87 protein-coding genes (1 of these 87 only partly in view) are annotated in these 51,158 nt (G+C 30.7%); 17 read left to right on the top strand and 70 right to left on the bottom strand.

Annotation, left to right across the window (positions count from 1 at the left end; genetic code table 11):
• Positions 1 to 366, bottom strand: partial view of a hypothetical protein gene (locus HMPREF1552_RS06805; protein ID WP_021744401.1) — the 5' portion only. 261 nt of this gene lie to the left of the window's left edge; 366 of the gene's 627 nt are visible here — the first part of the coding sequence; its start codon is at positions 364 to 366; the stop codon falls past the left edge of the window.
• Positions 367 to 1,358: 992 nt separating this feature from the next.
• On the opposite strand from HMPREF1552_RS06805, the gene HMPREF1552_RS12275 reads away from it, so the two are divergent.
• Positions 1,359 to 1,511, top strand: a complete 153-nt coding sequence (locus tag HMPREF1552_RS12275; protein ID WP_021744399.1) for a hypothetical protein — start codon at positions 1,359 to 1,361, stop codon at positions 1,509 to 1,511.
• Positions 1,512 to 1,527: 16 nt separating this feature from the next.
• On the opposite strand, the gene HMPREF1552_RS06800 is transcribed toward HMPREF1552_RS12275, so the two are convergent.
• The 24 genes from HMPREF1552_RS06800 to HMPREF1552_RS06690 form a co-directional block, all read right to left on the bottom strand.
• On the bottom strand, positions 1,528 to 1,737 hold the full coding sequence (locus HMPREF1552_RS06800) for a hypothetical protein (RefSeq protein WP_021744398.1): 210 nt from the start codon (positions 1,735 to 1,737) through the stop codon (positions 1,528 to 1,530).
• Positions 1,738 to 2,287: 550 nt separating this feature from the next.
• Positions 2,288 to 2,611: a hypothetical protein gene (locus tag HMPREF1552_RS06795; protein ID WP_039901340.1), complete on the bottom strand. Its 324-nt coding sequence runs from the start codon at positions 2,609 to 2,611 to the stop codon at positions 2,288 to 2,290.
• On the bottom strand, positions 2,589 to 2,960 hold the full coding sequence (locus tag HMPREF1552_RS06790) for a hypothetical protein (protein WP_021744395.1): 372 nt from the start codon (positions 2,958 to 2,960) through the stop codon (positions 2,589 to 2,591). Before HMPREF1552_RS06790 ends, HMPREF1552_RS06795 begins: the two co-directional genes overlap by 23 nt.
• Before the next feature lie 12 nt (positions 2,961 to 2,972).
• Positions 2,973 to 3,290, bottom strand: coding sequence for a hypothetical protein (locus HMPREF1552_RS06785; RefSeq protein ID WP_021744394.1), 318 nt, complete (start codon positions 3,288 to 3,290; stop codon positions 2,973 to 2,975).
• 141 nt (positions 3,291 to 3,431) lie between these two features.
• Positions 3,432 to 4,424, bottom strand: a complete 993-nt coding sequence (locus tag HMPREF1552_RS06780; RefSeq protein ID WP_021744393.1) for a glycosyl hydrolase 108 family protein — start codon at positions 4,422 to 4,424, stop codon at positions 3,432 to 3,434.
• Position 4,425: 1 nt separating this feature from the next.
• Complete coding sequence (locus tag HMPREF1552_RS12270) at positions 4,426 to 4,578, bottom strand: hypothetical protein (protein ID WP_021744392.1); 153 nt, start codon at positions 4,576 to 4,578, stop codon at positions 4,426 to 4,428.
• Positions 4,579 to 4,580: 2 nt separating this feature from the next.
• Entirely contained in the window at positions 4,581 to 5,057 is a 477-nt protein-coding gene (locus tag HMPREF1552_RS06775; protein WP_021744391.1) for a hypothetical protein, read from the bottom strand.
• Positions 5,058 to 5,067: 10 nt separating this feature from the next.
• On the bottom strand, positions 5,068 to 5,859 hold the full coding sequence (locus tag HMPREF1552_RS11620; RefSeq protein ID WP_021744390.1) for a hypothetical protein: 792 nt from the start codon (positions 5,857 to 5,859) through the stop codon (positions 5,068 to 5,070).
• A 36-nt stretch (positions 5,860 to 5,895) separates the two neighbouring features.
• Entirely contained in the window at positions 5,896 to 7,212 is a 1,317-nt protein-coding gene (locus HMPREF1552_RS12265; protein ID WP_021744389.1) for a phage tail protein, read from the bottom strand.
• 1 nt (position 7,213) lies between these two features.
• A complete protein-coding gene (locus HMPREF1552_RS06760) occupies positions 7,214 to 7,780 on the bottom strand; it encodes a phage tail protein I (protein ID WP_021744388.1) in 567 nt (188 codons plus the stop codon).
• Positions 7,773 to 8,891: a baseplate J/gp47 family protein gene (locus tag HMPREF1552_RS06755; protein WP_021744387.1), complete on the bottom strand. Its 1,119-nt coding sequence runs from the start codon at positions 8,889 to 8,891 to the stop codon at positions 7,773 to 7,775. The genes HMPREF1552_RS06760 and HMPREF1552_RS06755 overlap by 8 nt, the downstream gene beginning before the upstream one ends.
• Positions 8,884 to 9,198 carry a hypothetical protein gene (locus HMPREF1552_RS06750; protein WP_021744386.1) on the bottom strand — a complete coding sequence of 105 codons (315 nt, stop codon included), beginning with the start codon at positions 9,196 to 9,198 and terminating at the stop codon, positions 8,884 to 8,886. The genes HMPREF1552_RS06755 and HMPREF1552_RS06750 overlap by 8 nt, the downstream gene beginning before the upstream one ends.
• Positions 9,198 to 9,989 carry a phage tail protein gene (locus HMPREF1552_RS06745; RefSeq protein WP_021744385.1) on the bottom strand — a complete coding sequence of 264 codons (792 nt, stop codon included), beginning with the start codon at positions 9,987 to 9,989 and terminating at the stop codon, positions 9,198 to 9,200. The genes HMPREF1552_RS06750 and HMPREF1552_RS06745 overlap by 1 nt, the downstream gene beginning before the upstream one ends.
• Complete coding sequence (locus HMPREF1552_RS06740) at positions 9,989 to 10,447, bottom strand: phage baseplate protein (RefSeq protein ID WP_231370758.1); 459 nt, start codon at positions 10,445 to 10,447, stop codon at positions 9,989 to 9,991. The genes HMPREF1552_RS06745 and HMPREF1552_RS06740 overlap by 1 nt, the downstream gene beginning before the upstream one ends.
• Before the next feature lie 102 nt (positions 10,448 to 10,549).
• Positions 10,550 to 11,266: a BRO family protein gene (locus HMPREF1552_RS06735; protein WP_039901338.1), complete on the bottom strand. Its 717-nt coding sequence runs from the start codon at positions 11,264 to 11,266 to the stop codon at positions 10,550 to 10,552.
• A 14-nt stretch (positions 11,267 to 11,280) separates the two neighbouring features.
• Positions 11,281 to 11,580 carry a hypothetical protein gene (locus HMPREF1552_RS06730; RefSeq protein WP_021744382.1) on the bottom strand — a complete coding sequence of 100 codons (300 nt, stop codon included), beginning with the start codon at positions 11,578 to 11,580 and terminating at the stop codon, positions 11,281 to 11,283.
• Between the two features lie 114 nt (positions 11,581 to 11,694).
• On the bottom strand, positions 11,695 to 11,874 hold the full coding sequence (locus HMPREF1552_RS06725; RefSeq protein WP_021744381.1) for a hypothetical protein: 180 nt from the start codon (positions 11,872 to 11,874) through the stop codon (positions 11,695 to 11,697).
• 72 nt (positions 11,875 to 11,946) lie between these two features.
• Positions 11,947 to 12,786 (bottom strand): hypothetical protein, encoded by an 840-nt coding sequence (locus tag HMPREF1552_RS06720; protein WP_021744380.1) that lies wholly within the window; start codon positions 12,784 to 12,786, stop codon positions 11,947 to 11,949.
• 206 nt (positions 12,787 to 12,992) lie between these two features.
• Positions 12,993 to 13,373: a type II toxin-antitoxin system PemK/MazF family toxin gene (locus tag HMPREF1552_RS06715; RefSeq protein WP_021744379.1), complete on the bottom strand. Its 381-nt coding sequence runs from the start codon at positions 13,371 to 13,373 to the stop codon at positions 12,993 to 12,995.
• Positions 13,373 to 13,864 carry a Panacea domain-containing protein gene (locus tag HMPREF1552_RS06710; RefSeq protein ID WP_036060578.1) on the bottom strand — a complete coding sequence of 164 codons (492 nt, stop codon included), beginning with the start codon at positions 13,862 to 13,864 and terminating at the stop codon, positions 13,373 to 13,375. Before HMPREF1552_RS06710 ends, HMPREF1552_RS06715 begins: the two co-directional genes overlap by 1 nt.
• Before the next feature lie 148 nt (positions 13,865 to 14,012).
• Positions 14,013 to 14,561 (bottom strand): hypothetical protein, encoded by a 549-nt coding sequence (locus HMPREF1552_RS06705; protein WP_021744377.1) that lies wholly within the window; start codon positions 14,559 to 14,561, stop codon positions 14,013 to 14,015.
• Positions 14,562 to 14,572: 11 nt separating this feature from the next.
• On the bottom strand, positions 14,573 to 15,427 hold the full coding sequence (locus HMPREF1552_RS06700) for a phage late control D family protein (protein ID WP_021744376.1): 855 nt from the start codon (positions 15,425 to 15,427) through the stop codon (positions 14,573 to 14,575).
• A gap of 2 nt (positions 15,428 to 15,429) precedes the next feature.
• A complete protein-coding gene (locus tag HMPREF1552_RS06695; RefSeq protein ID WP_021744375.1) occupies positions 15,430 to 15,651 on the bottom strand; it encodes a tail protein X in 222 nt (73 codons plus the stop codon).
• On the bottom strand, positions 15,651 to 18,635 hold the full coding sequence (locus HMPREF1552_RS06690; protein WP_039901335.1) for a phage tail tape measure protein: 2,985 nt from the start codon (positions 18,633 to 18,635) through the stop codon (positions 15,651 to 15,653). The genes HMPREF1552_RS06695 and HMPREF1552_RS06690 overlap by 1 nt, the downstream gene beginning before the upstream one ends.
• An 81-nt stretch (positions 18,636 to 18,716) precedes the next feature.
• Here HMPREF1552_RS06690 and HMPREF1552_RS06685 point away from each other — a divergent pair, with 81 nt between their 5' ends.
• Positions 18,717 to 18,938, top strand: a complete 222-nt coding sequence (locus tag HMPREF1552_RS06685; protein WP_039901334.1) for a hypothetical protein — start codon at positions 18,717 to 18,719, stop codon at positions 18,936 to 18,938.
• Positions 18,939 to 19,136: 198 nt separating this feature from the next.
• Here HMPREF1552_RS06685 and HMPREF1552_RS06680 read toward each other — a convergent pair whose 3' ends face one another.
• The 38 genes from HMPREF1552_RS06680 to HMPREF1552_RS06500 all read right to left on the bottom strand — a co-directional run bounded on the left by HMPREF1552_RS06680 (position 19,137) and on the right by HMPREF1552_RS06500 (position 39,455).
• Complete coding sequence (locus tag HMPREF1552_RS06680) at positions 19,137 to 19,505, bottom strand: hypothetical protein (RefSeq protein ID WP_006803904.1); 369 nt, start codon at positions 19,503 to 19,505, stop codon at positions 19,137 to 19,139.
• Positions 19,506 to 19,524: 19 nt separating this feature from the next.
• On the bottom strand, positions 19,525 to 20,052 hold the full coding sequence (locus tag HMPREF1552_RS06675) for a phage major tail tube protein (protein WP_006803903.1): 528 nt from the start codon (positions 20,050 to 20,052) through the stop codon (positions 19,525 to 19,527).
• Between the two features lie 11 nt (positions 20,053 to 20,063).
• Positions 20,064 to 21,515 (bottom strand): hypothetical protein, encoded by a 1,452-nt coding sequence (locus tag HMPREF1552_RS06670; protein ID WP_021744372.1) that lies wholly within the window; start codon positions 21,513 to 21,515, stop codon positions 20,064 to 20,066.
• Positions 21,502 to 21,744 carry a hypothetical protein gene (locus tag HMPREF1552_RS06665; RefSeq protein ID WP_021744371.1) on the bottom strand — a complete coding sequence of 81 codons (243 nt, stop codon included), beginning with the start codon at positions 21,742 to 21,744 and terminating at the stop codon, positions 21,502 to 21,504. Before HMPREF1552_RS06665 ends, HMPREF1552_RS06670 begins: the two co-directional genes overlap by 14 nt.
• Before the next feature lie 9 nt (positions 21,745 to 21,753).
• Positions 21,754 to 22,227, bottom strand: a complete 474-nt coding sequence (locus HMPREF1552_RS06660; protein WP_021744370.1) for a hypothetical protein — start codon at positions 22,225 to 22,227, stop codon at positions 21,754 to 21,756.
• On the bottom strand, positions 22,227 to 22,769 hold the full coding sequence (locus tag HMPREF1552_RS06655; RefSeq protein WP_021744369.1) for a hypothetical protein: 543 nt from the start codon (positions 22,767 to 22,769) through the stop codon (positions 22,227 to 22,229). Before HMPREF1552_RS06655 ends, HMPREF1552_RS06660 begins: the two co-directional genes overlap by 1 nt.
• Positions 22,770 to 23,099 carry a hypothetical protein gene (locus HMPREF1552_RS06650; protein WP_021744368.1) on the bottom strand — a complete coding sequence of 110 codons (330 nt, stop codon included), beginning with the start codon at positions 23,097 to 23,099 and terminating at the stop codon, positions 22,770 to 22,772. It lies immediately after the preceding gene.
• Positions 23,100 to 23,109: 10 nt separating this feature from the next.
• The gene (locus HMPREF1552_RS06645) at positions 23,110 to 23,340 is read right to left on the bottom strand and encodes a GTP-binding protein LepA (RefSeq protein WP_231370757.1); all 231 of its coding nucleotides are present in this window, start codon (positions 23,338 to 23,340) and stop codon (positions 23,110 to 23,112) included.
• A gap of 6 nt (positions 23,341 to 23,346) precedes the next feature.
• Complete coding sequence (locus HMPREF1552_RS06640; RefSeq protein ID WP_021744366.1) at positions 23,347 to 24,360, bottom strand: major capsid protein; 1,014 nt, start codon at positions 24,358 to 24,360, stop codon at positions 23,347 to 23,349.
• A complete protein-coding gene (locus HMPREF1552_RS06635; RefSeq protein WP_021744365.1) occupies positions 24,360 to 24,695 on the bottom strand; it encodes a hypothetical protein in 336 nt (111 codons plus the stop codon). The genes HMPREF1552_RS06640 and HMPREF1552_RS06635 overlap by 1 nt, the downstream gene beginning before the upstream one ends.
• Positions 24,695 to 25,840, bottom strand: a complete 1,146-nt coding sequence (locus HMPREF1552_RS06630; protein WP_039901332.1) for a head maturation protease, ClpP-related — start codon at positions 25,838 to 25,840, stop codon at positions 24,695 to 24,697. The genes HMPREF1552_RS06635 and HMPREF1552_RS06630 overlap by 1 nt, the downstream gene beginning before the upstream one ends.
• A complete protein-coding gene (locus tag HMPREF1552_RS06625; protein ID WP_021744363.1) occupies positions 25,800 to 27,353 on the bottom strand; it encodes a phage portal protein in 1,554 nt (517 codons plus the stop codon). Before HMPREF1552_RS06625 ends, HMPREF1552_RS06630 begins: the two co-directional genes overlap by 41 nt.
• 18 nt (positions 27,354 to 27,371) lie before the next feature.
• Positions 27,372 to 27,602, bottom strand: coding sequence for a DUF6148 family protein (locus tag HMPREF1552_RS06620; protein ID WP_021744362.1), 231 nt, complete (start codon positions 27,600 to 27,602; stop codon positions 27,372 to 27,374).
• Between the two features lie 3 nt (positions 27,603 to 27,605).
• A complete protein-coding gene (locus HMPREF1552_RS06615; protein ID WP_021744361.1) occupies positions 27,606 to 29,414 on the bottom strand; it encodes a phage terminase large subunit family protein in 1,809 nt (602 codons plus the stop codon).
• Positions 29,371 to 29,976, bottom strand: coding sequence for a hypothetical protein (locus HMPREF1552_RS06610; RefSeq protein ID WP_021744360.1), 606 nt, complete (start codon positions 29,974 to 29,976; stop codon positions 29,371 to 29,373). Before HMPREF1552_RS06610 ends, HMPREF1552_RS06615 begins: the two co-directional genes overlap by 44 nt.
• A gap of 108 nt (positions 29,977 to 30,084) precedes the next feature.
• Positions 30,085 to 30,378, bottom strand: coding sequence for a hypothetical protein (locus HMPREF1552_RS06605; RefSeq protein WP_021744359.1), 294 nt, complete (start codon positions 30,376 to 30,378; stop codon positions 30,085 to 30,087).
• A 100-nt stretch (positions 30,379 to 30,478) separates the two neighbouring features.
• Positions 30,479 to 30,676, bottom strand: a complete 198-nt coding sequence (locus tag HMPREF1552_RS06600; protein WP_021744358.1) for a hypothetical protein — start codon at positions 30,674 to 30,676, stop codon at positions 30,479 to 30,481.
• A 19-nt stretch (positions 30,677 to 30,695) separates the two neighbouring features.
• Positions 30,696 to 31,061 carry a hypothetical protein gene (locus HMPREF1552_RS06595; protein ID WP_021744357.1) on the bottom strand — a complete coding sequence of 122 codons (366 nt, stop codon included), beginning with the start codon at positions 31,059 to 31,061 and terminating at the stop codon, positions 30,696 to 30,698.
• Between the two features lie 400 nt (positions 31,062 to 31,461).
• Positions 31,462 to 32,130, bottom strand: coding sequence for a hypothetical protein (locus HMPREF1552_RS06585; RefSeq protein WP_021744356.1), 669 nt, complete (start codon positions 32,128 to 32,130; stop codon positions 31,462 to 31,464).
• Positions 32,131 to 32,145: 15 nt separating this feature from the next.
• Positions 32,146 to 32,493 (bottom strand): hypothetical protein, encoded by a 348-nt coding sequence (locus HMPREF1552_RS06580; RefSeq protein WP_021744355.1) that lies wholly within the window; start codon positions 32,491 to 32,493, stop codon positions 32,146 to 32,148.
• An 11-nt stretch (positions 32,494 to 32,504) separates the two neighbouring features.
• Positions 32,505 to 33,059, bottom strand: a complete 555-nt coding sequence (locus HMPREF1552_RS06575; protein ID WP_039901330.1) for a hypothetical protein — start codon at positions 33,057 to 33,059, stop codon at positions 32,505 to 32,507.
• Between the two features lie 2 nt (positions 33,060 to 33,061).
• Positions 33,062 to 33,184 carry a hypothetical protein gene (locus tag HMPREF1552_RS12915; RefSeq protein ID WP_021744353.1) on the bottom strand — a complete coding sequence of 41 codons (123 nt, stop codon included), beginning with the start codon at positions 33,182 to 33,184 and terminating at the stop codon, positions 33,062 to 33,064.
• Positions 33,178 to 33,408: a hypothetical protein gene (locus tag HMPREF1552_RS06570; RefSeq protein ID WP_021744352.1), complete on the bottom strand. Its 231-nt coding sequence runs from the start codon at positions 33,406 to 33,408 to the stop codon at positions 33,178 to 33,180. Before HMPREF1552_RS06570 ends, HMPREF1552_RS12915 begins: the two co-directional genes overlap by 7 nt.
• 13 nt (positions 33,409 to 33,421) lie before the next feature.
• The gene (locus HMPREF1552_RS12910; RefSeq protein ID WP_021744351.1) at positions 33,422 to 33,556 is read right to left on the bottom strand and encodes a hypothetical protein; all 135 of its coding nucleotides are present in this window, start codon (positions 33,554 to 33,556) and stop codon (positions 33,422 to 33,424) included.
• A 9-nt stretch (positions 33,557 to 33,565) separates the two neighbouring features.
• Complete coding sequence (locus tag HMPREF1552_RS06565; RefSeq protein ID WP_021744350.1) at positions 33,566 to 33,766, bottom strand: hypothetical protein; 201 nt, start codon at positions 33,764 to 33,766, stop codon at positions 33,566 to 33,568.
• A gap of 42 nt (positions 33,767 to 33,808) precedes the next feature.
• Positions 33,809 to 34,582, bottom strand: coding sequence for a putative HNHc nuclease (locus tag HMPREF1552_RS06560; RefSeq protein ID WP_021744349.1), 774 nt, complete (start codon positions 34,580 to 34,582; stop codon positions 33,809 to 33,811).
• Complete coding sequence (locus HMPREF1552_RS06555) at positions 34,543 to 34,731, bottom strand: hypothetical protein (RefSeq protein WP_021744348.1); 189 nt, start codon at positions 34,729 to 34,731, stop codon at positions 34,543 to 34,545. Before HMPREF1552_RS06555 ends, HMPREF1552_RS06560 begins: the two co-directional genes overlap by 40 nt.
• A gap of 1 nt (position 34,732) precedes the next feature.
• On the bottom strand, positions 34,733 to 35,347 hold the full coding sequence (locus HMPREF1552_RS06550) for a Rha family transcriptional regulator (RefSeq protein WP_021744347.1): 615 nt from the start codon (positions 35,345 to 35,347) through the stop codon (positions 34,733 to 34,735).
• On the bottom strand, positions 35,347 to 35,562 hold the full coding sequence (locus tag HMPREF1552_RS06545) for a DUF3310 domain-containing protein (RefSeq protein ID WP_021744346.1): 216 nt from the start codon (positions 35,560 to 35,562) through the stop codon (positions 35,347 to 35,349). The genes HMPREF1552_RS06550 and HMPREF1552_RS06545 overlap by 1 nt, the downstream gene beginning before the upstream one ends.
• Positions 35,563 to 35,576: 14 nt before the next feature.
• Positions 35,577 to 36,047 (bottom strand): nucleoside triphosphate pyrophosphohydrolase family protein, encoded by a 471-nt coding sequence (locus HMPREF1552_RS06540; protein WP_021744345.1) that lies wholly within the window; start codon positions 36,045 to 36,047, stop codon positions 35,577 to 35,579.
• Between the two features lie 14 nt (positions 36,048 to 36,061).
• Complete coding sequence (locus HMPREF1552_RS06535) at positions 36,062 to 36,424, bottom strand: hypothetical protein (protein ID WP_021744344.1); 363 nt, start codon at positions 36,422 to 36,424, stop codon at positions 36,062 to 36,064.
• Positions 36,421 to 36,684, bottom strand: coding sequence for a hypothetical protein (locus HMPREF1552_RS06530; RefSeq protein ID WP_039901329.1), 264 nt, complete (start codon positions 36,682 to 36,684; stop codon positions 36,421 to 36,423). Before HMPREF1552_RS06530 ends, HMPREF1552_RS06535 begins: the two co-directional genes overlap by 4 nt.
• Positions 36,660 to 37,043 (bottom strand): class I SAM-dependent methyltransferase, encoded by a 384-nt coding sequence (locus tag HMPREF1552_RS06525; protein WP_231370756.1) that lies wholly within the window; start codon positions 37,041 to 37,043, stop codon positions 36,660 to 36,662. The genes HMPREF1552_RS06530 and HMPREF1552_RS06525 overlap by 25 nt, the downstream gene beginning before the upstream one ends.
• Before the next feature lie 74 nt (positions 37,044 to 37,117).
• Entirely contained in the window at positions 37,118 to 37,318 is a 201-nt protein-coding gene (locus HMPREF1552_RS06520) for a hypothetical protein (protein WP_021744341.1), read from the bottom strand.
• A gap of 8 nt (positions 37,319 to 37,326) precedes the next feature.
• A complete protein-coding gene (locus HMPREF1552_RS06515) occupies positions 37,327 to 37,551 on the bottom strand; it encodes a hypothetical protein (protein WP_021744340.1) in 225 nt (74 codons plus the stop codon).
• Positions 37,552 to 38,181 (bottom strand): DUF6475 domain-containing protein, encoded by a 630-nt coding sequence (locus HMPREF1552_RS06510; RefSeq protein WP_021744339.1) that lies wholly within the window; start codon positions 38,179 to 38,181, stop codon positions 37,552 to 37,554.
• On the bottom strand, positions 38,181 to 39,167 hold the full coding sequence (locus HMPREF1552_RS06505) for a hypothetical protein (RefSeq protein WP_021744338.1): 987 nt from the start codon (positions 39,165 to 39,167) through the stop codon (positions 38,181 to 38,183). The genes HMPREF1552_RS06510 and HMPREF1552_RS06505 overlap by 1 nt, the downstream gene beginning before the upstream one ends.
• Before the next feature lie 96 nt (positions 39,168 to 39,263).
• The gene (locus HMPREF1552_RS06500) at positions 39,264 to 39,455 is read right to left on the bottom strand and encodes a hypothetical protein (protein ID WP_021744337.1); all 192 of its coding nucleotides are present in this window, start codon (positions 39,453 to 39,455) and stop codon (positions 39,264 to 39,266) included.
• 89 nt (positions 39,456 to 39,544) lie between these two features.
• On the opposite strand from HMPREF1552_RS06500, the gene HMPREF1552_RS06495 reads away from it, so the two are divergent.
• Positions 39,545 to 39,778: a hypothetical protein gene (locus tag HMPREF1552_RS06495; RefSeq protein ID WP_021744336.1), complete on the top strand. Its 234-nt coding sequence runs from the start codon at positions 39,545 to 39,547 to the stop codon at positions 39,776 to 39,778.
• 2 nt (positions 39,779 to 39,780) lie between these two features.
• Here HMPREF1552_RS06495 and HMPREF1552_RS06490 read toward each other — a convergent pair whose 3' ends face one another.
• On the bottom strand, positions 39,781 to 40,074 hold the full coding sequence (locus tag HMPREF1552_RS06490; protein WP_021744335.1) for a hypothetical protein: 294 nt from the start codon (positions 40,072 to 40,074) through the stop codon (positions 39,781 to 39,783).
• 15 nt (positions 40,075 to 40,089) lie between these two features.
• Positions 40,090 to 40,320, bottom strand: coding sequence for a hypothetical protein (locus HMPREF1552_RS06485; RefSeq protein ID WP_021744334.1), 231 nt, complete (start codon positions 40,318 to 40,320; stop codon positions 40,090 to 40,092).
• A gap of 73 nt (positions 40,321 to 40,393) precedes the next feature.
• On the opposite strand from HMPREF1552_RS06485, the gene HMPREF1552_RS06480 reads away from it, so the two are divergent.
• Positions 40,394 to 40,630 carry a hypothetical protein gene (locus HMPREF1552_RS06480; RefSeq protein WP_021744333.1) on the top strand — a complete coding sequence of 79 codons (237 nt, stop codon included), beginning with the start codon at positions 40,394 to 40,396 and terminating at the stop codon, positions 40,628 to 40,630.
• Here HMPREF1552_RS06480 and HMPREF1552_RS06475 read toward each other — a convergent pair.
• The 4 genes from HMPREF1552_RS06475 to HMPREF1552_RS12260 all read right to left on the bottom strand — a co-directional run bounded on the left by HMPREF1552_RS06475 (position 40,617) and on the right by HMPREF1552_RS12260 (position 43,476).
• On the bottom strand, positions 40,617 to 40,850 hold the full coding sequence (locus tag HMPREF1552_RS06475) for a hypothetical protein (protein ID WP_039901327.1): 234 nt from the start codon (positions 40,848 to 40,850) through the stop codon (positions 40,617 to 40,619). The genes HMPREF1552_RS06480 and HMPREF1552_RS06475 overlap by 14 nt on opposite strands.
• A 384-nt stretch (positions 40,851 to 41,234) precedes the next feature.
• Positions 41,235 to 42,050, bottom strand: coding sequence for a hypothetical protein (locus tag HMPREF1552_RS06465; RefSeq protein WP_021744329.1), 816 nt, complete (start codon positions 42,048 to 42,050; stop codon positions 41,235 to 41,237).
• Position 42,051: 1 nt separating this feature from the next.
• Positions 42,052 to 42,582: a helix-turn-helix transcriptional regulator gene (locus tag HMPREF1552_RS06460; protein WP_021744328.1), complete on the bottom strand. Its 531-nt coding sequence runs from the start codon at positions 42,580 to 42,582 to the stop codon at positions 42,052 to 42,054.
• Between the two features lie 153 nt (positions 42,583 to 42,735).
• Entirely contained in the window at positions 42,736 to 43,476 is a 741-nt protein-coding gene (locus tag HMPREF1552_RS12260; RefSeq protein ID WP_021744327.1) for an XRE family transcriptional regulator, read from the bottom strand.
• A gap of 170 nt (positions 43,477 to 43,646) precedes the next feature.
• Here HMPREF1552_RS12260 and HMPREF1552_RS06450 point away from each other — a divergent pair, with 170 nt between their 5' ends.
• The 13 genes from HMPREF1552_RS06450 (at position 43,647) to HMPREF1552_RS06410 (ending at position 49,890) form a co-directional block, all read left to right on the top strand.
• Positions 43,647 to 44,051 carry a hypothetical protein gene (locus HMPREF1552_RS06450; protein WP_231370755.1) on the top strand — a complete coding sequence of 135 codons (405 nt, stop codon included), beginning with the start codon at positions 43,647 to 43,649 and terminating at the stop codon, positions 44,049 to 44,051.
• 9 nt (positions 44,052 to 44,060) lie between these two features.
• Positions 44,061 to 44,231, top strand: a complete 171-nt coding sequence (locus HMPREF1552_RS12255) for a hypothetical protein (protein ID WP_021744325.1) — start codon at positions 44,061 to 44,063, stop codon at positions 44,229 to 44,231.
• 258 nt (positions 44,232 to 44,489) lie between these two features.
• Positions 44,490 to 44,708 (top strand): hypothetical protein, encoded by a 219-nt coding sequence (locus tag HMPREF1552_RS12250; RefSeq protein ID WP_021744324.1) that lies wholly within the window; start codon positions 44,490 to 44,492, stop codon positions 44,706 to 44,708.
• Entirely contained in the window at positions 44,699 to 44,878 is a 180-nt protein-coding gene (locus tag HMPREF1552_RS06445) for a hypothetical protein (protein ID WP_021744323.1), read from the top strand. The genes HMPREF1552_RS12250 and HMPREF1552_RS06445 overlap by 10 nt, the downstream gene beginning before the upstream one ends.
• A complete protein-coding gene (locus HMPREF1552_RS06440) occupies positions 44,879 to 45,547 on the top strand; it encodes a YqaJ viral recombinase family protein (protein WP_021744322.1) in 669 nt (222 codons plus the stop codon).
• 3 nt (positions 45,548 to 45,550) lie between these two features.
• The gene (locus HMPREF1552_RS06435) at positions 45,551 to 45,925 is read left to right on the top strand and encodes a hypothetical protein (protein ID WP_021744321.1); all 375 of its coding nucleotides are present in this window, start codon (positions 45,551 to 45,553) and stop codon (positions 45,923 to 45,925) included.
• Positions 45,915 to 46,868 carry a hypothetical protein gene (locus HMPREF1552_RS06430; RefSeq protein WP_021744320.1) on the top strand — a complete coding sequence of 318 codons (954 nt, stop codon included), beginning with the start codon at positions 45,915 to 45,917 and terminating at the stop codon, positions 46,866 to 46,868. Before HMPREF1552_RS06435 ends, HMPREF1552_RS06430 begins: the two co-directional genes overlap by 11 nt.
• Position 46,869: 1 nt before the next feature.
• Complete coding sequence (locus HMPREF1552_RS06425) at positions 46,870 to 47,751, top strand: recombinase RecT (RefSeq protein WP_021744319.1); 882 nt, start codon at positions 46,870 to 46,872, stop codon at positions 47,749 to 47,751.
• Positions 47,752 to 47,803: 52 nt separating this feature from the next.
• Complete coding sequence (locus HMPREF1552_RS11615; protein WP_021744318.1) at positions 47,804 to 48,298, top strand: YopX family protein; 495 nt, start codon at positions 47,804 to 47,806, stop codon at positions 48,296 to 48,298.
• Complete coding sequence (locus tag HMPREF1552_RS06415) at positions 48,295 to 48,519, top strand: hypothetical protein (protein ID WP_021744317.1); 225 nt, start codon at positions 48,295 to 48,297, stop codon at positions 48,517 to 48,519. The genes HMPREF1552_RS11615 and HMPREF1552_RS06415 overlap by 4 nt, the downstream gene beginning before the upstream one ends.
• Positions 48,509 to 48,658 carry a hypothetical protein gene (locus HMPREF1552_RS12245; RefSeq protein WP_231370754.1) on the top strand — a complete coding sequence of 50 codons (150 nt, stop codon included), beginning with the start codon at positions 48,509 to 48,511 and terminating at the stop codon, positions 48,656 to 48,658. The genes HMPREF1552_RS06415 and HMPREF1552_RS12245 overlap by 11 nt, the downstream gene beginning before the upstream one ends.
• Positions 48,658 to 48,831, top strand: a complete 174-nt coding sequence (locus HMPREF1552_RS12240) for a transcriptional regulator (protein ID WP_155827500.1) — start codon at positions 48,658 to 48,660, stop codon at positions 48,829 to 48,831. The genes HMPREF1552_RS12245 and HMPREF1552_RS12240 overlap by 1 nt, the downstream gene beginning before the upstream one ends.
• A 9-nt stretch (positions 48,832 to 48,840) precedes the next feature.
• On the top strand, positions 48,841 to 49,890 hold the full coding sequence (locus tag HMPREF1552_RS06410) for a site-specific integrase (protein WP_039901322.1): 1,050 nt from the start codon (positions 48,841 to 48,843) through the stop codon (positions 49,888 to 49,890).
• A 120-nt stretch (positions 49,891 to 50,010) separates the two neighbouring features.
• Here HMPREF1552_RS06410 and ilvC read toward each other — a convergent pair whose 3' ends face one another.
• On the bottom strand, positions 50,011 to 51,021 hold the full coding sequence (gene ilvC / locus HMPREF1552_RS06405; protein ID WP_021744313.1) for a ketol-acid reductoisomerase: 1,011 nt from the start codon (positions 51,019 to 51,021) through the stop codon (positions 50,011 to 50,013).
• Positions 51,022 to 51,158 lie beyond the last annotated feature (137 nt).

The raw sequence follows: 51,158 nt of genomic DNA, 5'->3' as shown, positions 1-51,158 counted from the left end.
TGGAGCTTGTACAGGCTCATAAACAGGGGCTGTATTTGCTATACTTACTCTTTCTCTTTTTTCTTTAACTACATTTGGTTTAGTTTCTGTAATTTGTGGTTTTTTTTCTGGTTTTTTCTCAATTACATATTTTTCTATTTCAGATTTATTTTGTGCAATCTTTTTTTCGGTTAAAGCTTTTTCTTCGGCTAATTTACGTTGCCTTTCAGCCTCTTCTCTTGCTTTTTCAACTTCAATCTGATCTTTTTGGTTTTTGTAATAATCATCTCTCACTTTTTTTATTATCGTTCCTGTCCCAATAGCAAGGAGTGGAATTCCTACCGCAAGGATTGAGCTTACAGCTATTAATTTTTTCCTTTTTTTCATAAATTTTCCTCCCAATAAACTTTTGAGCAAAGTAAATCAAATGTTTTTCAGATTTACTTTAAGAATTTATTTACTTTGTATTCTGTTATTAAATTTCATTTAATTACGTTTGTTATAATTCTACCATAATTTTTTAAATTTTTCAATTTATTTTTGCTTATATCACGACAAACGTACGAAAAAAAATCTAAAAAAAGGTATAATATTACTGAGATATTTTATGAAAGAAGCTGGTAAAAATGTCGGAAAATAACCAAAATCTAAAAGAATTGTTAATATCTAATTCCTGTCGCTCCAACTCTTTTTCTAATTTTTTATTTTTATCCATTTCTTGTTGCAGTGCCTTTTTAAAGCTATGATTTCATTTAAAGCTTCATTAGTATTGTATTTTTTATTTATGATTCCTTTAAATTTTTTTCCTATTTTCTGATTGTTACTTTTACTAACCCATATTCATTTTCTAATAGACCTGTCCTTCCTTCTTCCAGCAATTCTGAAATTAACATTTTAAATTCATCTATGTACCTCTTACTTTTCTTGCCATAATCAAGTTTCCCTCTTCAACTATATTTTAACAAATAGAAAACTAGTTTTCAAATTATTTGTCCAAGATTTTGGGTACACTCCAAAGATGTTGGACACGCTGAATAAATTAGAAAAAAATAAAACACCCTAATTTAGAGTGTTTTATGATTTACTGATATTTTACTGATTTTGCCATTTTATAAATCGCTTTAAACAATTATTTTTAAAGGTTTTGAGATAATTTTACTTTTTAATCCAAGGCATAGTTATTATTTTTACACCTATTATTTTTACTTATTTTTAAAGCATTTCTTTTTACATATTTTTAGTTTATAAGACATTTTTTAAATGTTTTATAAAAATTTGCCCCATTTTTGCCCCCAGTTTTTATAGTACAAATAAAATATAAATTCTTGCAATCTAGATTTATTTTATCAAATCCTTACTAAAAAATCAAGGAGCGATAAATGAAAAAATTTAAAATCAAAAACTTAAATGAAAAAGATATCGAAAATCTAAAACAAATAAAAATTATAGAACTGAAAGAAATGGAACTTCAGGATTTAAAAATCCTGAAAGTTAAAATTGAAACAGCTATTGATAGCAAAGAAAAAGAATAAGAGCCTTGTGTGGCTCTTATTTTTCATATCCTAGTAATTTTAGTAAGGCATCTGTATTAGTTTTTTCTTTTGATAATTTTAGTTTATTTATTAGAAATACTTTTTCATCTTCGGTTAATTTAAAGGTCAATGATTTATCCCTTTTTCTTCCAGTTGCCTTTCTTCCTACTTTCCATTGAGGAGTTTCTCCTTTTTTTACCCCTCGTGGTTTTATTTCTTTTCCCAATTTCTTTTTTCTCCTATTTCATAAAAAAATATATTATTATTGCCACAATTGCTAAATAACTTAATATGGCAATTATTCTTTCTTTCGTACTGGATTCTTTCCAGCCAACTTTGAATCTAAAGTTTATTTTAGTATTTCCAATTTTCATAAATTTATGGTATAATGGCTTTGTAGGATAGGGCTTTCGCCCCAGAGCCTACTTGAAAACAATTTTGATATAGAGCTTTAAAGGAATTAAACTAATTTCCACTGTGATTTCCTTTATTGCTCTTTTTTTCTTTGCCATTATCCTTATCACCTCCTATCTTGATATTATTATACTATATTTTTATATAAATGTCAACCCATTTTTATAAATAATAGTAGAATTTTTTAGCAAAAATATTTAAAATTATTTACAAACAGAAGTTTTTTTGTTATAATTTAATTGAAAAAATTTAAACAAAAATCTTCTATTTTACAAGATTTTATAATAGTTTTTCAAATTGCCGTTTGAGAAACTATTTTTTTATACACAAAAAAAGATAGCCATTTCTGACTATCCAAAATTTTACAAAAATAATTTTACAAGTTTTTTCTTATCTTCCTTTATAGTTTCGTCACTTTCCTCAAACGTTCCGAATCTATCGAAACTGACGGTTGTTATTAAAGCGATGAAGTTTGTGCCTATCAGGAGTATTAAATCTTCTGTCTTCGACCTTTCTTCTATGGAGTCAAATATTTCTTTATTGCTTTCGTTCTTCAGCTTGCTCCGTAGCAGATTTAGATTCTGTTTTCTTTGGTATCCTCTCAACTCCAATGTGATTACTGAATTTAAAAATATCAGTGCAAACATCACAATTGCAAACTTCCTACTTCTGTGATACATTTTCATCTTTATCATCTCTCTTCTTGACAAATCCGAACTTTTCCAGCAGAAGTTCCAAAAACCCTTTGCTGATTCCGTATCTTTTCTGATTGATTGTTTCCATCATAGCTTCCCCGAAAAATCCTAGCACAGGACTCCAGGGATACAGAAAACCCGCATTGAAATGCCCTACCACTTTATTAAGGGATAATGCAATAGCCATTGTCATTCCAGCAACAGCTATTCTTTTTATGTATGGCTTTACTGGCTGGTTGTCTATCATTTTTTGTGCCACTACTCCAAATAATACCCCACTGAAAAACAATATCAGAAAAAGTCCGTGATTATTTATTATTACTTTTAAATCCTCTACCATTGATTATGCTCCTTATATACCTACTGCTGTTTTTTCTTCTCCAAGTATTCTGTGTATTATTTCATCTACATTTATAGTTTTTTCAAGTGCCTCAGCACCTTTTAACAATAAATCCTCAGTAAATTTCTCAATGTCATCAGGAATATATGGATTGTTTATCTCCTGTGATTTCTTTACAAAATCCTCAAACTTCCCAAAAAAGTTGTTTTTAACAGCTTCCAGTTTTTCTATCCCTTTTTTAGCTCCAAAGATTATTTCCTTTTCCAATATTTCTTTTCTGGTAAAGTCTACCAACATACCTATTAAAATTACTTGTAACTGTTTATCCATTGTTTCTCCTCCTAAAATTTATAAAATCAATTTTAAGCTAGCTAACAAGTCCTACAATCAATTTTTGCTTGCTAGCCAGCCATTTCATACCAAAATTATTTTTAACGCTTATATTAGGCTTGTATTCAAGCCATTTTCACATTACTTCAGTTCAAAATGTGGCGTATCTTTCTTTTTCCAGTTTCCTCCCCATCCGACGTTAATGTTTTTGGATTTTGCAACTGCCAAGATATGATCTGCAACATCTTTCAATCTTTTAACATCGTAACCTTCCTGTTCTGAAAATTTTCGATAACTTCCGTTTTCATAAACTCCTGTTAAAAATATATCAACTGCATGTCCAAATCCATCACTTTTAATTTGATGATTAGATTTTGAAGTAACACCATTGGCATATGTTACAATTTCCCCTGGTTTAGTTCTTCCTAACGCAAATAATGCTTTTTGTTCTTCTGTTGTTCTTGCTCCACTCGTAATTCTAAAATCATACGGACTGTTTTCAATTGCAGTTTTCATAACTTCAACCAGCTTTGGATGTACTTTTTCCATTTTATCTAGACTTGACTGGGCAAAAGAATATTTTTTGCTTTCTGTTGATACCGCATTTTTCTTATCCCAATTTTTCAAATATTCCTCCTTTCTTTGAACTCTGTTCAGCCATCCTGTCAAGAATCCTTCCTGTGTCCTGTCAGCTTCAACTTTTCCCTTGTAATAAATTCTCTGCAAGTTGTGATAAACTTCCAAAAATTTTTCAGGATCCACTGAATTTAACGCTTCCAATGTTTTATTTCCGATTATTCCGTCTACATCGAGATTCGCATTTGTAAGCTGGTTTATAGCAACCTGTGCGTTTTTTGTTCCATTTCTTCCTGAATTAACTGCCCAATCGCATATAGATAGTGCCATTTTATCATTTACAACTTTATCCAGCTTATTTCCCAAGTAATATTTTTTCAGATATATATTTTTTGCAAAATCTATTGTTAAATCGTGCATATTTCCTTTGTATCCAAACTCCCTTGCTTCTTCTTCTATAATTCCGAATTTAGTTTTACCCCCTTTGTCATTTTTGTCATCTGAATATCCGCCTTCAACTTTCAGCAAATAATCAAAAATCTTTTCAAATCTATCCATGTTAAACCACTTCCTTTTCTTTAATTTCTTTTACATCTTTTTCCACTGTTTCAGTTATTAGAACAATATTATCTCCTTCGAGCATGACATCTATTACTTTTAATAATTTCCCCTGCTCCATAATTTCAGTTCCGATTAAATTCCTTATTTCCATTTTTATTCCACCTTTCTTCCTAGTAATTCCATATCTCTTAAATATTTATATAACTTTGCAGGACTGAATTGATTAGCCTTTAAAGTCTTTAAATTATATGTCAAACTTTCATCCAGCCCTTTATTAATTAGATGTATACATAATTCCGAACAGAAGTATCTGTCCTTATGCTCAATCCCTAACTCAAGTAATTGGCTAAAGAAAATTGCTCCATAGTCATAGCCCTTGCCTTTCAGTTTCATAAACTCTTTTAGCACAACAGGGATTTCAATATGCTTGTCAAGCTCATATATATCCATGTTATCCTTATAAACGAAAGGTTTTACCCTTACTCCACCTGGATTGCTTAGATACACATAGTCATTATATATGAATTCACAATGGCTATATTTTCCTAATGTTCTTAACGATATTAAAAATCCAATCAGGCTTTTTGGTTTATGAAAGCTGATATATAGTTTGTCTTTTTCTAATTGCATAAAATACCTCCTAACTTTGCTTCATTTCGCTTTCAAATAATTTGTTATATTCAATTTCAGCATTAAACGTTTTCAGCTCCTCAACTGTTTTACTTTCTAAACCATGTGATAGTGTAGTTTCAGCAACCATTGAAGTAGTAGTGTGCTTTCTCATTATCTCGCTCATTTCGATAAATTTCTGAACACTTACATTTACATACTTTTCAGAGCCGTCCTCAGTATAGAATTTCCAGTTGCTATACTCTGTTGCCATTAAATCAGTCATAACTTGTGAAAAATCCAATTTCTGTCCTTTGGATATTTTTCCCATTAATCTAAGAACGAAGCTGAGAACTAGGCTAAACAGTATTTTGGTTATATTAGACTGGTCTATTGTCCTGTTGTGCTGCAAGTATTTTTTGCCGTCTACTTCAAACTCAAAAGGTTTTTTTTCTCTCTCGATTCTTAGTTCATAAAGCTCTTGTTTCAATTTCTCAATTTTATCTTCCTTTTTGAATTTAATTTGATTGTCCTCAATGTACTCAAATTCAGATAGTTCAACAGTCTTGATTTTGCCGTTTTCTATCAACTCATTTGAATTTAAAGTGTATTTTCCAGCCTTATATAATTCTTCTTTTGTTGCTTCTCTCAAAACATTATTCTCAAAAACTGGATTTTGATATTCCAATTCATCCCAGATGTGCTTTTTATCATCCCAATCCGGGTAAAATCTGGTTGGATTTTCTTTAAATTCTTTCAGAGTTGTGATAATTGGTCTTGCTATTATTTCAAGACTTTCTTTGCTATAAATTACAATATTCATCTTTTTTCATTCCTCTCTTCAAATTTACTTTAAAATCTATTTCCAGCGTCCATATGCCGTAAAGAAAATCTTTATTGGACCAATAGGAAACTCTCCGTAGGCATCGAATGTGTTGGAGCCTAAAACATTTATCGCAATGTTAGTATTATGACTAGATCCATCATGGATTGCTACAACACTATAAATTTCTTTAAAATCATTATCTAATACATTTCTATAAAAACTCCCCAAAGCTCCAGCAAAACCTTTTCCAAATTGAACAATAACTCCGTTTGGGTATTTTATAGTTTTGTTTCCAAAAATAAGATAATTTTCTATCCTATCTGAAATTGGCTTATTACTTATTGCCCTAAATTTTGACGCGTCATTGTATGTTAAATTTGTATTTGCTATACATTCGTAATAAAATTTTGTAACTATATCATAATAGAATTTTCCGATTGTTTTAGTTCCTGAATCTTGAATGTTACCTCCAAATTCCAGCCCAATTATTTCAGCTAGTCTTTTTCCTTCTAAAGCTGTACCGGCAGTAGTTCCTAATCTTAATTTACCTTCCGTTGTTTCAGAAGCTTCTGGAATTACAGAAGAAGCTAGGTCTTTCACCTTCTTTTCTGTTATTAATCCCTGGTCTGTTTCAGTTGCTGGTTTTAACACTTTTCTAAATAATCTGGCTATATTTTTGATTGTAAGTATTTTTGTGTGATTTAACCCTTCAATTAATCTATCCCATGCTGTTTCGTTTTCATTGTTTTTAACCAGATTTTCTATTTTAGGAATATCTGTGTTTGCCTCAGATTCGGAGTAGATTTTGGCTATTCCGTTTTTTTGTTCGGTTGCGTAATCAATTTTTTGTATATAATTATTTTCGATATTTATTTTTAAATCATTGAACATCCGAGCTGTTACTGTTGCACTATTATCCATATTTAAACTAATTTGCATGCTATCTGATAACGCGAAAATCAAATCAATTGTAATCGTTGTTGCTGTTTGACCTTTCTTTTTTTCAATCGTATCTGGATCATTTGCGATTAATAATGCAAATAGTATTTCATTATTGCTATCATCTTTAGCATATACTCCGATTGCGTTTATTTTGTATGTATTTGTCACATTTTCGTTTGTCAATGCTATTTTTAATACAACTTTTTCATTTTTTCTTGTAATTTCGCTAATTCCTACACGTTGAACTGGATTATCTAACACCAAAACTTTTGTAATGTCCATTGCTTCGCTATATATAAATGCCGTAGTTTCAACTTTCGTAAAATTAATTTTAGTTTCGTTAGACATTGCTCGCGAAATTAATTCTTTTCCTTTTTCTGTGATTGCCGTTCTTTTAAATGTTGCCATTTTACCCCCTTATTTCTATTTGATAATGATTTTCAATGAGTATTCCGATTCCTATATAATAATCATTTGCAGTCTTTTTAGTGCTTTCTATTGAATCAAGATGACTGCGTACATTTTTAGAAGTGTTTATTATATTTATCAATTTATTAAACGAAGCTGTATTTTGTGTGTCTACTTCTGTTTTTATTTTAAATGTTCCAGGAGTTCCGCCATACTTATACCATTCGATTATTTCTGTATTTCCAACTAATAAACTACTTATATTTTCTACAGCTCCTTTTGTACCTTTTTTCATATGTGTTATTAAACTTTCAAGTATAAGTTTTCTTTTAGTCTCTAATGAAATTTCATCAAATGAAGCTTCAACATGATATTCCCAAAGCAATAAATCTAACTCTTGTTCAGTTAAATAATGTATTCTTCCAATTAAGTCCAATCTTTGTTTCATAATTTCATGCCTTTTTTTTAATACATAATCTATTGATTCGTAAATCCATCTTGTTGTATTATCTGATAAAGTCGATTTTGCAGCGACATCCGTAAGTCTCAAATCATCTATCTTAATCATTTTCAACCCCCTGATAGTCTAAGGTGATACCATTACAAACTGCTATTTGATTGTATTGCAAACTTTGAAATGTCGGATTTGTAAGGACAACTCTTTTAACACCTGCCAATTTTAATCTTTTAATTAATTCGTCAGTATTTATATCGCGTCCTAACTTTTCTTTTTGCCACTCAATAAAATTGTTAACCTCTTTTTGAACATTTGATTTTATCGCATTGACCATCATTTCGTTTTCAGAATTAATATAATACGACAGATTTATATTATAATTTACTATTTCCGGATCCTTTACAGTTACCTTATCTGTCAGCGGTCTTACATAATCGCCATTAACAACTTTGTAAATTCTGTCTTTTAATTCTGATGTTGGTAATCCGATATCCGTCCATACATAAATATCGACCTCGCAAGGATTTGGACTATTAACCTTTACATCTAGTATTGACTGGCTGGCACTTTTTGTCCAAAATTCATACGCCCCACTAGAACCTGCTACAGTAAAACTTTCAGGCAAAATTCGAATTCTTTCTCTATAAACTTCGTCATTTTCAGTATCGGATCCGTTATTAGTAACAGTGATATTCTCAACAGAATCATAATATGGAAATATATCTACCATTTCTTTAATTTGTCCAACAGGAATATCATTACCGATAGTTCCTGGCGTATTACAAGTTGCGATTCCATCAACGTACAATTTACCTTTTACAATTTTGTATTCTTCGTTTGTGCTAAAATAAAGTTCGTTGTATCTAATTCGTGATGATTTTGGTATTGTAATATCAGTTGCCTGAATTGTACTAATTTTGAATCTAAACGTCGCTTTTGCTGGTTGTTCTGGTAAACGTTCACCACGTGAACCATAAATTTCTCCACGCAAATCAAGTCTTTCGTCTCTTGCAAATCTCAAATAATTTTGTTTCATTTCATCGTTATATTTTTCTTCTCTTAAAGCAATTAAATATGCTACAGTTTCAAAAATTAACGTTTCTGGACTTGCCTCAGTTAAAGTTCTTCCACTCAACTCTTGAAATTTATTTATCATATCCCTTTTTAACTCCCAGGCATCCGAATCAATAATCTCGTAATCTTTATCTAAAATTTCATTCAATATTTATCACCTCGATTCCCAATTCGATATCAAAATCATTATTGTGTTTATCTGTCATTTTTATTTCTGTAGTTTTTAAAATCGCTCTTGGCTCGTATTTCCTGAACATCTCAAGCAACTGTGAAGTTATCCTGTTTTCCACAACATTTATATTTTTATCTATCAAGTCGCTGTCAAAACTAAAATCACGATTAAGCGGCTGTTCTTCCTTGCAAACTTTCAAAAGCATTCCAATATTTGTTACAACTTCCTCGACATAATTTTTTGGAGAATAATTTATTTCCTCGTTAGATGAAACATATATCATTATTTACCTCCAGTCTGATTTCTCAAAAAATTCAGTAAGATCTGTCTATCTGTTTCATCAAAATTTTTAGCATAATTAATCATTTCATTAACTTTATCTGCTGTAATCATTCCTGCTCTCACTAAATTCATCAGTTCATCAATTTTTGCGTCTTTCTTGATTTTTTCAAGCTGTTCTAATATTTCCTTTTTCTTATTTTCTGCAATCTGAATAGCTTTATCCACTTTTTCGAGCGTGCTATCTACTTTATTTTTTACTTTTTCAGAAAATTCCTGTAATTTTGTTTTCTGCTCGACTTCAATATTCGTAGCTTCTGCTTCAACAAGTTCTTCCTGTTCTTTCTTTTGAACTTTTAACTGTTCTATTATCTGATTATATTTTTTAGGATCATCTATGTATTCCTTTAACGTCAAATCTAAATTTATATAATCAAATTCGGAAGTTTCTCTGTTGAAATAAGAATTCTTTTCGCTTATATCTATTATCAAAAATGGAAAAGCTCCAAATGTCTGTCCTCCTAATGTTAAATAGCCATACTCTCCGAACTCCCACATAGTCTTTATTTTATCAAGCTGTTCCGATGGTGTTGTTTCTTGTAATAATGAAGAAATCAATGTAATTCCAAAAGTTATTTCCGTTAATTCTCTGCCTTGATGTCTTAACATGCCAGGTCCGTATATTGGGTTGTGTTCAGATATTTTAGATTTATATGATCTATTTATCTGATTATTGATTGAAAATACTTTTTTGTCGGATACTTCAAATATTACATCTCCGAGACTTCCTATCATTATTCAGGTCCTCCTGTCTTGTCGCCGCCAATCATAATGCCACTATGTTTATGTGTATTAAGATTAATACTTCCACCAGTTTTTGTAGTTCCGCTGACTTCTAAATCTCCATTAATTAAAATTTTGCCGATATTCAAAGTCAATGTATTTTTATCGTAGCTCCAACTTCCGCCATCAGAAAAAGTTCTTTTTACTTCACTTTCACTACTAGAAGCACCACGCATAGGACAACCAAGCACAACTCCTTGTTCAGGCATTTCTGAAAAGAATAAGCAGTAAACAGTTTGTCCTAGTCCAAGTGTATAATTATCACTGTGGCTTTCAGAATAAGGAACTAATACATTAAGCCAGTCCGTTGTCTTATCATCATCGCCCTTTAACAGAACTCTTACTTTTCCAGTTTTTGAATCTATCGCACTTACTTCTCCTGCTTTTAATGTTTCAATCAATTTAACCACCTGCCTTATCACTTTTTGTAACAAAAAAATCACAATCAAATTAATGACTGTGATTTAATGTTTCTATTTAATTTTCAATTTTGTCTAGTAAATTTTCTATTACTATTCAAAAAATATTTCATCCAGAACTTCAACAGGATAAGTATTTATTAGTCCGTATCGGCTGTCAACTGTTGTTCCTATCAATAAATCTTTTTCCCTGCATATCTTAGTCGCTTTCTTTCCTATAGAAGGTGCGTGGTATGATTTTGGCTTTATCCCTTTTATATTGGCATAGGCTATTACTGTCAGATGGTTGCTTGTTACTGTTCTTCTTTGATTATTTTCCAATCTTTTTATGCTCTTGTCGTTGTTTTGAACAGTACCTGCAAGTCCAATTACATTGTTCTCAATATTATTGATTCTGCTTTCAGCTTCTACCATCCATTGTGCCTGCTGTAAAATTAATTCAGCCTGTGTAAGAGGTTTTTTCTTCTCTTCATATTTTCCTGTTTTTCTGATTGCTGGAATAACTTCTGATGTTATCCATTTTCTAAATGGTTTTGCTTCTTTTTTATCACTTCGTAATATCAGAGTATATAATCCACTTTCGTTTGTGAAGTTGGTAATACCAAATTTACTCCCTAAGTTAAACTTAGTCACTTCATCTTCATCTAATCTCTTGGCTACAACAGTAGGATTTGTTAATTCTAATATGTCGCAAACATCTTTTATACAAAACCATACTTGATTACTAGCAAATATCGTTCTTACACTTCCTAAATTTTCTTTACTGAATATTTGAAATCTTTCATCATTTATAACTTTTAAATCGTGCATTCTTTTATCCTCCATTATACTATATTTTTTCTTTCAATTCTTGCCACTCTTTCAGCAACTTCCTTTTCTTCGTTTCTTTGGACAAATGTTTCTATATTTGCCCCTGCTTTGTAGTATTCTCTTTTGATTGTTTGATAATATTCGCCCAAAGCATCTTCCAAATCCATTAATTTATCCAAATTTTCTTTAGACAGCATTTCGTACATTTCCTCTAATAAACCAAACACTACCTTTTTTGTTGATTTTAACTTGTGATTGTGTTCGTCCAATAAACTTTCTGTAATTTCAAATCCTAGTTCTTGTCTAAGTGTCATAAAAATTTCCTCCTAAAATATTTGTTTTTTAAGAGAATATATAGTATAATAGTATTGCGAAGTACATTATACTATATGTCCTCTTTTTCGTTTCGTTACGAGAGAGGGGATTTTTTATTTTGCTTTTCTTATGATAATTTCCTTTTTTTCTTTATTATAACTCACTTCAATTTCGTTGTTTTCTTTAGTTATACCCATATCATTAACCCATTTACTATTTAATGTCATTCTGGGGGTATATCCACCTGTACCTCCTTTATTAAAATTTACTTTTTTCAGAATTTTCTCTTCCATATTCTCACCTCTTCCGTACGATAATTTATAATAACATTTCCGTACGAAAAAGTCAAGAACTTTTTTAAAATTTTAGTAAGTTTGATAAGAAAATATTATCTTACTGTAAATATCTTCCATTTTTTCAGGTGAAATTCCATTTTTGGTAGCTGTTCTTATTTTGGCTTCTTTTTCCATTTCTTCTGATTCTTTTTCTGTCATATCAGGTTTTAATAATTTTGAAGTTTTTAAAAGCATAACGTACTCTATGTAAATATCTTTTTCTTTATCTGTTGGTATTTCATTTTTTGCTCCAAAGTTACTTTCTGTAATCCCATCTTTTTTGCTATAAATCAACTTACCGTGAGTTGCTCCGTTATCTAACTTCCAAAATCTCTTATCCCCGTAAGCAAAAACATACAATATGTCATAATCTTTTATATGGTCTTTCGCTGCTTTAATCATAACCTCTTTTAGTGCAGGTTTCTTTATATTATCTTTAACTAATATAGCTAAATAACCTCTTTTACCATTTTCATTTTCACCATCTAGTTGATTTTTTAACACTTCATATTTCAACTCATCTTGAGAAACTTTATTTTCTTTCTCTTCGCAAAATATGCCTAACACACAATTATTTTCTTTTTTCTTAGCTGATTCAGCTTGTTTCTTCTCTTTTTCAGCTTTCTTTTTAGCTTCTTTATCCTCTTTAGCTTTAGCAGCCTTGATTTCATTTTCTTTTAAAACTTGCTCATCTACAGGCGGGATTGACCCAAGTACAACAAAAACTAATACAACAAATCCTATAAAAGATAAAATCTTATTCCTTTTTGACAATCCGCTCTGAAAAATAATTACTGGAATAGCAATAACCCAAAAAAGTATTGCGAATAATATTCCCCACCAAGTTTTAAACCATTTTTTCTTTTCCATTTTTTAATTCCTCCTAAAAATAATTTTCTATATTATACACTATTTCTAAGGAAAATCAAAAAATAATTTTAATTATACCACTATCCCAAACTTAAAAAACAAATATTTTAGTTTTCACAGTCATTATTCAATTGCCATTGTCCTGTATTTTTGCATAAAAAAATCACAGCTAAATTAATAACTGTGATTTTAAATATTTTTAATTGCTATTCTAACAACCCTTCCATAACTTCATTATGAAACTGCTCTACTTTTTCCGCTATTTCTAAAAATAGTTCTTCGTAATCTGATTTCAAATCTCCTATTATAACACTTCTATCTATCTGTTGTATTGGTATTGAAACCATTCTATGTGTCCTAATATACGATAATCTAGTCAAGTTTATTTTAGGAAATTTTGATGGATCTATTTCTATATCATATACTGGATTTACATTTATTCTGTTTGGAATAGTTGAAATAGGAAGAACCACATAATCATCATTTTGAGGACTTCTTAATACTAAAGCAGGTCTTGATTTTATTGAATTTCTATGTAATCTTGTATTGTAATATTGAGTTAAACATCTAACTATTTTTCCTACCATCAAACCACCGCTTCATAGTCGTCAAATTCATCATAGTACATATCCCACACATAGTCATAAGGCCTTACTTTCTTTGCGTCTTCTCTTATATCTTCAGTTTGAATTTTAATCCTTCCGTTTTCTTCTTTTTTAAGCCCTTTTCGAGAATTGAGCCAAGAAATTTCCTTATGTGTTAATGCACTTAACTTCCACGATGCTAATGCTCCGTATTCTTGAATTACATTGTTTATTATGTATTTACTTTCACTTTTTATGTCTTCTGTTTCATAGTTTATTCCATCTGTTGTGTAAGAAGTTCGTACCTCTCTTGACACAGGTCCATACTTCCAGCCTTCAAATGTCTCATTAAAAAGAGGTTCATTTAAAATAGCAATTGTTTCCCTTTGCGAAAAATACAGCAACTTCTGTAATTTCATTTCATCAATAATTTCTCCTGTCACTCTTTTATATTCATTAAAAATATATTGAGCAACATTTATTATTTTTTCCATATCGCTACCTCCTCTAGTTATCATTTGACAACTAAATTATATCTTAAAAGTAGCAAAAGTGCAACAGAAATTTAGAGTTTTTTTGAATAATATCAAAATATTACAAATCACAGTTATTATATTTAATTGTAATTGTCCTATAAATAATTTACTTCTTCTTATTTCTGGCTTTTCGTCCTCTTTTCTTGCTAGAACTCTTACTACTTCTACCTTTTTTGTTTTTAGATTTAGCCTGTTTTTCTGCTTCTTTTTGCCGTTGTTCCTCTTTAGTCTGGGCAATCGCATTTTGTTCGGCGTTTTCTCTGGCTCCAAGTTTCATAGCATTGATTTCACAAGTGTAGTCGCCAGTTACATTATGCGTTACTTTATCTATAACATACTTTCCTTCAAATTTTCCCCAACTCTCATCTAATTCTATTATTGCTCCAGCCAAGTATTTAGTATTTCCGTCAACATTTAAAGTTATCTGATATTCCTGTTTCATGTTTTCTTTTAATGTTTTCTTAGCTACTTTCTTGGCTGTACTTTTTCCTTTTGTCTTAACTTTTAAAGTTTTTTCTTTTTTGCCTCTACTTTTTTTACTTTTTGCTTTCTTTTTTAATTTCTCTTTTGATTCCTTAATCGTTTTGCCTTTTTTTTTGGATTTTCCACTTCCTGTTTTTTTGCTTTTTTCCTTTTTAAAAGACGCGTAGCTCATTTTTTTACCTCTTATTTTTTCTTGGATTTAACCTTTTTACTGGACTTCTTATTTTTAGAAGAGTTGCTACTGTTCTTTGATTTTTTATTTTCTGATGATTTTTCTTCTGAACTTTCAGTTGTAACTTGATTACGTTTTTCAAGCTCTTTTTTTGTAATAATTTCCTTAATAACTTTTTTCTTATCAGGATCATAATAGGAAACTTCAACATTATCATAAATTTCCTTATTTTTCTTTTTCAAGCTAAAACTTCTGATTCTTTCATCATTAATATTAAAAATCTCAACAGTATCATTCTTTTCCATTTCTTCGTCATCAAAAATGATTATCTTGTCATCAGACACTTTCATATTCAGCCCTGTTTCCTTGACAACTCTGTTAATAAAAGCCAAATCTGTTTCTTGATTTTGGTCGAGTCTTCCAAAAAATTCGTTATCTGCATATATTTCTGCATTCATTTCATGCTTATTGGCAATCTGTGTAACAAGCTCTTTCAAAGTTATATTTTCCCAAGCGACACTATTCTTTTGGTCTCTAATATTCTGGTCTAATGGTAAAGCCAAACATTTCAAATTAAGCCTGTTATTTTCAAATGTCGGCTCATCCACATAAAAAGTTCCTAAATCCAAAAAATTAGTTTCATTTTCCAGCTCTTCATGAATCCCAACAAGTAATTGAGCATTTTCGTCAGGATACCATTCTTTAAGCCAGCGATAATCCAAATTTTCAAGTTCCAGCTCCAAGTCATCTATTGCATTCTTAGAGTTATCAGTATAGTTTAGAGATGAAATAGAATGGGCTATCTCATCAGAAATATCAACTTTATTAAAAATTACCACAACTCTTATGTTCCTAGCAAAAGCCACTTCTATTCACCTCTTTTCCAAGGTGGTAAATTTTCGTCATCTTCAACTTCTTCTGAAATTTCAGGAATAATAACAGGAATATTGGCCTCGAAAATGGCAATGTCAATTAATCTTAAATTACTTCTTATAAGGTCGTGAAAATATCCTTCACTTCCGTAAATTTTAAAAGCTATCAAGTCCCAAGTGTCGCCTGAAACTGTTCTATACACTTTTACCTTTGCCATTATCCAAATGCCGTCCTTTCCCTTTTGTTTATGTCTCCTGCTATTACTTTCCTTACAATTCTTTCGACTTCCGACGGATTTCCACCATTTACATTTATAACGATTGAATAATTGTTTCCGCCATAAGAATTGCCGCCTTTTAAATTGCTTACTCTGTCTTTCAGATTAGCCACTTTATCCCTCAAGGTACTCCTAGTTTGAGAATTATTAAGTATTCTCGTACCTTTCGGAAGATTTAAAAGCATTTCACTTTCGGCTAGGAAGGCTGGTTTGCCTGGTATTTGAATTAATTCTGCCCCACGTTCTGCTACCGTTGTTAGTCCACCTTCAAAATAATTTGTTCCTGTCCATTTTTGTCCAAAAAGCCCTCCTATACCTGCTGATATCGGATTATTTGCAGCAAAATCCTTGATTTTATTCCACTTTTCAGTAAAATAATTTACAACTCCATCAATTGCTTTTTTTAATCCTCCAGCCATAGTATCGAAAGCATTCTTTATTCCGTTCCAGATTTCCGTTGCCTTTGTTTTCATTTCGTTCCACTTGGTTGAAAAAGAAGATTTAACCCCTTCAAATCCTGATTTTAAACCTCCCCACAAAGCCATTGCTTTACTTTTTATAGCGTTCCATACAGCTATTGCTACAGCTTTAATTTTATTCCAAATTGCTTTAAAAAATGGTGCAAGAGGTTTAAAAATAGCTTTAATTATAGCAACTCTTACCATAATATTTACAACAATAAAAGCCCACACAGCGATAGCAACTACCTTGATTACTGTCCAAACTGCCTTAAAAACAAATGCCAGAGTTTTCACAACTGCTTTTATTACTGCGACCGCTCCTATAACTATCGCTTTTATAACATTAAACACAACCATCACGACTACTCTTATAGCGGTAAATGCCACTTTAAAAATTGCAACAAGTACTTTTATACGGATATTCATTTCCATTAAAGCTCCGATAATAACAAATTTTATAACATTACCTATTACAGATAAAACAGGTTTTAAAGAATCGAATAACGGTTTCATTTTTCCTAACTCTTTTGTTGCTGATGAAGATAATTGACCAAAGGCATTTTTTAAAGTATCTGCTACAGCTTTGAAATATGGGGCTATCTGTTTTATTCCGTTATTGACTCCATCTCTAAACCATTTCCATTTAGCATACAACAATACAAACACGCCTACAATGACCGCTCCTGCCAAAACATAAGGATTAGATAATAACGGTCCCAACTTCATCATTGCTGGTCCTAATTTGTTGATAATCGGAAATGCTGTTTTAAGTCCACTGGCAAAATTTCCAGCGATTTTAAATTTATCGAATATCAAGATTCCTTTGGATATAGTGCTAAACAAAGGAGAAAATACTTTTATAGCTCCACCAACTCCCAGCGATAATAAAGCAAAGCCCGCTACTGCCTTCATAATTCCTGATGCTAGTTTTGGATTTTGTCTTATCCATTCAGCAACTTTCTTTATCATTGGTGTTAAGGCTTCCAATGCACTTTTTATAGTAGGTGCTAGAGCCATTCCTAAATCTGCCAAAACATTCATCATTTGGTTTTTAGCAATTTTCAATTGTGTTCCCAATGTTTTCATTCTTTCGGCGTATTCTCGTTCAACAGCACCGTTTGCCATTTCAGATTTAGCTTTTGACAAATTTTCTCTTAACTTATCAGTGTCGTTTGCCAATGTAGCTATACTATTCGCAGCTTGTTCGCCAAATATATCAGTCAATAATCCTATTTTATCTCCAGCGTGAGAACTCTTTATTTTTTCTAAAACTTTCAGAATTGTTCCTTCGGCATCTCTCGCCATATCATGCGCTAAAGTCTCTCCATTTATTCCTAAAAACTCAAAAGCATTTGCTTTTTTTTTGGTATCTGCCCCTTTTCCTAGCTCCAAATATAACTGTTTTATCCCTGTCGCCGCAACATTTGCCTCTGTACCTGCCGCAATTAGAGTTGCCCCTAATGCAATGTTTGCTTCTTTTGATACATTAGCAGTCCTTGCCACAGAACCTACTCTCTGAGAAAAATCCACTAACTGTGCAGCAACAGAAGCGGTATTATCAGACATATAATTGATAGTATCAGCAAATGAAAATACTTCTTTTTTCGTTAATCCTAACTGTTCTTTTGTTTTTGCTAAAAACTGTCCCGCTTCCTGTGTAGACATATCAAACGCAACCTTTAATTGTTGAGCTTTATTTGTGTATTCAACAATTTGATTTCCTACTATTCCTGACTGTGCTAACGAGCCAGCAATTTCATATAGTTCTGGTTGAGATAATGGTGAATTTTCCGAAATTTTTCTAATGTCTGCATAATATTTTTCCGCTTCTTTACCTAACATTTTTCGTAAATCTGCCTGACTTTCTTCAACATCCATGTAAACCTTCACAGGTACTGCCAATGCTCCAGCTGTCGCCATTCCTCTATTAAAAGTTCTGTCGCCAAATGCTTTGACTTTCCCAATGTTCTCCTGTCGAGCCTCGTATCTTTTTTGGGCTTCTTTTAGTTTATTCATCTTTTCAAGTTCAGAATTTACTTTTGTTAATTGTGACTTGTAACTTCCTAAACTCTGATTCTCCCCCTCAATAGCACTTCTTGCGGCTTCAAACACATGTTTTTGGCGTTCTTTTTGTTTGTTTAAACTGTTTACAACTTTTTCCTGCTCTTTTATTTTTTTAGCAAGTTCAGTATTACTTTGCCCTGTCTTATTGTATGCTTCTTTAAGTTCGTGAAGTTTTCTTGCGGCATTAAGATGTTCTTTGCTTACATTTACATAAGCACTTTTTAATTTTTCGACTTTTTCCAAAGCTCTTTGAGCCTTTTCCAGTTCCTTAGCCTTTTTTCCTAATTCCTCTGCACTTTTTGCTGTATTTTTCATAGCATTTGCAACCTGTGCCATTCCAGTCAATGCTCCTGCTACAGCCGCACTCATAACTATATTCAGTTCCATATTTTTAGCCATAAAATTCCTCCTTTCCTGTTGCTTTTTTACAGTTTTCAATGTATAATCCTAATGAAAATAAATTTAAAATTAGGTGATTTTATGAAAAATAATAAAAAAGATAATATTCTTTATATAATTTTTGCATTTTTGGGAACTCTTCCTGCATTATTTTTAAATATTTTTCCAATCTTATTTTGGGGAATATCCCTATTTTTTATGATACTTTTGTGTCTTTCTCTAGGAACATTTGGTATTTTCATCATAATAGCAATGATAATTACTGTTATAATATCAGCAGTTTATATTTTTGGAGGCAAATAGCCTCCATTTTTTATTCCTTGCTTTCCTCGTACCTCATTTCTGCTTCCTGCATCAATTCCTCTGCTCTTGTCTGCCAATATTCCAGTTCATACAGGCTACAAGACATTAGTGTCTCATAGCTCATATTTAAACTGCTTTTATATTCATTTGAAAAATTCAATGCTTCAAGAATATCAGTTACTATATCAAGCAGTTGTATTATTTCTGGTCTTCTTTCTTCATTTCTTCCTCTTGTGCTTCCGTTTCCTCTATCACGAAATTCTCTGTATCGTCTGCTGAACCCAAGCCTGCGTTCAAAAAACCCTTAGTTTTATTCAAAACTTTTATATAATCAGTCCCTTTAAGCCCAAGCAAGTCGCCATATTTAATTCCGCTAGCTTTCGACGCAACTGTTAAAGCCCAGCCATCTTCAAGCTCCTTTACTGTTGCCCCTTTATTCCTTGCCTTATATTCTTTCTCTGCAAAAACTAAATCTTGCCCTGACAACTCTTCTAAATCTAATACAATCTCCTTAATGTTTTTTGCTCCAAATTTATATTCTCTTCTTAATTTAATTACTTCTGCCATTTTATATCCTCCTAAATTTTTATGATAATCCTAACATTCTTCTGATTTTTCCGTTTGTTTCTCCGTTTATATTACTGATTCTGTTAAATACATCAAGAAATGCTATTTCTTTACCATCTATCACTACTTTATAATAACTTAATGATAAATCAAGCGATGCTTCAAGTTTGTTTCCTGGTTTTAAATCTGGTCCATCAAATTTTTTAAGCATTCCTTTAAAAGTTATATCTAGACCTACATAAGTTGCTGCGTGTGTTATTTTATTCATTTTTTGGATAACACCCTTACATTCAATAAATAATTCTCCCTCATTATTAAAATTTAAAAGCGTTTCATCTATACATTCCATTTTTATTTTTGATTCCAATTTTTTATAATGCCCTGTTAAGGGTGCTTCATATTCAGAAACCATTCCTATTTGATTGATAGTTACGGTTGTGGTTTCTAAATTAGGCAGCTGCACTGAACCTATTCCTGCTAATTTATTTTCGCCATTAATAAATATTTCAAGATCATTTAACGCTATCGGCATATTTGCTTTTCCCATTTTCTAACCTCCTAACTTCCTAAATTATTTGCAAATGCCTGTAAAGCATCCACATCGTATTTTTTCTTAAATGTCATGGATTTTAATCCTGGAGCAATTCCAAGTTTTATAATCCAAGTAACATCTCCATTTATTACATTTGTTAAATTATTATCTTCTTCTGATAATACAGCCTCTGCAGCAAGGAAATGATTAGCTGCAACAAGTCCATTTAACCTTATGTTCATAGATTTTGTAATAGTTTCAGCTAATTTAAGTGTAAATCTCTTATCTATGCTATTGAAATAACTAATTACTAATTCATTTCCTATATACTTGAACATTCTACGAGTATAGCCAAACTTGTCTTTCGGATCTGTTGCTAGAGGATTCTTGGCTGTTTCAGTTCCCCAGCAACGCCAACCTTTAAAGTTTATTGCCGTTACAGCTCCATTTTTATTTAAAAAGTTTGCTTGTTGTTCCTTATCCAGCATTATTTCTTCAAAATTTCCATTTGAATTTTTATATGCTAAGGCATCTATTTTATAAGCGTGATTTGAAGGTGCTTGCGATGGAATGTTGTCATTTTCTGAATCTACTTTTAACGACAACGCTCCATAGTGGATAGAGTGAAAATACACGTTTCCTGAAAGTTTTGGGTAACCGTATAAAATTACCTGATCTTCTGACAATATATTTTCACTGTCTTTCCAAGATACAATTTCATCATATCTTTTGTCCGCAGGTGCATTTATCAAGGCTAGCGCCTCAAACATTCCTGAATTTATATTTTTAGCTTTTGTCGCCATTACAGCTGCTACTGCACTATCATTTGAAAAATCTGGAACATCAATAAATGCTGGAAGTTCTGAAAATTTCAAATACACTTCATCAACTAAATCAAGTCCAGTTCTCTGCATTGTGTTAATGTTATATCCACCAATTGCTTCCTCTTTTTTTACTTTTGTTAAATCCACTTCGTAATATTCGATGTCAATTTTATTATTATTTGGTGCTGTTGCATAAATTTCCAGTCCCTCATCCGTCCATAAATATCTTGCATCCGATATTTCAGAACTTGTTGAATTGTCTTTTACAACAAGGGTATCTGTTATTATTTTGTGATTTTTAACAAGAACTTTTCCATTTTTTATTTCCAGTCCTTGTGCTGTTTTTTTGTTATCAGACTTATGTTTATCCAAGTCTAAAATATTTACAACAAATAAAGGTGCTACTGCATAAAGCTCAAAAAATACTTTTACTGCCTGAGAAATACTGAAGTCTAAATCATAAGTATCTCCAAAGTATTCAATAGCTTCTCTTAACGTTCCAATTCTCACAATTTCATTAGTTTTCCTTTTTCCTTTTTTAACCTTATGAATTGGTGCCATTCCTACAATAAAATGCCCATAATCGAGCGTAACAGGCAAATTTATATCGCTTGCTGCTTCTGTCTGATACGTTCCGTGTTTATACGCCATCATTTTCTCCTTTCACGCTTTCTAAAAGTTCATCTGTTAGTTGTTCAAGCAATATTTCATTCTTTTCTGCAAAAGGTAAATCATCTGCTTTAATAAGCAATTTTTCAAGCAAAGGATATTTTTTTCTTATTTCTTCTACCTTTTCTCCAAAATATATCCCGCTTTTGTTGAGTCTTACATCAGGTAAATCAATATTCTTGCCTATATAAACATATCTTGTTTCTATTTCCATTTTTTCCTCCTATAAATTTGTATATTCTGACACAATAGGTTCTGCATAAGCTGTAAATTTTAGCCTAGAATAAAAATATGGATTAGCCTGATCACTATAAAAAGCAACCTTGATTTCTTTATTCTGTTCCAATACAAACTCCGCATTCCCAATATTATTTTTAACTCTTGTTGTTTCTTCAAGAAGTTTTCCGGCTATATATCTAGCCATTTCTAAATTTTTCAGATAATCCTCTTCTTTTTCCTCTTTCGTCCCAACCCAAATTTCAAAATCAGAAAAAGCGTTATAATATCCAACTCCAGCTCTATCCTGTCTAAACTCTAATGCTCTTAAAATAACAAATGGAAAATAATCGTTTGTCTTTTTTCCGTTTTCTCTATCTTCAAAACTGTTTGAAGGTAAGAAACCTCTATAAACATTAAATCCTTTTTCTTTCATTATTTTTTTAAGAAACTCATAAATCTTCTTTTCTGTATGAATCATTATTCCAATATCCTTCCAAGTTCGTGATCTATTCTTATATTAAATTTCTCTTCCATAAATCCCTGTAAATAATCAAGGATACTTAGTTCTCCAAGCATTTGAGGAGCAGATGGTCCCATTCTACGTTTTATTGGCAAAGATTTTCCTGTTTCTCTTGTAAATGCCCCTAATCTTCCGTCAAAATAAGCGATAAAGGCGTTTGGTAAATCTCCACCTTCTCCTTTTTTGACTACTGCCGAAACCATTGTTTTTCTTCTTGTTTTTGGATTTAATTTGAAATGATCTAGCCCAATCATCCCCCCTTTTGAATTTATTTTTCCAACCAAGTTTCCTGGATTGGCATTAAATACGTTTATTGATTCTGCCAATTTTCCTCTTGCAACAGTATACATTGCAGTAGTTCTTCTCATTTGCTCCGTTTTCGTCATTGCAAGAGAACGATTTACTGCAAATGCTACAGCTTTTGGAAATTTATCAGGAAATTGACTCAATGCACTTTCTACTTTTTCCAGTTGATGTGGATCTAATTTTACATCAAACATTTAGACCTCCTCATATTTCGCCAAATCTATCTCATGCATCCCCATATCAAATTTACTTAGCATAACTTCATAAGTTTCTCCATCCAATGTCATCATTTCCCCTGGATGCGGCTTAATTTTTAAATCCTTTTCTCCAACAAAAACTGTAAATCCTTCCTGAAAAGTTCCTTCTTCCTGTGTAATGAGTCCATTTTTCTGTTTATTCTGAAATTTTTCCTCATCAATCACACATTTAATTTCACGTCCATTAAAAGTATGCGTTGTACCAAATTCATCAATATTCAAAAATATATTTCCAATATCATTAGCAACCATTTCTTTAAAATTCATAGATTATCACCTATTTATTTTTATTCTTTTTGTTTTCTTTATCAGTTTTTTCAACATCTTGATTATTTTCTTCAATTAAATTTTCGGATACCACTTTTTCAGTAGTATCTTTTATTTCTTCAATCAATTCTCTTTCAAGACAACTTTTTACAACTGATTTTTCCAAAATATCTACTTCTGCCCCTGCTTCATAACTAACTCCGCTATAAATCAAAGGCTTTAATGTTTTATACTTCATCATAACCTCCTATTTAACTTTCAATATTTTTATAGCTTCTATGTCATAAACTACTGGAAGCGGTCTTGATTCTGTTCTGATTTCCACTGTATTTGATTTTGAATCTTCATCAGTAAATACTGAACGTTCTGCCACAATTATTCCTTGTTTCACATCTGCCGCCGGTCCATAAATAATTGTATTATTGCTTGGTGCTAATAACACTTTACCTTCTGGAATAATATTTTTTGTTGTATAAGTTTTACCATCAGCATTTAACACAGAATGTTGCGACTGGTAAGAATAAATAGGCAATCCAAATGGTGCTAGAGTTCCAATATAGATTGCTCCACCTGCAACTTCTCTAGGATTGATTTCTCCCGCATGATAATTTTTAATATCCAGTAATTTCTGAATTTTTTCATTTTCTACAAATAATTTTGCAGCCACAGGATCCATTAAAATCATTTCAGGTCTTAATCCTGTAGTTTCTCCAATTTTTGTTATAGCCGCCTGTAAATCTCCGATTATATCAGCATTAGGCTGTGTCCATAAAGTAGCAGGAGTAATTTCTTCAACTGTTCCAAATTTAATTTCTCCTTTTATTCCTTCGCCTTCCACGATTACTTTTCCATTAAATAAAGCTTCAGTACACATAATTTCTTCACGTCTTGTAATTTGTTCCTCAAATTCTGCAAACGATTCAGCAAGCAAGTCCGCTTTTCTTTCTTCAGGACTTTTTCCACCATATATAGTTTCCCCTGCTGTTTTATTAAAAAATAACTCAAAAGCTGAAAAAGTTCTTTTTGGCGCTACTTTTGGAGCTTGAAAAAATTTACTTTCATAAGTGTTTTTTACCATTTCTGTTCCTGGAATAAATTCAGATACAAAAGGTGCTACAAGTTGTCTTCCTTTTCTAAATTCTATTTCCATTTTTTGATTTTCTGATGTTTTCCTATTTTTAAAATAACTGTCTTTTATAAATGATTTTGGTCTAATTACATTCTGGTCATACAACCCAATAAATTCTATTACTGCTGGCATTATTCCTTACCTCCTAATCCTTTTATTACAATACCTTTATCTCTAGCTGCCTTTGTAAAGCTCACTTTCTGTGTTCCTGCTTTCACTTTCAGCCCTTCAAATATAAATTCTCCTGAAATAGCTACAGTTGTTTTAGTTTTTGCGGTTGTTCCATCCGCATCCTCCATAACTATTCCAAACAAATCCGTCCCATCTGAAAGTTCAGCACCTCCATTTACAGCGTCTCCTCTTTTTACATTCTTACCTTGTGGCACTTCAAATTCCATATATTTATGCCCTGTACCACTTAAAAACTGTTCACTGGTATATTCATTGCCTTTTGTTACAAAATCCATTATTTGCCCTCCTCTGTTTTTTTATTCATTTTAGAAAAAATGTTTGAAATATTTACTCCCATAAATTTTTTCTCTTCATTATTTTCCGCTGTACCATTATTTGGAACTGGCGGTGTAAAATTATTTTGACTATCATTCTTAATATTTTGTAATTTCTGAATTCTTTCTTCCTTCTGTTTATTCAAAATATTTACTGCCAACACACTAGCTTCTACTGGCTCATTATATTTAGCATTTTCAATAAGTTCAGAATAATTTGATACATCCAAGTTATCAATTTCTCTCATTCTTTCCCTTTCTTTGGTTATTCCAGCTTCCTTACCTTCATTGAAGATTTGATTGTAAAGTTCTGGAAATTTGTTTTTTAACTCTTCTAACGTCATATTCCCTCCTTCATTTTTCTGATTTTCTGTCAAATTTAATATATCTCTAAATTTATCAGCTATTTCTTCAGGACTTCCTGTACTATTTACAGAAATATTTATAATTCTTGGATCTTGATTTTTCTTTTCTTTAAAATTTTTAAATCTTGAAATATCAAAAGCCATATTGTTTATAATCAATTTATTCTCAATAACTTCTTTTTCCACACTTTCATCTAATATTTCATCAACAAATCCATATTCCTTAGCTTCTTCTGCACTCATCCAAGTTTCGTTATCCATTAATTCCGACAACGTTTCCTTGTCAGTCTTTGCTTTATTTAGATATGTCTCAATAATGCTATTTTTAACTTTATTTAACATTTCAAGTGTTTTTTGCATATCTTGATTATTTCCGTAAGCGAAAGTTATTGGATTATGTACCATAAATAAAGCATTTTTAGGCATTCTTACAGTATCACAAGCACTTGTTATGATAGTTGCAGCACTTGCTGCCAATCCATCTATATTTGCTGTTATTTTAGCCTTATGATTTTTAAGAGTATTCGCTATTGCTACAGCACTAAATACACTCCCTCCCGGACTATTTATATGCAAAGTTATATTTTCCACATCCCCAAGATTTTCAATATCCTGTTTAAACGCCTTATCAGATATATCATCCCAATATTCATCACTTCCAATGCTCCCATAAAGTATCAGTTCAGCTGATTTTTCCTCATCATTCTTCATCACGTTCCAAAATTTGAGTTGTTTCGGCATTCAATACCACTCCTTTCTCTGTTAATAATTTATTTTCCTTTGCCAAAATTCTTATATTCTGCTCAAAATCTCCTCCATTAAGTTCTGCCGTTTCTCTAGTTCTAGTCGATAATCCATTATTAATTCTTATAACAGCAGCATTAGCCTCTTTTAATGGATCTATTTGCCCTTGAGATGGTCCGTTCCATTGAGAGCCACACCACGCTTTATCTATAAGAAAATCAGTTCCATAATTTTTAAGTTCAACTCTACCTAACAAATACGCTTCGTTTAACCATTCTTCATAAATAGGCTGGGTAAAATTCTCTACAAACCATTCACGCCTTTTCCTAAACATTTTCCACGCTTCCAGAAGTGCTGCACGACTTGCTGAATAACTTGCCGTAAAATGCTTTATTAAAAGTTCATAAGGAACTTCCAAAGCACTTCCTATTTGTCTTAGAATACTTGTAACAAAAGGATCAAATTGAGCATTAGGTCTTCCTGGATTAGTAGCTTTTGCTTTTTCTCCTGGATTAAGCCCTACAACCATTCCTGGTGCAAGTTCTATAGTAGTTTCATCTTCCGAATCTACCAGCAAATCATTTTCGACTGCTTCGAGTTCACCTACATCAGCACCGCTCGAATTTTCGGCTTCACTTTCAATAAAAATTGCATACATTCCGCTTATAACTGCTGCCATTAGTTCGGCTTCGGTATAATTTCCAAGCTGCTTTAAATTCTCAATAACTGGAGATAATATTGGAATTCCCCTTACCTGTTCAGGTCTTTCTGTGAAAAGTAGATGTATTATATTTTTTTGATTTTCGCTTCCATAAACTTTTATAAATTTCTCACTTACTCCCCCAGTTGCGTCTAATGGATGTTCAGATGAAACATAATAACCTTCAATTCTTCCATTTTTATCTATTTTCACACCTTCAACCACACTTTTATCTGAAATCATATTGTTTGGAGTATATATTCTGTCAGGCTCTAAAATTTCGAGTTTTAAACTGTACGGATTTTTTGGAGTTTCAAAATAATTTAATTTTATAAAACATTCTCCATTCATCAGCACTGTCAAAAACACAAGTTCCTGAATCTGATAAAAGTTCATAGTCCCTAGATTATCAATCTTGTCTTTAGACCAAAGTTCAAATTCTTTTTCAATTAAACTTTCTATTACTTCGGCTTCTTCATCACTAATCCCTATTGTTTCGTTATCAATAGCGGACTTTAATTTTAATCCGCTCCCAACAACATTCGTATTAATAGTTTTCAACGCCCCAGTAGCCACAGAAGTTCCCATATATAAGTCTCTTGAACGCTCAATCAATTTTTTACGATTTTTATAAATGTCCTTCTTCACTCCGCCACCAGTACTTTGCCAGCCTAGCATTGATTTTTTAGTAGTTGAAGCACCGTGATTTGAATATCCAGTATTAAGAATTTCTAATTTTCTTCTTGCTTGAAACCTTTTAAGTCCTTTTTCCGGATTAAATGCCGTTACCAATTTATCAATAAAATTCATAAAACACCTCCTTTTCTGCTAAAGATTTCTAGGTACACCTCTTCTCACTCTCCTGTTGCCTTTGCCATTTATTTTTTGAAGTTCATTTTCCCAGTAAGCTCTTCCTTTTCTTATTGCATCTATTCCCATTCGAGTAAGTTCCCTAGTTCCAATTTTATAACTAGTTCCAGCCAAAGCTGCTCGTTCAGCTTTGCCGTATTCAACTATCATTTCTAAAATATATTCTCTTGAATAATTTGATTTTCCCATTTTTTAAATTCCTTTCGACAATATTTTTCTTTTTGTTTGCACTTTTGGTCTTTCTGTAACATCAATCAAATATTTTTTACTCAAATCAGGATTAGCTATTTTTAACGCAGCATAAGCATAATTTCTAATATCCAGCGGTTCATTCCTTTTAGTTCCTGTAACAACCCACTTAGTTTTTCTTACTCCTTTTTCAAAAGTTGTAATCTTAACTTCTGCAGTCAATCCTTTAAAATATGTCTCATCATATCCTCTTTCAATATTGTCCGGAAAATGCATATATCTCGGTCCAGGCAAATCAATTTTAAGTCTGGCCATAATAGTTTCTTTTCCAGTGTCAGTGTTTAAAACAAATAGGGAAATCTGTCCTTTATTTGTTTTTGTTGGTCTAGTAATAAAAGGCTTTCCTTCAACACTTCCACCTTTTACTCCAAATATTCTTTTAATTTCACGAGGTTTCACAAATCCGTAAGTTGACATCGTGTGATTTCCTCCTGTATCAATACAGGTACATATTATTTTTATTTTCTGTCCGTTAGCATATGTAAATTCAGTGTCCAAAAATCTTTCAAGCTGATTCCACACATGAGTTTCCGCAGGATTCCCTATGAATACTTTATAATAAATCCCCCAGCTTTCTTCATCAGCTCCCCAACCTACAACTTCACATTCCAATCTATCATCTTGAACATCAACTCCCGCAGTCAAAACGTTTACTTTTTCAGGAATTTCGCAGCCATAATGTTCTTTTCTGTGAGATATTTTTTCAAAATCCATTTTATCTCTTTTTTCTTCAAAAGTTTCACCTAATGCAGTATTAGTGAAAACCTTCATAAGTTGAACATCGCCTTTAGATTCCTTGAATTTTTTTATTATACTTTTCCAAGTTGAAAAAGGACTATACAATTCACTAATATGAAATCCTCTTACTGCTTTCGGATCAATTTCATCATTTCCCGCAATCCATTCTCCCTCTTTCATATTTTTTTTCCATTCGTATTCACTTGAAACTTCAAGACAATCTTGACATTTGTGTCCAATATTTTCAAAAACGATATTTTTCCATTCCAATCTTTGCATTGTTCCACATTTTGGACAAGGAATATAATATTCTTCCTGTGTACTGTTTTCATACTCCTGTTCTATTCTTGATTCTCCTCTTACTGTTGGTGTACTTGTTAAAACAATTTTTTTGTTCCAAAATGTTTTTGTTCTCTCAATTGCTAAATTTAACGGATCACCTTCACCCTTTACATCATTTGGAAATCTATCAATCTCATCTGCCAATAATATCCGTATTGGCCTACTCGCAAGTTCAGCTGCTGAATTACTTCCAGTTAAAATAATATATCCACCTGGAAAATCTTTTTGAGTTTTAGTATCTCTTGATGTTTCATTTTCGATTATTTTACTTTTTAATTGTGGTGTGCTAAGTATCATGTCATTTAATCTTGTTGTTGCAAAATCTTCTGCCATTTTTTGAGTCGGCATTAAAAACATTATAGGAGCAGGGTCATAATCAGCATGATGTCCAAAAGTATTCAATAAAAGTTCTGTTTTGGACAATTGAGCTCCATACATCATTATCACTTTTTCTGTTTGTTTATCAGATATTGCTTTCATCACTTCTCTTTGAAACGGTACTCTATCAGTATTCCACCTACCTGGTTCCGCAGAAGTTTTGGAACTTAATATTCTATAATTGTCTGCCCATTCATCAATTGTTAATTTTGGCGGTGGCTTTAATACCGAAATAATTTTTTTAAACAAATTATTTGCTTTTTTTAGGTCTGCCTCTCTTTTTCGGGTTGTCATTTTTCTCTTCCTTTAAATTTTTTTTAATTGATTTAGTGCTTAAATTCTCTTCATCCTCATCTTCATCAATATAATTTTTACTTTTAAACATTTCAGGACTATATTCACTTAATTCTGTCAAAGTATCAGATATTCCTGTTAAAATAATGTCCTGTATTTCTCCCAAGTTATCACAAGCAATTACAGCAGGTGCTAATTTATTAGGCAATGAAAGCAATTTTCCCTTTATATTGACAAGCATACTCGTCATTACTTCTTCAATTACTCCCGCTGGATGTAATTGATTCTTTAACTCCGATATTTTCAAGGCTTTTAATTCTGTATCTTTTTTTATTTTCTTTATTTCTTCCCTAATTTTTTCATCTTTCAAATCTACATCTGCATCATTTTTTAACTCCAGATACTCAATATACGAATGAATACTTTCCAAAAATAAATATTTATTTTGTCCGTTTTTTTTGATAACATTTTCCTCTGCCAAACGCCTTAGATGCCTTTCGCTCAAATTCAATATTTTAGCCAGTACAACACCTTTTACAACCTCGTCATATTTCGCTTCCATTTTCACCTCCTATCGGACAGGACATGAACTTAAAAAAAATTCATATCCGGATGTTTTCCGGGACTCGCCAGACCCACAGGGCAAAAAATCTCTCCAAAGTACCTTTTTTTATTTTTTCAATACTTTGTCTTTTATTTTCTGTGTCATTTGCCTAACCTCTTTATCCATTTTCCTTTTCTTTCTCAAACTCTCCTTACATCTATCAAGATATGCATCATACAACCTTATCTTTACACTATCTATTTTTGTATCTAATTCATCATTTATATTCTCAAGTTTATCTAAAAGTTTAAGGCTCTCATCAATTCTTTCGTTTATATATTTCTTTAAATAATGTTTTATGATCTCAAACACTATTAGTGCCAATAGGGAATATCCTAATATTGTAAAAAATATAGTCATTTCTTTTAATTTCCTTTTTAGTTTTTTTGGACAAAAAAAGAGCCACTAAACAAATAGACTATTTCTAATCTATCTATTCAGTGGCTCACTCATCTGAGGTTTATCTTGCCCTGTTTTTATTATTAAATTTTCTTACTGTATATTCTTTTCCAGTGATTTTACCTTTTTTTAATACTAATGTTATTTTTATATCATCTTGATATTCTTTTGATTTTTTCAAATCCTCAAGTAAATATAAAATTTCTTCATCTTTTAATAATTCTGTTATATCTTCTTTTGTAAATTCCTTGTTATTCACATTACCTCCTAATTATACCTTATTCTGTTGATTTTTTCAATCCCATTTTTTTAAAATATTCCTCTTTTAGTTCTTCTACACTCATTTTATTCACTTTGTCGAATTCCAAAATTTTATTTTTAAATTTTTCAAATTCACTTTCCAATTTTTCTATTAATTCGTCCGGATCTGTTTCTTTGTAATCCCATCCACTATCACCAGAAAATGATTTTTGTGCTAATAATTTAAATTCCCTATTTTTGTATTCAACATAAACCACAAAATTTTTAAGTATAACTTCATCTTCAATTCCATAACTAATTTCAAATTTTTTATTTCCCATAAAATTTTTGATTAATTCCTTAAACTCTTTATAAATCAAATAATCTAAATTAATTTTTCCCACGGTTTTTCCCTTCTTGTTTCTTATTTATATCTATTGTATCATTTTTACACTCTAATCGCAAAAAAACTTATAATACGAATCAAACAATAAATTACAAATAAATTTATAGACATACCAATTAAAAATCCTCTTATGCTTGTTATTCTAAATTTAAATACTACTATATTCTTTTTAAATCTTATTACTAGGTTATAAACAAACCACACTAATATTAAAACAAATGCTACAGTAAGAAGGGCATTTATAACTCTCATTATTATATTTAACATATCTAATCCTCTTCATCAAACTTCATTAAATCATCATCATTGTATATAAGCAAGGCTATGAGCACAAATATTCTTGCTATACATTTTAAAATATATCTAATTCCTAAATATAACATTTATCCCCCAAAATTTTAAATTCTTTTTCTTATTTCCTCTACACATTTTTTTATACTGTTCAAACAATCTCTAATTATATTGTCAGCACAATCATAATTTTTACGTCCACAAGTTAATAACCGTAAACTATATGCACCCATTTCATCTGCCGTCAATCTAGCTAACACTTCTAAATTATCTAAAAAGTTTTCTATATTTTTATTTTCCTGATATGCTTCACACATTTTTCTTATTTGCTTTTCCATTTGTTTCAAATAAAATTCAACTGTTTCATAAGCTGTAGTAAATTTCTTTATTCTTACTTTTTCAAAATAAACACGATAAATTTCATGCATTTTTTTAGCAACCCTAATATGAGATTTTATTTCATTTGAATAACCGTTTATTTTTCTTTCTTTTATAGTTTCACCAAGTAAATATCTCTTTAAATAACTATACTTTTCTTCAAATTCTCTTACAATTTCTTCTTCCGATAAAAACTCTATCCCATTTGCTCCAACAAAATTAGATAATCGTATATATAGAGTGAAGGTGTCACTATCATCAATTTTAAATGAAATTTTTAATCGATCTATCCCATACAGATTACTTTCCTCTTTTATTTCCAAATCACTAATCGATTCGTCTTTCAAAATTTCAGACAACTCTTTTATTTTTCTTCCAAATAATTCTATGTATTTCATATTAACTCCTTATCCCTAATTGATTATTTCAAGTTCATTTTTCATATCTTGTGGTGTATTATTTTTCCATAGATAACTAAACTGATTATATTGAATCGCTGTATTATTTGCTCTTATCTTTGCTTGTAAGGCTATTTCCTTATTATCATCTTTCATAGACAAATAAATTTGTTTATCACTTTCATAACTGCTTACCATTGCTCTTGCAGTATCTTCCACTTTTTTCAATCTGTCATATCTTTGTCTGTCATTCTGTTTTTCTAATTCATAGTCTATTTTATTAAACCAACTATTTATCCCTAAAAAAGGATTGCAGGCTGTCATAGATAGCCCACAAATAATTAATATAAATATTTTTTTCATTTCATTCCCCTTTATTTTTCAAATTTAACAACTGTATTTTCCACTTTCATTGGAATATCTGTATACACGTATATTCCTGTCCACTCAATATATTTCCCATCTGGAGTAAAGAAAAATATCCCGTTATCATTTTCTCCATAACTTCCATCTACATCAGGAATCCAATTATTTTTACAGCTATAACTACTTGAAGGATTACATTCGTATAATTCACTATCCGGAGTTAAAAAACTATTTAAACTTGATACTTTTCCATCAACTACAAAACTTCCAACTATTCCACCGTTTTCTGTAAACAATGTTATATATCCTAATGGACGTTTCGCAGCACTTGGTAAATTCAATGCTTTTTCACGCTGTCCATTTACCCAGTAGGCCCTTTTTATTAAATTATATCTTTCTAAACTATAATCAATATCACTAGGTGTTGCTTGATTGCCTGCTAACTTATCACCTATTTTTAAAGTATTCTCTTTATCATTTTTTGTATCATTCCCAAAATTTTCTTCATCACAGCTTGTAACTAATGCTCCTAAAATCATCACAATTAATAGTAATTTTTTCATTCCTATTCCTCCGCTTTCCATATTTTATAAATTTCATTACCTATTCCCGCTCCTAACGTAACAGATAATATTGTTTTTGCTAATTTTAATAAACAAAATATTGTTCCCATTATTTTTCTTACCATTTATCCTCCTCAATTTTAAACAATCCAAAAATAAAAGTTAAAATTTGAACCCCTACTCCCCAAAAAATATATAATATAAAATCTATTAACATTAATTTCGCAAATTCTAATAATGTTTTTACACTTGAAATATCACTTATTGTTTTATACACTAATAATCCTAAACTTCCCAAAATAATTGCTAAATATAATATTGTTATTATTGCTGATACTATTTTTCTCATACTAATTCCCTTCCTATTTCTTTTTATACTTATCTTTATTCAATATTTTTTCAAAACTCGCTTTATTTTCATCTTCCTTATTCCATAAACTCCAATTTAATTTTCTCCAGTTTTTTAAATTAAATTGCATTCTATCCTTGTTTTTCATACTTTCCTCCTAATTTTCTTTTACAACTCCAAAATTTTGGTCTATATTCTCATCTCTCCATTCTTCAAACAGCTTATGCTGTTTATTTTCATCTTTTATTATTTCTTCCGCCTCTTTCTCTGTATAACCTAAATCATCTACTAAATCAACTTCGTCGCTTTCTTTACCCAATCCGCTGCCTATACTGAACCATAATTTATATTTGCTCATTTTATCCTCCTAATCTTTTTTTTAATAATCTGTGACTGAACTTTATTTTTCTTTTATAATCCCTCTATAATACCCCTCTTTCAATCTTTTTCTAAACAATTTAAAGTGATTTGGATAAACTTCCAGCAGTTCATAGACTAGCCTTTCATTCAAATAAACTGGCTCTAAATGATATTTCTCCAAAAATTCTTGCTTAGGAATGTTATGTATCTCCGTATGGTGATATCTGCATAAACTCAAAAATCTTGTTTCAAGCCCTGCGTCGAATTCATAACCGCCAATTTCATTTACATTGTCATAATGTTCTAAATCAACTGTATTATATTCGTTATGCGGTCTTCCGCATACGCAACATACTCTTTTTCTTAAGCAACTTATAATATATCTCTGTATATCTGGAACTATTTCTCTTATATGTCTCGCTCTTTTATCTCTTGGATCCAATATATACAAATTTACATCCTGTTCTATTGCAAACTCAATTATAAACTGTATAAAGTTCGTTGCCTGCTCCAAAGTTAAGGCGTTCTTTTTCATTGGCGACAAACTGAAATTATTTATTTCATATACTGTTCCAAACAAGGCCTTAAAATAATTTTTTGTATAATCCAAATCCCAGCCTTTCGAATTTGCAAACTGGTCAAATAAGATATAGCAAAGTTTCATCTGATCATCTGTTATAGTGTTCTGCGGTATTATTTCTATATCATACGCTTTCAGTTCTTCCTGCCACTCTTTTATTCTCTTTGCTGGCTTGTTTGTTGGGAAATAAAACTTTATCTTTTTGTTTTCCCTGTCAATTTCTGTGTAAGCCATTTCTTTTTAGCCTTCCTTTTCTTTATAAACTTAATACCCTTAAATAAATTAGCGTTAAGTTTCGCAAACTCAAAGTCACGGTTGTTCATTTCTGTATTGCATAATATCTTTTCTTTTATTCTTTTGACTGTTTTCTCTTTTTCATCCATCTCAATTCCTCAATTCTGCTTTTTCTATCCAGTTCTGAACATACAGTAAGGCATTTTTCAAATCTTTTCTTTTCACATCACGGTAACTCGCGACTCCAAATCTGTCTTTCAAATCTCTGTATATTGCTGAAAACATTAATTTTCTTTCTGCATCTACTACATCAAGTCTTTGAAATACTCTTAATGATACTGCTTTTTGTAATTTCCTTTGTTCCGTATGGTCTATTCTTATCTCGTTATCAACTTTATTTTCTACGACACCAATTCTATGCTTAACACTCTTCATTTCATTTGCCTGCAATATGATCATATCTTCTACTGTCATTGGTTTTTGAAGCTGTTCGATTTTTTCGATAAGCTTAAACCTTGTTTCAGCATTATATCTTGCACCAAGTTGTAGCACTCCTTTGTAATTCAAAAGAAATGCAGGTTGGTTTCTGTTAAAATTATCAATATATGTGGTTGGCTGAAAAATTAGCCGACCTCTCTCTTCCCCTATTTTACTTATTTCATCTCTTATGTCAGACAAAATATTTTTATGTTCCTTTCCTGTTATTTCCGCTATATCTAAACTTTTTAGCGTGTTTCTGTTTTCTATATTCATTAATTCATTCATTAATTTTCATCTCCAATCATCATTTCAATGTATTTTTTTGCTTTCTTGAAGTCCTCAACACCATTTTTCTTATTTGCTCTAAGCACGTATTTAATAATATTCCCATGGCAGAAACTATTAAAATCTTTTACAGTCGCTTTTATTACGTCTATAGCTTCAACCTCTAATCCGTTTAATTTATAATGATTCGGGCTATTTACATTATCATTTTTCATCGTTTTGCTCCTTATTAAATAAATTGTTTCAAATTCGGTCTAAAATAATTTTTCCCTTTCAATATTTTCCCATCTTCCCTGAAAATTGCTTTCCCATTTTCCAGCTTGCTCATATTGCTTCTGTGGACTTCCTCAAATGCTTCAGGTAAAATTTTAACAAATCCATTTTCTGTTTCTAGTTTAAAGAGAAAATCTGTTTTTTCATCTGATAGAAAAAATATCCTTGAAGCAACGTCTCCAATATTGCCTTTATGCAGTTCTAATAATGTTCCAATGTAGATGTAGTACATGTCGCATACCGCATCTAACATTTCTGCTTTATCCTTATTTTTTTCTGCCATTTCGTATTCTCTTAATTCTTCATCAAATAACTTTTTTCTTAATTTTATTCTTTCGTCAGTTATCTCTTTTTCTAAAAATTCCTGCTGTCCAAACGCTATGTAAAACTCTTTTACTAATCCAACTAATTTATTCCATTGTTCCATTATTTAGTTTCCTCCTATAAAATTTCTATTCTTATCCCTGCATTTTCTTTATCAACTTCATAACCTAGAAATACGGGTATTATGTTTTCCATATTGTCATTCTCTATCCATTCGTTTTCCTGCATTAAGTCTAACGGAAGCTGCGCAACGTTCACATAGTCAAATGCCCTTTTACTGTTTCTTATGAAATAAAAACCAATCTTGTAAGGCTTTTCTTTGCCTTTTAGCATTTCCCTGAACTTTATGCCTTCCTGCCACCATTCATCAGCAGTATTTTTCTTGTATTTCATCACAGCTTCTGAATTTATAAGCCTTTTGCCTGTCCAACGCTTGCTGTTTTTGGAACTCGGCACATTTCCAGATATAAAAATTCTCATTCTTGCTTTTTTCTCCCTTCTTCCAGCTTAAATTTATACAATTCATCAAATGAATATTCCAAAGCCTTCTGCAATTTATTTTCTGGAATCTCCCAGTTAAACTGCTCTATGCTTTTCACATTGCCACGATGACTTTTTATGAATTTAAGCCATTCTTTTTTATCTGTTGTCTTTAATTCGTTATTGTCTATCTTTAGACAAATTAACTTTATTTTCGTTTTGTTTCCTCCTGATTTTATAATTTCATAAACACAAGCCAATGTGTTTTAGCCCTTTTATTTCCAAAAAGTGGCTTATATTTTATTGTGGCCAAAATATCTTTTAATTTGATTTGGTCTTCATTCCATTTGAAAATTAATGTCCCATTTGTTTTTAATACCCTCATACATTCGTTAAATCCTTGTTCTATGTCGTTTTTCCAAGTTTCAGAATTTAATTTTCCATATTTCTTAGCTATCCACGAGCTTTCTCCTGCTCTTATCAAATGTGGTGGATCAAATACAACTAGATAAAAACTTTCATCTGGAAACGGTATTTGTCTAAAGTCGGCCACAACGTCAGGGCTTATCTTTAAACTTCTTCCATCACATAGCGTGTCCTCAAATTCTCTTTTATCCATGTATACTGTGTTCTTGTTATTTTTGTCAAACCAGAACATTTTTGAACCGCAACATACATCAAGTATTTTCTTTTCTATTTTTCTTCCCCTTTCATCTTAATTTTCAATATTTTCTCAATCCGTCCAATCTCTTTCCTGTTTTCTTCAATCTTTATTCCGTTTGCTTTTATTTCTTCTGTTATTTTCATCATTTTCCTGTTTAGTATCGCGTTCACTTCTCTTAAGCTGTCGTTTTCAACGCTTAGCCTGTCTTTTTCTCTTTTTAGATTTTGCATTTATCCTCCTAAAATATTTCTTCCTTGAATCCATGTTTCTTTAACCATTTTCTCGAAAATTCTTTTTCTTCGTTTGTACAGTTTGGTAAATTACATATCCCTTTGTGTACCCCTGCCCAAAAAGCCAAGTTATTTCTCGGCATATTTTTGTTATGTTTATGCATAAATTCTTTTATTTTGTCCGCATCATAAGTCAATAATACCTTCTTTAATTCATCCTGATAACTGTTCATCTATCCTCCTATTAGCATTTTATTTTTTATTTCCGACAAATCGACCTTATTTTCAATCTGTGTCGCAATATTTTTATATTCAAGCCTTATGAAATTCATATTTTCTGTATTGCCAATTTTGGCTTCCTTGTAACCTATCATTCTAGGTTTTATTTGTCCGAATAATTGGCTTGTACCCCTGTAATAGTCAGAAGTTTCGTAAGGACGTTCACAAAATCCTTTGTATATGTCGTCAAACTCCCATTTCAGAAAATTCTCAAATTCATCATCTTTCATCGTGCATAGTCTATTCCAGCCTATATAATCGACTACGGCGTGTACTCCCTTATCCTCGAAACACACCATACCTTTACTTCCATTTTTATGTATTGCTGTTTTAAGCAATTTCTTTGCATAAAATACTTGCTGTTCCAAATCTGAGTCTTTAGCGTATTTTAAAATTACTGTGACTTTTGGCAAAAAATCGCCTTCACATTCCTTGACTATTCTGCCTATTGCACGGTTAAATCGTTCTATGCTAAGTTCAGCTAGTCCCATAAAATAAATATTTACAAGCCCTTCTGTTACTCGTGTACTAGGATAATAGTCAAGCAACTTTCCGAATCCCTCGTTAAATTCTTCTATAGTCATTAGTTTGCACCTCCAAAATATTTTTTAAGTCCTTCTGCTGTTACTTTTGGTCTTTCAGTTTTAATGCCAGTTCCAAATTTCTGATCAGCATGAGTATTGTTTTTTGTTTCCGCATTTATTTTATCGTCATAATTTCCCTCAAGCACTTTCAAAAGGTTGGACTTGTTAATAAGCCAATCGAATGTTATTTGCCAATTATTTTTATTATCCCCTTGTAAAAATTTTGAGATATGGATTTTATCCATCGCCTGCAATAATTCTTCCGCTGTGTATTCGTTAAGCAAAATTTTTATTGCTTTTTTTCTTTTGTCATTTATTTTTAACTTAACTCCTGACAAATTAAATTTATGTGCAATTTCTATCCATTTGTTTTTTATCTCTTCACACACGGAAGAAAAATTAATTTTTTCTTTTTCTACACTCTCTCTATCTCTTATAGAAGAATCTATTAAAGAAGAATCTGTTATAGAAGAATCTTTGTCTACCCATTTTGAGTAGCCCCCCTTATCATTTTGAGTACCCCCTCTATTCAATTTAGGTAGCCCCCCTACCTGTTTTGAGTAGCCCTCGTTGTCATTTTGAGCAGGGGTATCTTCTGTTTCGTATTCCAGTAATTCAGAAAATTTTGTTCCAAATGAAATATACAAAAACGTTCCTTTTTTACCTTTCTTTGAATTTATAACCTGCTTTTTTAAAAATCCTTTTTCAACAAGCTCCCCTGTTTTTCTTATAAATGTGCTTTTACTTCCGACAAGTGGTATCTGACTGTATAAATAATCATAAGTTATCCACATAAATTTATCTTTTTCCAACATTTTTTCTTTAGTTTCTTTATTTTCAACTTCATATTCTAATATCTGATATTCAATTTTGGATGAATTACTTGAATACATATCAGCAAACAATCTTAAAATCAAACTGTCTGCCAAATCCAAACCATTTTCTATCAGTTTATCCTGTCTGAAGCCGTTTATCGTGTTTTTCATTTCTACACCTCTTTACTTAATTTAATAAATTTGATATAATCAAATTATGAAAATATTTGTATGCGCTTCGTTTGAAGTGCTTTTTTTGTTTACTTTTCAATTTTCTTTTTTACTTTCAATTAAATTAGATAAATGTTTTATATTAAAGTTTGGAACAAAATTTCCGCTCATTGTGTTGTATGCCCAGTTTATCTCTTCCTGCGTATATCCCATTTTTCGTAACTCAAGAAAAGATCCGAGTAACAGTGCAAAAGAATTTATTCCTTCTTCAAATTTTTTATTGTCCATTTAGTACTCCCTTATTTCGTTTTTACCCCCTTTTGAGTTATAATAATATCGCCAAATAAAATCAAATTCTCACGAAAGGAGGTGTTATTATGGTTAAAGCTATCGTTTATGCGATTTCAAAAGTTAATGATTTTAAAGTTCTGTTACTTCCTAACGGAGAATTTGCTCCTATGGAAACTACTGAAAAATTACATTTAGAAGATGAAATCTTTATCCAAGATTTCGGTCTTGGCGGTGTAACTTTTGAGTATAATAACGAAATTTGTACAGGATTTATTGAAGATTTTTGTTCTTTGGAAATCGCATTGTCTTTTTTGAATTAGTTTTAATATGTGTCCTTACGATTCAATGCATCTAATAAAAGGACACATCTTCTATTTCTATTTCTAAAAGCTTTCAATTCCGTACATATGTATAAATTTCTATAAATCTCTTGTTTTATTTCATCTTCTTTTACAGGATCTCTATGTTCACTTTTCCTAATTGCGGTAAAAATATGTATAATATCAGTAATATTATTTTCATCTTCCAGCGATTCTATTCCCGACTTTTCAACAAAGTTATCTTTCAAAAAAACTAACATTTCTTCATAACATTTTTTTATTAATTTTTTTTCCATAAACTCTTGCACCTCCTATTTCTCATTTACAATTCTTTCAACAAAAGAAAATAAGTTTTTGTTGTGTTTTAAATTAATTGTGCTTGCTAATAGTGATATGCTAAATATTAAAGCTGTCTCAAAATTTGTCAGCTTTAAAATCAGCAATGCCGCTATTAGCTCTTTTAAATAAATGAATATTCCTATTGAAAATAGCAATCCTAATTTAAAAAATCTTTTCATCTCACACCTTCTTTCTTCTCTCATTTTATAATCCTCCGCTTTGTGCTATAATTTATTCGCCAAAACAAATTATCAAGAAGAAGGGAGGTTTATAGTTATGTATAAAGTTTATGCTTGTCTACTTGGACAATGGACTGAACTTACCGAAGATTATCAAATTGGATATAATAATCAGTTTTTTTCTCCATATAATTGGGCTAAAGATGGATATATCAAAAATACTCATGATTTTATTGAAAACAGTTTTTATGATATGCCAATTGTCGAGATTATCCATAAAAATAAAAAATATTTTTTAAGTCCAGTACATATTCAAATTACTATAGAAGAATAGTTCCTTTAGAATTTCTATAATAATCTTTTATTTTTTTCAGAAACTCATCTTCTTCAATTTCAACATCAAAGGTGAGTTTCTCTTTTTTTTCTTTGAAATATTTTTCAACAGATCTTACTACTTCCTTAAATTCTAATTCCGTAAGCCCTTTTAATGCTTCTATTCCAGTTATCACTTTATCAGTTTCTATTTCTCCTTGTGCAGGCAAACGCACTCTCATCAAGATACCTCCTTCCTTTTCTTTTGGGTTTTGTTTTTTGTTTACTTTAAGGTAAACTTTATTTGTAAAAAAAATTAGCGTCCACACTCAATTTTTCACATATTTTTTTAAATTGTTCAGTATTAAAAGTAATTTTTTTCTTTTTTAAATTTTTTAAGTGATAAAAAAATAACTGCTTTGACATGCCAATTTCTCGTGAAAATTTAGCTGGACTCATGTTTTTTTCTCTTATTTTAGATACAAATCTTTCGTAAATTTCCAAATTTTCTCACCTCGTTTTTAAGTTTACCATAAAGTAAACAAAAAGTCAAAAAATTTTTAACAAAAAAGAAGCCTTTTACAGCTTCCTGTATTCTTAACAATTGTTTTTTTTAATAAATATTCTTATTTCATCGTTATTGCTTCAGGACGAATTAACGGAATATTTATCATAAACCTTTCTTGAATTTTAAATATAATTTGCCCTATAAAATACAAAACATTGTCTTCTCCAACCTGATCCAACATTGCCTTTTCTCCTGCAATTTCTAAAGCTGATTTCCATTTTGTTCCCTCGGTTACATCTCTGTCCAAAAACTCATCAAAATAAACATTTATTTCATCGTAATAAACAATCAACGCTTGTTTTAAATCTTCTGCTGTTCTAACGGATTTGAATAATTCTTCTATTCGATTTCTTTTCTTTTTTATTTCTTGCAATATATGATCCAAAGTTTTGTTCTTTAGTTCTATATTCTTATCTTGCAATCTTTGACCTAACAATCTGACTCCAATTTGCAACATCGAGTATAAAAAATTAGGATGAGATAAAGCAACTTCGTAAATTTCTTTGACTTTTAATCCATGATTTCCGTCGTATATGGATTTCAAAGCCCTATCTATCAGTTCTAGCGTATGGTTAAAAAAATCCTCATTTATAACTTCCAACTCATATTCCTCGAACATATTATTTATATGATCAGTAATTCCATGCGTTCCGTCTTTCCAAGGTTTTCTTCCTGCTATTTTGTTTCTTAATGTAACCCCTTTTATTCTTCCTGTTTCCATAAGATAAACATCATAATCTTTTAATCTGGGTTTTACAACTGTTGCCATCATTGTAACTGTCGCTTTCACCATTACTTCTGTGACCGACATTCCATTGATTTCTGCTATCATTTTTATTCTGTTACCAACTTTTATTTCATCTAATTCGTACATTTTATTCCTCCTCTAAAATAATTACCGCTTCTTCTGTTGTATAACTTTCCAATTTTTTTATATGCTCTTTATAATTTTCAATTAATTTCTTTATCATTTTTTTCAATTTGTTTTTATCCTTATCATCCCACGTTGTTAAAATATCAACTTTTGACATTTTAAGATTATTGTATTCTATAATATCTTTTATGGCAAAAATTGCTTCATTTCTACGAACATAATCATAATCTAACGCTTCTAAAAATCTTGTATCTTTCTCTTCTGTTTTTAAAAAATCTTTCTCAGCAATAAAATTATTAGAAGTTTTAGCAGGTACTTTTTTTATTCGTATTAATTCCTTCTCCAGTCTTTTTTTCTCGTTCTGCGTTAATTTAACCTTTTTTAAAAAATTTTCAATAAATCTTTTTGACGCTTTGTTTGTTCTTTCGACCAAACTTATTTGGCTTGTACTATATTTTATTTTTTCACTCATTTGTTGTAATGTATATTTGTGTTTTTTCCTATATTCTTTAAAAAAAATTCCTATTTCCATTTTTATTAACTCCTTTAAAAAATTCAGTTTTTATAGTGTATATTATAACATATTTTTCCTATTTTGTTAAAAAAATAATAGGAATTACTAACACAAATATTTTATTTCTTAAATCTACTTTTCAACTCAGCCAACCTCATCAACTTTTAATAATCAAAACATAAATTTTTTATTTCTCATACTTATAACCATACTAATAACTCCTTTACACTCAACTTTATCAAGTTCGTGATTTGGAATTATATAATCTGCATAAGCTGGGTTATAAGATTTTAATATTAAATTTCCTGTTCCCTCTTCAAAAAATACTCTCTTCAAATATTTAGAGTTTTCTTGATATATTAAGGCTTCTTGTCCATTTAAAACTCTTATATCTATACCGTCTTGAACATCTACAACTATTATATCTCCGTCATGATAATGAGGCTCCATACTATCTCCTCTAACTCGGCAAGCGAAATCTCTTTTTTTCACATTCTTGTTTATATTAGGAATACTTATATATTCTATTTCTTCAATGTTTTCATCCATTTCAATCAATCCGTTTCCTGCGCTCGCCATTCCGTATATCGGTATTTGAATAAAACTTGTAAATATTTCGTCTGATACATTGTTTGAAGGTTTTTTATTATTTATATATTTTTTTATCTCTTCTTTTAAAAAGTCTGTTCTTCCAAGTTCAGCAACTAATAAAAAATTTTCTTTTTCTTCTTTTGTTAATTTAAACTCTTCAATAAATTTTTCTATAAAATTTTTTGACGGATTTTTACTTCCATTTATGTATTGGCTTATTGCTCCTTTGGATTTTCCTGTTTTCATTCCGATGTACTCATAAGTATAATTTCTACTCTCCGAAAAATATTTCAAAAATTCTCCTAATGTATTAAAATTCATAGTTAACCATCTCCTTTATTAAATAATTATACCACATTTAGTAAAAAAATGTTTGACTTTTTGTTTACTTTATGGTAAACTTATTTTGTAAACAAGAAACATATAAATATTTTTTTAATTTAATCGTTTACTATTTGGTAAACAAAACTTTGCAAAAGGAGATGAATAAAATGAGCTTTAGCGAAAACCTAAAATACGCAGAAGGAGCAGAAAGAGCAAGAGACTTAGCGTGGGAACGTTTATGCGACGAAGAAGACCAAGCGATAGCTGAATATAAAGAATCGTGTGAATTTCTTGAAAATGAATTCAAGGAATTTAAAGCAAAATATGAAAATCAATTAAAATACATATCGCTAGAAGATTTTCACAACTATCTGATTGACAGATACGAAGAAGCAGACTTTGATTTCAAATCATTCGAAAGCATTGTACTAGATTATATCGAAGACGCAAAGGCTTGGGAAGATTGGGAAAAGAAAAATCCTGATTACACAGATGAAGAAGAAAAGGGATTTGATAAAGAGTGCGATATGATATGTGATAAAATGGCGGCTATTTTATACAAAGAAAATTAAGGAGGAATAATGAAATACACTTTATACAAAGATAATAAACCCATAATGCAAAGAAAACATTTTTATCCAATAAAAATGTATCTTATAAAAACTTTGGGAATAAAAAATATTTATATCCCACATAAAGACTTAATGGATATAGCTAAAAAAAATAATTATAAAATGGAGGTAGAAAGATGAAATTTGAAGCATTAGCGATTGTAAACGAAAACAACAAAAAGGTTTTAAAGGAAAAGGAAGCTAAAAAGCTGAAAAATAGAATCAAAAAATTATTCAAAAAGTAATTAATGTTTTACCAAGCCCATGAACGATTGTGGGTTTGGATAAGATATTAATTATCTCAAATAAATTTCGGGAGGCAAAATATGACAATAAGGGAACAGCTGGAAAAAGAAATGGATAAACAGGAAATCAAGGAATTGGAGGGAAATAGCGTTGATGACAACAAAGAGTGCAATAAAATGGATAATTCTAATTGTAGCAACCACTCTAATGCAAATTGAAACAATCAGAATCAAAGGGCATTGGATAGCAGGAGGAAACATAGCATTTCCATTCTTAATGGCTATATTGCTGTGGTACGTGCCAAACAGAATTACAGATTTTAAGGGTCTTGTAAAAGGGGAAAATTTTAAAGGAGAAAAACTATGTGGATAAAAATTAAAGACGATTTATATAATTTGTCAAATTTTCACGCTATAGGAAAAAGGGAGTTTGAAATAAAATTTTCATATTTCCAAAGAATTTCTACTATTCATTTCGATACACAGGATGAATGTGATAGAGAATTTGATAGAATCGAAAAATTATTGCTGGAGGGAAAATAGATGCAATATAGAGAAATAAGTTATGCCAATGAAGAGGAGTGGCTAGACATAAGAAAAAAAGGAATTGGTGGAAGCGATGCAGGAGCAATAATGGGAAAAAATAAATATAGAAATATTATTGACGTTTGGAAAGACAAAACTGGAAGAGTACAAAATAATTTCACAAGTCCTGCAGCTCAAAGAGGTAAGAACCTTGAAAAAAATATATTTGATTCCTACAAAGAAGACCATCCTGATAAAAAAATATTAGAAGTTAATAAAATGTATGTTCATTCAAAATATGACTTCATACGGGCTAATTTGGATGGAGAAATTGTTTATGAAGGTAAAAAAGGGATACTTGAAATAAAGACAACTACAATTAACAAATGGAACAAATATATCGAAGAATGGCAAGATAATATCCCTAAAAGTTACCTGTATCAAATATTACATTATTTCCTAGTAACAGGATATGAATATGCTGTTGTGGTATCCGAAATAAAGTTCGAATGCTTTAAGAATGAAAATTCAACACCATTTGACCTAGATAAAAGATTGCAGACAATAGTTATAAACAGAGCTGATTGGGAAGATGAAATACAGGAACTTTTGAATAAAGAGATTGAATTTTGGGAATGTGTCAGAAACGATACAGAGCCAAGAATGATAAAAACTTATGGAGGTTAAATAATGAGATTTAAAAAAGAAGAATTGCTTGACAAATGGTTCAAATCAGAAATAGAGATTTCAAAACTTTCAGAAGAAGAAATACTTTGCTTAATTGACGGAAGTGCCGACTTACTTCAAGAAGATATTATTTATATACTTAATGAAGTTGGAGAAACAGTAGAAATTGAACGTGGAGAGCCGCACAGATGGGTAACATATGTTACTGAAGTCAAGGAAATTATGGGAAGATTTTTTGAATTTAAATATGGTGAGCCTAACACAGAAATGCAAGATTATGATTATAACGGTATCGGTATTATAGAAGTTTTCCCAAAGGAAATCACAATAAAAAGAACGGTATATGTACGAAAGGAGAATCTTTGGAATGGAAAATAAAAATGTAGAAATTGAAACGGAAACATCATTAGTTACATTGCCTAAAATGGAATTCGTTTTTGACAGTGCAAAAATAATTCCAGCTAAAATTGATAAAGATATGATTGATTTTGAAAAGGCTGAACAAAAAGTTGAGGAAATCGAGAAACTTTATGATGTAGTATTTACTAACGTGGAAGATATTAAAAAATACAGGGAAGAAGTAGCGAGCACAAAAGCAAGTGCAGATAAGTTTAAAAAAGATTTAATGGACTATCTAAATGCTGACACGAAAGAAATAAATCAAAAATTAATAAATTTGATTAAAAGAGTGGAGGCAGTAAGAAAGTTTTTGCACGAAAAAGAGAAAGAACTGGATAATGTTAAAAGAGAGAAAATAAAATCTATTAAAGAATTAATTTTTAAAGATAGACCTGATTATCTAATTTACTTGATAGATAACGAAAAATGGGAAAAGAAAACTTTTAAGGAAACAAATATCGAAGCTGAAATACAGCAACAGTACGATGAATTGATTAAAAAAGAAAACTTTATAAAACAAGAAATTGAAAAAGCAAATAAAGAAATTGAATTTAAAATATTATTTGAAAATGTAAAACATTTAATAAAAGAAGAGTATATGGTTATTTCAGAAACTATCACAAATAAGATGAACGAAACTAAACAAACTGAAGAAAATTTGAGAAAGAAAGCGGAAGAAAAAGCAGAAAAAGAGAAACAACAGGAAATTGAAACCTTAAAGCAACAACAAGAGCAAGAAAAGCAAGAAGCGGTTGCTAAAGCTATTAAGGAAAAAGAAGTTCAAAAAAATTCAAATGATAATTCTGAAAAAACAGATACATATATCTGTATAAAAGTAAATGGACTTACAAAAGAAGCAACTAACGATTTACTGGAAATAATTAAAAAACACAACTTAAAATATATAAAGGAGATGAAATAAAATGGCAGGAACTTTAATGAATCCAAAAAAACAAACAAAAGGAACAGTGGGCACAACTACACTAAAATCATTGATAAACGACGAAAGAACAAAAAATAAATTTAAAGAATTATTAGGAAATAAAGCGGCTGGATTCTTAACTTCACTACTGAACACTACAAACGGAAATGCACAATTACAAGAAGCAGAGCCACAAAGCATTTTGAAGGCTGGAGCAATAGCTGCAACATTAGATTTACCAATTGATCCGAACTTAGGCTTTGCCTATGTTGTTCCTTACAAAAGAAAATACAAGGATAAGAATGATAACTGGCAAGAAGAAAACAAAGCACAGTTCCAGCTTGGATATAAAGGATTTATACAACTGGCTATCAGAACTGGACAATACAAGAAAATAAATGTTACAGAACTCTATGAGGGGCAATTCGAAAGCTATGATCCTATCACAGATGAACTTAAATATAATCTTGATGGAAAAATAAGTGATGAAGTAACTCACTATATTGCATATTTTCAAACCACAAATGGATTCGAGAAATACAATGTAATGAGTAAGGAAGAAGTAAGAGAGCATGCTAAGAAATTCAGCAAAACATTTCTTAAAAGTTCTTCAAGCTGGCAAACAAATTTTGACAGCATGGCAAAGAAAACTGTATTAAAACTACTATTAAGCAAATTTGGAATACTAAGCATTGAAATGCAAACAGCACAGAAAGTAGACCAAGCTGTTATAAAAGAAGTTGAGCCAAACGGAAATGTAGAAGTTGAATATGTAGACAGTCCTGACAATGCAAGTGATATTATTGAAGAAGAAACAGCAAATAATGATACTCAAAGCGATGATGAGACAGTAGAAAATTTTAATTCAGAGGATTTATTTTAATAAAAGAGAGGATTAATTGAGGGCACTTTTTGTAACAAATAGGAGGATTAAAATGAGAGAAATAAAATTAAGAGCTTGGCTCAAAGAAGAAAAGAAAATGGTGAACGTTGAAACAATGGATTTCACAGATAAATCCATACAATATCTTAAAAAAAACGAATTTATTAATGCGTATCTTTCAAGAAGAATGATTTTTGATGATATTGAATTAATGCAGTATACAGGACTTAAAGATGCAAATAGCAAAGAAATTTATGAGGGAGATATTCTTTTGTATGTAAATGAAAATGGCGTATTTTTACAAGAAATAGGTTTTGGTGGCGATGAAAGGGAATGCACGGAGTTTTTGAACGGTTTTAAAATAGTAAATGGATACGCTTTGGAACATGATGTTGCATTCTCTGAACTTAAAGAATTTACCAAAAATATCGTTTTAAAAAACAATATTCCGTATGAAAACGACGGAATAGATGATTTTTTATACGACGGTTGGTGGGTAATTGGAAATATTTACGAACATCCTGAATTGTTGGAGGAAAACAGATGAGCAGATACAAAGTAAATTTTTTTGTAAACAGTAATGCAAATTTTTGTTCTACGAATGCTGAAGTCATAGATTTAGTCGATGATTACGGTTATACAGAAAAAGAGGCAGAAGCAATAATAAACGATGAAGAAAAGTTAAAAAAAGAATTCGATGATTGGTTATGGGATACTATAGAAACAGGTTTTCAAGTTATCGAAACAGAAGATGAAGTTGAGGATTAGAAAAGGATGGATCTTTGTTGACACAGAAGAAATAGAAGACGAAAGTTTTAGCAGTCCAACTTTTGAAGAGACTGCTAAATATGTTTTAAAAGAATGTGTTATATCTAGCTATATTGATATGACAGAAATGGAGGAATGATGAAAAAACATTTTTATTTTGTAGATGATATATGTAAAATTTTAGGCTTTAGTAAAAGTGAAGCCTATAAAATTATACGAGAATTGAATGCTGAGTTAGAAAAAAAGGGTTATAGGACAAACAGAGGCAGAATAGTGGCATCGTATTTTGAAGAGAGATATAAAATAGTGTAGGTGATTTTTATGTCTGTTTATAAAGAAAAAGGGGACAAAAAATGGAGAGTTGAAATAAGGACAAAAGACAAAACAGGTAAAAAAATAAGAAAAAAGAAAACTGGATTTGATACAAAAAAGCAGGCAGAAGAATTTGAAAGAGAATTTATAAATAAAATCATGAACTCAAGCAATATAACCTTTAAAAGTTTATATGAAATATATTTTGAGGACGTTGAATTAAAATTAAAAGTAAACAGTATTTCAACAAAAAAAGCATACTTTAGGAAATATTTACTTCCCTTTTTCGAGAATTACTATATAGATGAAATTGTACCAAATGATATAAGGAAATTTCAAAATGAACTGATAAAAAACAATTTATCCAAAAATACTTTAAGAGCAATTGAAAATAATCTTAAAACCATTCTTAATTTTGCTATTAAATACTACGATTTACCCAGCAATCCGATGGCAAAAATAGAAATGGTTGGCTCAAGAAAAAATAAAAAGAAAATGTTGTTCTGGAATTTACAGGAATTTAATCAGTTTATTGAAGTTGTTGATGATTTAGAACTAAAATTTTTGTTCACACTTTTGTTTTGGACAGGAATGAGAATTGGGGAAGTGTTAGCATTAACATTTAAGGATATAGATTTGAATAAAAAGAAACTTAACATAAACAAAACCTTTACAAGATTAAATAAAACGGATATTATAACTGCTCCAAAAACCGAAAGCAGTATAAGAAAAATAGATTTAACAGAGAATGTTATAAATTTGTTTAAAGAATATGCAAAAACATTCTATAAGCCTGTGCCATCCACAAGAATTTTTACAAAGGGGAAGGTTGGGATTAGACTTAACTTTATAAAATATATCGAACAGGCAAAAGTGAAAAAAATTGTGATTCATGATTTGAGACATTCACACGCAAGCCTTTTAATTAACAACAAAGTTAATATATTAGCAGTCGCAAAGAGATTGGGACACGAAGACATTAAAATGACTTTAAATACATATTCTCATTTATATGATGAAGAGAATCAAAATATGATTAATATTTTAAATAACCTTTAACTAAAGCAAAAAGGACTGCATTCCATAAAAAACAGTCCTTTTAATTTTACCCCATTTTTGCCCCTTTTAACAAAATGGATAATCACTATATTCCTTTAAAATTAAGGATTTTAATATAATTTATTTTTTAATCCAAGGCATAAGTTTTCTTAATTCAGCCCCAACTTTTTCCACACCGTGATTTGCAAATTCTGCTCTTTTTTCTTTTAAGAATGGTTGTCCTGCTTTTGAATCTGCTAAGAAGTCGTTTGCAAATTTACCTGATTGGATATCTGCTAATACTTGTTTCATAGCTTCTTTTGTTTCAGCAGTTATGATTTTTGGTCCTGTGATGTAATCTCCATATTCAGCAGTATTTGAAATTGAGCTTCTCATTGTTGCCAATCCACCTTCATAAATCAAGTCTACGATAAGTTTCATTTCGTGTAAGCATTCAAAGTAAGCATTTACAGGATCATATCCAGCTTCTGTCAATACTTCAAATCCTACTTTCATAAGTTCTACTACTCCACCACACAATACAGCCTGTTCACCGAATAAATCTGTTTCTGTTTCTTGCTTGAATGTAGTTTCAAGGATTCCTGATCTTCCTCCACCAATAGCTGATGCCCATGCTTTGGCAACTTCCATTGCATCTCCTGCTGGATCTTTATACACTGCTACTAAACAAGGTACTCCACTTCCTTCTTGGAATGTTCTTCTTACTAAGTGTCCAGGTCCTTTTGGTGCAACCATGAATACGCTTATATCTTCTCTTGGAACAATTTTTTCAAAGTGAATATTAAATCCATGTCCAAATGCAATGTAAGCTCCTTCTTTCAAGTTTGGTGCAATATCAGATGCATATACATCAGCCTGAATTTCATCTGGAATCAAAATCATAACTATATCTGCATCTTTTACGGCATCTGCAGTTTCTTTTACTGTAAATCCTGCTTCAGTAGCCTCATCCCAAGATTTTGAACCTTTTCTAAGTCCAACAGTTACATCAAATCCACCTTCTCTCAAATTTAAAGAATGTGCATGCCCTTGCGAACCATACCCTAATACAGTAATTTTTTTACCTTCCAATTTACTCAAATCACAGTCAGCATCATAATAAACTGTTGTTCCTAAAATATTTCCTGCCATTTTTTATCCTCCTAAATTTTATATGTATATATTATACACTTTTTAAAAATATTTGCAAATATTTCTTTTTAATGTAACTATATATTTTATATATTTTTGAATTTTATTTTTTAGATATTTTGATTAATAAATATTTT

It is taken from the genome of Leptotrichia sp. oral taxon 879 str. F0557, assembly GCF_000469385.1.
Classification (GTDB): Bacteria; Fusobacteriota; Fusobacteriia; order Fusobacteriales; family Leptotrichiaceae; genus Leptotrichia; species Leptotrichia mesophila.
Note: the sequence above shows the minus strand (reverse complement) of the source record. Positions and strands in the feature narration are given on the sequence as shown.

Coding starts and splice junctions, on each gene's coding strand:
- HMPREF1552_RS12275 (WP_021744399.1), top strand. CDS start 1,359: ATGAAAAAATTTAAAATCAAAAACTTAAATGAAAAAGATATCGAAAAT.
- HMPREF1552_RS06795 (WP_039901340.1), bottom strand. CDS start 2,611: ATGAAAATGTATCACAGAAGTAGGAAGTTTGCAATTGTGATGTTTGCA.
- HMPREF1552_RS06790 (WP_021744395.1), bottom strand. CDS start 2,960: ATGGTAGAGGATTTAAAAGTAATAATAAATAATCACGGACTTTTTCTG.
- HMPREF1552_RS06785 (WP_021744394.1), bottom strand. CDS start 3,290: ATGGATAAACAGTTACAAGTAATTTTAATAGGTATGTTGGTAGACTTT.
- HMPREF1552_RS06780 (WP_021744393.1), bottom strand. CDS start 4,424: ATGGATAGATTTGAAAAGATTTTTGATTATTTGCTGAAAGTTGAAGGC.
- HMPREF1552_RS12270 (WP_021744392.1), bottom strand. CDS start 4,578: ATGGAAATAAGGAATTTAATCGGAACTGAAATTATGGAGCAGGGGAAA.
- HMPREF1552_RS06775 (WP_021744391.1), bottom strand. CDS start 5,057: ATGCAATTAGAAAAAGACAAACTATATATCAGCTTTCATAAACCAAAA.
- HMPREF1552_RS11620 (WP_021744390.1), bottom strand. CDS start 5,859: ATGAATATTGTAATTTATAGCAAAGAAAGTCTTGAAATAATAGCAAGA.
- HMPREF1552_RS12265 (WP_021744389.1), bottom strand. CDS start 7,212: ATGGCAACATTTAAAAGAACGGCAATCACAGAAAAAGGAAAAGAATTA.
- HMPREF1552_RS06760 (WP_021744388.1), bottom strand. CDS start 7,780: ATGATTAAGATAGATGATTTGAGACTTACGGATGTCGCTGCAAAATCG.
- HMPREF1552_RS06750 (WP_021744386.1), bottom strand. CDS start 9,198: ATGATATATGTTTCATCTAACGAGGAAATAAATTATTCTCCAAAAAAT.
- HMPREF1552_RS06745 (WP_021744385.1), bottom strand. CDS start 9,989: ATGATAGGAAGTCTCGGAGATGTAATATTTGAAGTATCCGACAAAAAA.
- HMPREF1552_RS06735 (WP_039901338.1), bottom strand. CDS start 11,266: ATGCACGATTTAAAAGTTATAAATGATGAAAGATTTCAAATATTCAGT.
- HMPREF1552_RS06730 (WP_021744382.1), bottom strand. CDS start 11,580: ATGACACTTAGACAAGAACTAGGATTTGAAATTACAGAAAGTTTATTG.
- HMPREF1552_RS06725 (WP_021744381.1), bottom strand. CDS start 11,874: ATGGAAGAGAAAATTCTGAAAAAAGTAAATTTTAATAAAGGAGGTACA.
- HMPREF1552_RS06720 (WP_021744380.1), bottom strand. CDS start 12,786: ATGGAAAAGAAAAAATGGTTTAAAACTTGGTGGGGAATATTATTCGCA.
- HMPREF1552_RS06715 (WP_021744379.1), bottom strand. CDS start 13,373: ATGGTAGGAAAAATAGTTAGATGTTTAACTCAATATTACAATACAAGA.
- HMPREF1552_RS06710 (WP_036060578.1), bottom strand. CDS start 13,864: ATGGAAAAAATAATAAATGTTGCTCAATATATTTTTAATGAATATAAA.
- HMPREF1552_RS06705 (WP_021744377.1), bottom strand. CDS start 14,561: ATGAGCTACGCGTCTTTTAAAAAGGAAAAAAGCAAAAAAACAGGAAGT.
- HMPREF1552_RS06695 (WP_021744375.1), bottom strand. CDS start 15,651: ATGGCAAAGGTAAAAGTGTATAGAACAGTTTCAGGCGACACTTGGGAC.
- HMPREF1552_RS06690 (WP_039901335.1), bottom strand. CDS start 18,635: ATGGCTAAAAATATGGAACTGAATATAGTTATGAGTGCGGCTGTAGCA.
- HMPREF1552_RS06685 (WP_039901334.1), top strand. CDS start 18,717: ATGAAAAATAATAAAAAAGATAATATTCTTTATATAATTTTTGCATTT.
- HMPREF1552_RS06680 (WP_006803904.1), bottom strand. CDS start 19,505: ATGGCAGAAGTAATTAAATTAAGAAGAGAATATAAATTTGGAGCAAAA.
- HMPREF1552_RS06675 (WP_006803903.1), bottom strand. CDS start 20,052: ATGGGAAAAGCAAATATGCCGATAGCGTTAAATGATCTTGAAATATTT.
- HMPREF1552_RS06670 (WP_021744372.1), bottom strand. CDS start 21,515: ATGATGGCGTATAAACACGGAACGTATCAGACAGAAGCAGCAAGCGAT.
- HMPREF1552_RS06665 (WP_021744371.1), bottom strand. CDS start 21,744: ATGGAAATAGAAACAAGATATGTTTATATAGGCAAGAATATTGATTTA.
- HMPREF1552_RS06660 (WP_021744370.1), bottom strand. CDS start 22,227: ATGATTCATACAGAAAAGAAGATTTATGAGTTTCTTAAAAAAATAATG.
- HMPREF1552_RS06655 (WP_021744369.1), bottom strand. CDS start 22,769: ATGTTTGATGTAAAATTAGATCCACATCAACTGGAAAAAGTAGAAAGT.
- HMPREF1552_RS06650 (WP_021744368.1), bottom strand. CDS start 23,099: ATGAATTTTAAAGAAATGGTTGCTAATGATATTGGAAATATATTTTTG.
- HMPREF1552_RS06645 (WP_231370757.1), bottom strand. CDS start 23,340: ATGATGAAGTATAAAACATTAAAGCCTTTGATTTATAGCGGAGTTAGT.
- HMPREF1552_RS06640 (WP_021744366.1), bottom strand. CDS start 24,360: ATGCCAGCAGTAATAGAATTTATTGGGTTGTATGACCAGAATGTAATT.
- HMPREF1552_RS06635 (WP_021744365.1), bottom strand. CDS start 24,695: ATGGATTTTGTAACAAAAGGCAATGAATATACCAGTGAACAGTTTTTA.
- HMPREF1552_RS06630 (WP_039901332.1), bottom strand. CDS start 25,840: ATGCCGAAACAACTCAAATTTTGGAACGTGATGAAGAATGATGAGGAA.
- HMPREF1552_RS06625 (WP_021744363.1), bottom strand. CDS start 27,353: ATGAATTTTATTGATAAATTGGTAACGGCATTTAATCCGGAAAAAGGA.
- HMPREF1552_RS06620 (WP_021744362.1), bottom strand. CDS start 27,602: ATGGGAAAATCAAATTATTCAAGAGAATATATTTTAGAAATGATAGTT.
- HMPREF1552_RS06615 (WP_021744361.1), bottom strand. CDS start 29,414: ATGACAACCCGAAAAAGAGAGGCAGACCTAAAAAAAGCAAATAATTTG.
- HMPREF1552_RS06610 (WP_021744360.1), bottom strand. CDS start 29,976: ATGGAAGCGAAATATGACGAGGTTGTAAAAGGTGTTGTACTGGCTAAA.
- HMPREF1552_RS06605 (WP_021744359.1), bottom strand. CDS start 30,378: ATGACTATATTTTTTACAATATTAGGATATTCCCTATTGGCACTAATA.
- HMPREF1552_RS06585 (WP_021744356.1), bottom strand. CDS start 32,130: ATGAAATACATAGAATTATTTGGAAGAAAAATAAAAGAGTTGTCTGAA.
- HMPREF1552_RS06580 (WP_021744355.1), bottom strand. CDS start 32,493: ATGAAAAAAATATTTATATTAATTATTTGTGGGCTATCTATGACAGCC.
- HMPREF1552_RS06575 (WP_039901330.1), bottom strand. CDS start 33,059: ATGAAAAAATTACTATTAATTGTGATGATTTTAGGAGCATTAGTTACA.
- HMPREF1552_RS12915 (WP_021744353.1), bottom strand. CDS start 33,184: ATGGTAAGAAAAATAATGGGAACAATATTTTGTTTATTAAAATTAGCA.
- HMPREF1552_RS06570 (WP_021744352.1), bottom strand. CDS start 33,408: ATGAGAAAAATAGTATCAGCAATAATAACAATATTATATTTAGCAATT.
- HMPREF1552_RS12910 (WP_021744351.1), bottom strand. CDS start 33,556: ATGAAAAACAAGGATAGAATGCAATTTAATTTAAAAAACTGGAGAAAA.
- HMPREF1552_RS06565 (WP_021744350.1), bottom strand. CDS start 33,766: ATGAGCAAATATAAATTATGGTTCAGTATAGGCAGCGGATTGGGTAAA.
- HMPREF1552_RS06560 (WP_021744349.1), bottom strand. CDS start 34,582: ATGGCTTACACAGAAATTGACAGGGAAAACAAAAAGATAAAGTTTTAT.
- HMPREF1552_RS06555 (WP_021744348.1), bottom strand. CDS start 34,731: ATGGATGAAAAAGAGAAAACAGTCAAAAGAATAAAAGAAAAGATATTA.
- HMPREF1552_RS06550 (WP_021744347.1), bottom strand. CDS start 35,347: ATGAATGAATTAATGAATATAGAAAACAGAAACACGCTAAAAAGTTTA.
- HMPREF1552_RS06545 (WP_021744346.1), bottom strand. CDS start 35,562: ATGAAAAATGATAATGTAAATAGCCCGAATCATTATAAATTAAACGGA.
- HMPREF1552_RS06540 (WP_021744345.1), bottom strand. CDS start 36,047: ATGGAACAATGGAATAAATTAGTTGGATTAGTAAAAGAGTTTTACATA.
- HMPREF1552_RS06535 (WP_021744344.1), bottom strand. CDS start 36,424: ATGAGAATTTTTATATCTGGAAATGTGCCGAGTTCCAAAAACAGCAAG.
- HMPREF1552_RS06525 (WP_231370756.1), bottom strand. CDS start 37,043: ATGGATAAAAGAGAATTTGAGGACACGCTATGTGATGGAAGAAGTTTA.
- HMPREF1552_RS06520 (WP_021744341.1), bottom strand. CDS start 37,318: ATGCAAAATCTAAAAAGAGAAAAAGACAGGCTAAGCGTTGAAAACGAC.
- HMPREF1552_RS06515 (WP_021744340.1), bottom strand. CDS start 37,551: ATGAACAGTTATCAGGATGAATTAAAGAAGGTATTATTGACTTATGAT.
- HMPREF1552_RS06510 (WP_021744339.1), bottom strand. CDS start 38,181: ATGACTATAGAAGAATTTAACGAGGGATTCGGAAAGTTGCTTGACTAT.
- HMPREF1552_RS06505 (WP_021744338.1), bottom strand. CDS start 39,167: ATGAAAAACACGATAAACGGCTTCAGACAGGATAAACTGATAGAAAAT.
- HMPREF1552_RS06500 (WP_021744337.1), bottom strand. CDS start 39,455: ATGGACAATAAAAAATTTGAAGAAGGAATAAATTCTTTTGCACTGTTA.
- HMPREF1552_RS06495 (WP_021744336.1), top strand. CDS start 39,545: ATGGTTAAAGCTATCGTTTATGCGATTTCAAAAGTTAATGATTTTAAA.
- HMPREF1552_RS06490 (WP_021744335.1), bottom strand. CDS start 40,074: ATGGAAAAAAAATTAATAAAAAAATGTTATGAAGAAATGTTAGTTTTT.
- HMPREF1552_RS06485 (WP_021744334.1), bottom strand. CDS start 40,320: ATGAGAGAAGAAAGAAGGTGTGAGATGAAAAGATTTTTTAAATTAGGA.
- HMPREF1552_RS06480 (WP_021744333.1), top strand. CDS start 40,394: ATGTATAAAGTTTATGCTTGTCTACTTGGACAATGGACTGAACTTACC.
- HMPREF1552_RS06475 (WP_039901327.1), bottom strand. CDS start 40,850: ATGAGAGTGCGTTTGCCTGCACAAGGAGAAATAGAAACTGATAAAGTG.
- HMPREF1552_RS06465 (WP_021744329.1), bottom strand. CDS start 42,050: ATGTACGAATTAGATGAAATAAAAGTTGGTAACAGAATAAAAATGATA.
- HMPREF1552_RS06460 (WP_021744328.1), bottom strand. CDS start 42,582: ATGGAAATAGGAATTTTTTTTAAAGAATATAGGAAAAAACACAAATAT.
- HMPREF1552_RS12260 (WP_021744327.1), bottom strand. CDS start 43,476: ATGAATTTTAATACATTAGGAGAATTTTTGAAATATTTTTCGGAGAGT.
- HMPREF1552_RS06450 (WP_231370755.1), top strand. CDS start 43,647: ATGAGCTTTAGCGAAAACCTAAAATACGCAGAAGGAGCAGAAAGAGCA.
- HMPREF1552_RS12255 (WP_021744325.1), top strand. CDS start 44,061: ATGAAATACACTTTATACAAAGATAATAAACCCATAATGCAAAGAAAA.
- HMPREF1552_RS12250 (WP_021744324.1), top strand. CDS start 44,490: ATGACAACAAAGAGTGCAATAAAATGGATAATTCTAATTGTAGCAACC.
- HMPREF1552_RS06445 (WP_021744323.1), top strand. CDS start 44,699: ATGTGGATAAAAATTAAAGACGATTTATATAATTTGTCAAATTTTCAC.
- HMPREF1552_RS06440 (WP_021744322.1), top strand. CDS start 44,879: ATGCAATATAGAGAAATAAGTTATGCCAATGAAGAGGAGTGGCTAGAC.
- HMPREF1552_RS06435 (WP_021744321.1), top strand. CDS start 45,551: ATGAGATTTAAAAAAGAAGAATTGCTTGACAAATGGTTCAAATCAGAA.
- HMPREF1552_RS06430 (WP_021744320.1), top strand. CDS start 45,915: ATGGAAAATAAAAATGTAGAAATTGAAACGGAAACATCATTAGTTACA.
- HMPREF1552_RS06425 (WP_021744319.1), top strand. CDS start 46,870: ATGGCAGGAACTTTAATGAATCCAAAAAAACAAACAAAAGGAACAGTG.
- HMPREF1552_RS11615 (WP_021744318.1), top strand. CDS start 47,804: ATGAGAGAAATAAAATTAAGAGCTTGGCTCAAAGAAGAAAAGAAAATG.
- HMPREF1552_RS06415 (WP_021744317.1), top strand. CDS start 48,295: ATGAGCAGATACAAAGTAAATTTTTTTGTAAACAGTAATGCAAATTTT.
- HMPREF1552_RS12240 (WP_155827500.1), top strand. CDS start 48,658: ATGAAAAAACATTTTTATTTTGTAGATGATATATGTAAAATTTTAGGC.
- HMPREF1552_RS06410 (WP_039901322.1), top strand. CDS start 48,841: ATGTCTGTTTATAAAGAAAAAGGGGACAAAAAATGGAGAGTTGAAATA.
- ilvC (WP_021744313.1), bottom strand. CDS start 51,021: ATGGCAGGAAATATTTTAGGAACAACAGTTTATTATGATGCTGACTGT.